53 protein-coding genes and 3 tRNA genes (1 of these 56 running past the window's edge) are annotated in these 56,501 nt (G+C 62.5%); 36 read left to right on the top strand and 20 right to left on the bottom strand.

The features are described from left to right. The 3 genes from modC to csrA all read left to right on the top strand — a co-directional run. Positions 1-933, top strand: partial view of a molybdenum ABC transporter ATP-binding protein gene (modC, locus tag ACIPZ5_RS20390; RefSeq protein ID WP_400810310.1) — the 3' portion only. Its footprint begins 159 nt before the window's first position; only the last 933 of its 1,092 coding nucleotides appear in the window; the start codon falls outside the window, past its left edge; its stop codon occupies positions 931-933. 57 nt (positions 934-990) lie between these two features. Beyond that, entirely contained in the window at positions 991-2,013 is a 1,023-nt protein-coding gene (locus tag ACIPZ5_RS20385; RefSeq protein ID WP_261943477.1) for a DNA topoisomerase IB, read from the top strand. 254 nt (positions 2,014-2,267) lie between these two features. Next, on the top strand, positions 2,268-2,465 hold the full coding sequence (gene csrA, locus ACIPZ5_RS20380) for a carbon storage regulator CsrA (RefSeq protein WP_012315047.1): 198 nt from the start codon (positions 2,268-2,270) through the stop codon (positions 2,463-2,465). A gap of 70 nt (positions 2,466-2,535) precedes the next feature. On the opposite strand, the gene ACIPZ5_RS20375 is transcribed toward csrA, so the two are convergent. The 4 genes from ACIPZ5_RS20375 to ACIPZ5_RS20360 form a co-directional block, all read right to left on the bottom strand. Beyond that, a complete protein-coding gene (locus tag ACIPZ5_RS20375; protein WP_261943476.1) occupies positions 2,536-2,889 on the bottom strand; it encodes a response regulator in 354 nt (117 codons plus the stop codon). 13 nt (positions 2,890-2,902) lie between these two features. Then, positions 2,903-4,348: an ATPase domain-containing protein gene (locus tag ACIPZ5_RS20370; RefSeq protein ID WP_400810309.1), complete on the bottom strand. Its 1,446-nt coding sequence runs from the start codon at positions 4,346-4,348 to the stop codon at positions 2,903-2,905. 5 nt (positions 4,349-4,353) lie between these two features. After that, positions 4,354-5,514: a nitrogen regulation protein NR(II) gene (locus ACIPZ5_RS20365; protein WP_400810308.1), complete on the bottom strand. Its 1,161-nt coding sequence runs from the start codon at positions 5,512-5,514 to the stop codon at positions 4,354-4,356. 84 nt (positions 5,515-5,598) lie between these two features. Continuing rightward, positions 5,599-5,883, bottom strand: coding sequence for a hypothetical protein (locus tag ACIPZ5_RS20360; protein WP_400810306.1), 285 nt, complete (start codon positions 5,881-5,883; stop codon positions 5,599-5,601). Positions 5,884-6,086: 203 nt separating this feature from the next. Between ACIPZ5_RS20360 and ACIPZ5_RS20355 the strand changes: the two genes are divergently transcribed. Together ACIPZ5_RS20355 and ACIPZ5_RS20350 are read left to right on the top strand one after the other, a co-directional pair. Continuing rightward, a tRNA-Leu gene (locus ACIPZ5_RS20355) sits at positions 6,087-6,171 on the top strand. 104 nt (positions 6,172-6,275) lie between these two features. Then, positions 6,276-6,689 (top strand): DoxX family protein, encoded by a 414-nt coding sequence (locus ACIPZ5_RS20350; RefSeq protein WP_261943472.1) that lies wholly within the window; start codon positions 6,276-6,278, stop codon positions 6,687-6,689. Position 6,690: 1 nt separating this feature from the next. On the opposite strand, the gene ACIPZ5_RS20345 is transcribed toward ACIPZ5_RS20350, so the two are convergent. Continuing rightward, the gene (locus tag ACIPZ5_RS20345; RefSeq protein WP_400810305.1) at positions 6,691-6,891 is read right to left on the bottom strand and encodes a hypothetical protein; all 201 of its coding nucleotides are present in this window, start codon (positions 6,889-6,891) and stop codon (positions 6,691-6,693) included. Between the two features lie 427 nt (positions 6,892-7,318). Between ACIPZ5_RS20345 and ACIPZ5_RS20340 the strand changes: the two genes are divergently transcribed. From ACIPZ5_RS20340 to ACIPZ5_RS20330, 3 genes are all read left to right on the top strand, one after another. After that, complete coding sequence (locus ACIPZ5_RS20340) at positions 7,319-7,993, top strand: polysaccharide lyase family 7 protein (RefSeq protein ID WP_343596629.1); 675 nt, start codon at positions 7,319-7,321, stop codon at positions 7,991-7,993. Between the two features lie 558 nt (positions 7,994-8,551). Beyond that, a complete protein-coding gene (locus ACIPZ5_RS20335) occupies positions 8,552-9,883 on the top strand; it encodes a Gfo/Idh/MocA family protein (RefSeq protein WP_400810303.1) in 1,332 nt (443 codons plus the stop codon). 200 nt (positions 9,884-10,083) lie between these two features. After that, positions 10,084-12,102: an acyltransferase family protein gene (locus ACIPZ5_RS20330; protein ID WP_400810301.1), complete on the top strand. Its 2,019-nt coding sequence runs from the start codon at positions 10,084-10,086 to the stop codon at positions 12,100-12,102. Positions 12,103-12,257: 155 nt separating this feature from the next. Here the strand turns inward: ACIPZ5_RS20330 and ACIPZ5_RS20325 are convergent. Then, a tRNA-Cys gene (locus ACIPZ5_RS20325) sits at positions 12,258-12,331 on the bottom strand. A 154-nt stretch (positions 12,332-12,485) separates the two neighbouring features. Next, a complete protein-coding gene (gene sohB / locus ACIPZ5_RS20320; RefSeq protein ID WP_343596635.1) occupies positions 12,486-13,505 on the bottom strand; it encodes a protease SohB in 1,020 nt (339 codons plus the stop codon). Positions 13,506-13,700: 195 nt separating this feature from the next. Between sohB and ACIPZ5_RS20315 the strand changes: the two genes are divergently transcribed. The 4 genes from ACIPZ5_RS20315 (at position 13,701) to ACIPZ5_RS20300 (ending at position 16,827) form a co-directional block, all read left to right on the top strand. After that, positions 13,701-14,411, top strand: coding sequence for a histidine phosphatase family protein (locus tag ACIPZ5_RS20315; protein ID WP_343596637.1), 711 nt, complete (start codon positions 13,701-13,703; stop codon positions 14,409-14,411). A gap of 54 nt (positions 14,412-14,465) precedes the next feature. Beyond that, on the top strand, positions 14,466-14,783 hold the full coding sequence (locus tag ACIPZ5_RS20310) for an SCP2 sterol-binding domain-containing protein (protein ID WP_027920549.1): 318 nt from the start codon (positions 14,466-14,468) through the stop codon (positions 14,781-14,783). Positions 14,784-14,968: 185 nt separating this feature from the next. Then, positions 14,969-16,036: a phosphotransferase family protein gene (locus ACIPZ5_RS20305; protein WP_400810299.1), complete on the top strand. Its 1,068-nt coding sequence runs from the start codon at positions 14,969-14,971 to the stop codon at positions 16,034-16,036. A 23-nt stretch (positions 16,037-16,059) separates the two neighbouring features. Further along, complete coding sequence (locus tag ACIPZ5_RS20300; protein WP_400810297.1) at positions 16,060-16,827, top strand: SDR family oxidoreductase; 768 nt, start codon at positions 16,060-16,062, stop codon at positions 16,825-16,827. Positions 16,828-16,928: 101 nt separating this feature from the next. Here the strand turns inward: ACIPZ5_RS20300 and ACIPZ5_RS20295 are convergent, their stop codons facing one another. Further along, complete coding sequence (locus ACIPZ5_RS20295) at positions 16,929-17,279, bottom strand: hypothetical protein (protein ID WP_060513485.1); 351 nt, start codon at positions 17,277-17,279, stop codon at positions 16,929-16,931. Positions 17,280-17,381: 102 nt separating this feature from the next. On the opposite strand from ACIPZ5_RS20295, the gene ACIPZ5_RS20290 reads away from it, so the two are divergent. From ACIPZ5_RS20290 to ACIPZ5_RS20270, 5 genes are all read left to right on the top strand, one after another. After that, positions 17,382-17,675, top strand: a complete 294-nt coding sequence (locus tag ACIPZ5_RS20290; RefSeq protein ID WP_085676118.1) for an RcnB family protein — start codon at positions 17,382-17,384, stop codon at positions 17,673-17,675. Positions 17,676-17,836: 161 nt separating this feature from the next. Further along, positions 17,837-18,019, top strand: a complete 183-nt coding sequence (locus ACIPZ5_RS20285) for a hypothetical protein (protein WP_261943465.1) — start codon at positions 17,837-17,839, stop codon at positions 18,017-18,019. A gap of 74 nt (positions 18,020-18,093) precedes the next feature. Next, positions 18,094-18,486, top strand: a complete 393-nt coding sequence (locus ACIPZ5_RS20280; RefSeq protein ID WP_261943464.1) for a glycine zipper domain-containing protein — start codon at positions 18,094-18,096, stop codon at positions 18,484-18,486. A 154-nt stretch (positions 18,487-18,640) separates the two neighbouring features. Then, positions 18,641-20,470 (top strand): SLC13 family permease, encoded by a 1,830-nt coding sequence (locus tag ACIPZ5_RS20275; protein ID WP_400810295.1) that lies wholly within the window; start codon positions 18,641-18,643, stop codon positions 20,468-20,470. A gap of 138 nt (positions 20,471-20,608) precedes the next feature. After that, positions 20,609-22,033, top strand: coding sequence for a diguanylate cyclase (locus tag ACIPZ5_RS20270; RefSeq protein WP_400810293.1), 1,425 nt, complete (start codon positions 20,609-20,611; stop codon positions 22,031-22,033). A gap of 2 nt (positions 22,034-22,035) precedes the next feature. Here ACIPZ5_RS20270 and ACIPZ5_RS20265 read toward each other — a convergent pair whose 3' ends face one another. Next, positions 22,036-22,797 (bottom strand): sulfite exporter TauE/SafE family protein, encoded by a 762-nt coding sequence (locus ACIPZ5_RS20265; RefSeq protein WP_400810291.1) that lies wholly within the window; start codon positions 22,795-22,797, stop codon positions 22,036-22,038. Positions 22,798-22,896: 99 nt separating this feature from the next. On the opposite strand from ACIPZ5_RS20265, the gene ACIPZ5_RS20260 reads away from it, so the two are divergent. Then, the gene (locus tag ACIPZ5_RS20260; protein ID WP_343596652.1) at positions 22,897-23,817 is read left to right on the top strand and encodes a LysR substrate-binding domain-containing protein; all 921 of its coding nucleotides are present in this window, start codon (positions 22,897-22,899) and stop codon (positions 23,815-23,817) included. 116 nt (positions 23,818-23,933) lie between these two features. Here the strand turns inward: ACIPZ5_RS20260 and ACIPZ5_RS20255 are convergent, their stop codons facing one another. Then, on the bottom strand, positions 23,934-24,128 hold the full coding sequence (locus ACIPZ5_RS20255) for a hypothetical protein (protein WP_261943459.1): 195 nt from the start codon (positions 24,126-24,128) through the stop codon (positions 23,934-23,936). A 463-nt stretch (positions 24,129-24,591) separates the two neighbouring features. Between ACIPZ5_RS20255 and ACIPZ5_RS20250 the strand changes: the two genes are divergently transcribed. Both ACIPZ5_RS20250 and ACIPZ5_RS20245 read left to right on the top strand, forming a co-directional pair. Then, positions 24,592-25,164 (top strand): cysteine hydrolase family protein, encoded by a 573-nt coding sequence (locus tag ACIPZ5_RS20250; RefSeq protein WP_343596655.1) that lies wholly within the window; start codon positions 24,592-24,594, stop codon positions 25,162-25,164. A 123-nt stretch (positions 25,165-25,287) separates the two neighbouring features. After that, complete coding sequence (locus ACIPZ5_RS20245; RefSeq protein WP_400810290.1) at positions 25,288-27,201, top strand: tyrosine-protein phosphatase; 1,914 nt, start codon at positions 25,288-25,290, stop codon at positions 27,199-27,201. An 84-nt stretch (positions 27,202-27,285) separates the two neighbouring features. Here ACIPZ5_RS20245 and ACIPZ5_RS20240 read toward each other — a convergent pair whose 3' ends face one another. The 3 genes from ACIPZ5_RS20240 to ACIPZ5_RS20230 all read right to left on the bottom strand — a co-directional run bounded on the left by ACIPZ5_RS20240 (position 27,286) and on the right by ACIPZ5_RS20230 (position 30,521). Continuing rightward, positions 27,286-28,254 (bottom strand): AraC family transcriptional regulator, encoded by a 969-nt coding sequence (locus tag ACIPZ5_RS20240; protein ID WP_400810289.1) that lies wholly within the window; start codon positions 28,252-28,254, stop codon positions 27,286-27,288. A gap of 121 nt (positions 28,255-28,375) precedes the next feature. Next, positions 28,376-29,092, bottom strand: a complete 717-nt coding sequence (locus ACIPZ5_RS20235; protein WP_261943455.1) for a glycosyltransferase family 25 protein — start codon at positions 29,090-29,092, stop codon at positions 28,376-28,378. Positions 29,093-29,150: 58 nt separating this feature from the next. Beyond that, positions 29,151-30,521, bottom strand: a complete 1,371-nt coding sequence (locus ACIPZ5_RS20230; RefSeq protein WP_343596662.1) for an oligosaccharide flippase family protein — start codon at positions 30,519-30,521, stop codon at positions 29,151-29,153. Between the two features lie 339 nt (positions 30,522-30,860). Between ACIPZ5_RS20230 and ACIPZ5_RS20225 the strand changes: the two genes are divergently transcribed. From ACIPZ5_RS20225 to ACIPZ5_RS20215, 3 genes are read left to right on the top strand one after another with little or no spacing between them, the layout of a single operon-like run. Then, complete coding sequence (locus tag ACIPZ5_RS20225) at positions 30,861-32,360, top strand: diguanylate cyclase domain-containing protein (RefSeq protein ID WP_400810288.1); 1,500 nt, start codon at positions 30,861-30,863, stop codon at positions 32,358-32,360. Positions 32,361-32,411: 51 nt separating this feature from the next. Then, a complete protein-coding gene (locus ACIPZ5_RS20220; RefSeq protein WP_400810286.1) occupies positions 32,412-33,662 on the top strand; it encodes an MFS transporter in 1,251 nt (416 codons plus the stop codon). 7 nt (positions 33,663-33,669) lie between these two features. Next, the gene (locus ACIPZ5_RS20215; protein WP_343596668.1) at positions 33,670-34,929 is read left to right on the top strand and encodes an arsenic transporter; all 1,260 of its coding nucleotides are present in this window, start codon (positions 33,670-33,672) and stop codon (positions 34,927-34,929) included. Positions 34,930-35,177: 248 nt separating this feature from the next. Here the strand turns inward: ACIPZ5_RS20215 and ACIPZ5_RS20210 are convergent. The 5 genes from ACIPZ5_RS20210 to ACIPZ5_RS20190 all read right to left on the bottom strand — a co-directional run bounded on the left by ACIPZ5_RS20210 (position 35,178) and on the right by ACIPZ5_RS20190 (position 38,833). Then, positions 35,178-35,253: transfer RNA gene (locus tag ACIPZ5_RS20210), tRNA-Gly, on the bottom strand. Between the two features lie 64 nt (positions 35,254-35,317). Beyond that, the gene (gene pgsA / locus ACIPZ5_RS20205; protein WP_027920568.1) at positions 35,318-35,878 is read right to left on the bottom strand and encodes a CDP-diacylglycerol--glycerol-3-phosphate 3-phosphatidyltransferase; all 561 of its coding nucleotides are present in this window, start codon (positions 35,876-35,878) and stop codon (positions 35,318-35,320) included. Between the two features lie 33 nt (positions 35,879-35,911). Further along, on the bottom strand, positions 35,912-37,735 hold the full coding sequence (uvrC, locus tag ACIPZ5_RS20200) for an excinuclease ABC subunit UvrC (protein ID WP_313712781.1): 1,824 nt from the start codon (positions 37,733-37,735) through the stop codon (positions 35,912-35,914). 6 nt (positions 37,736-37,741) lie between these two features. Beyond that, positions 37,742-38,380, bottom strand: a complete 639-nt coding sequence (gene uvrY / locus ACIPZ5_RS20195) for a UvrY/SirA/GacA family response regulator transcription factor (RefSeq protein WP_027920570.1) — start codon at positions 38,378-38,380, stop codon at positions 37,742-37,744. A 63-nt stretch (positions 38,381-38,443) separates the two neighbouring features. Next, positions 38,444-38,833, bottom strand: coding sequence for a helix-turn-helix transcriptional regulator (locus tag ACIPZ5_RS20190; RefSeq protein ID WP_343596674.1), 390 nt, complete (start codon positions 38,831-38,833; stop codon positions 38,444-38,446). A 78-nt stretch (positions 38,834-38,911) separates the two neighbouring features. Between ACIPZ5_RS20190 and ACIPZ5_RS20185 the strand changes: the two genes are divergently transcribed. The 12 genes from ACIPZ5_RS20185 (at position 38,912) to ACIPZ5_RS20130 (ending at position 53,703) form a co-directional block, all read left to right on the top strand. Further along, complete coding sequence (locus ACIPZ5_RS20185; RefSeq protein WP_400810284.1) at positions 38,912-39,097, top strand: hypothetical protein; 186 nt, start codon at positions 38,912-38,914, stop codon at positions 39,095-39,097. A gap of 260 nt (positions 39,098-39,357) precedes the next feature. Beyond that, positions 39,358-40,665, top strand: a complete 1,308-nt coding sequence (locus ACIPZ5_RS20180) for a UDP-glucose/GDP-mannose dehydrogenase family protein (RefSeq protein WP_313712783.1) — start codon at positions 39,358-39,360, stop codon at positions 40,663-40,665. A 91-nt stretch (positions 40,666-40,756) separates the two neighbouring features. Beyond that, a complete protein-coding gene (locus ACIPZ5_RS20175; RefSeq protein WP_343596676.1) occupies positions 40,757-42,286 on the top strand; it encodes a glycosyltransferase in 1,530 nt (509 codons plus the stop codon). A 16-nt stretch (positions 42,287-42,302) separates the two neighbouring features. Beyond that, on the top strand, positions 42,303-43,466 hold the full coding sequence (locus ACIPZ5_RS20170) for a PilZ domain-containing protein (protein WP_400810282.1): 1,164 nt from the start codon (positions 42,303-42,305) through the stop codon (positions 43,464-43,466). A gap of 22 nt (positions 43,467-43,488) precedes the next feature. After that, entirely contained in the window at positions 43,489-44,940 is a 1,452-nt protein-coding gene (locus ACIPZ5_RS20165) for a tetratricopeptide repeat protein (protein ID WP_400810280.1), read from the top strand. Further along, positions 44,937-46,391 carry an alginate export family protein gene (locus ACIPZ5_RS20160; RefSeq protein ID WP_343596682.1) on the top strand — a complete coding sequence of 485 codons (1,455 nt, stop codon included), beginning with the start codon at positions 44,937-44,939 and terminating at the stop codon, positions 46,389-46,391. Before ACIPZ5_RS20165 ends, ACIPZ5_RS20160 begins: the two co-directional genes overlap by 4 nt. Positions 46,392-46,405: 14 nt before the next feature. Next, on the top strand, positions 46,406-47,833 hold the full coding sequence (locus ACIPZ5_RS20155; RefSeq protein ID WP_343596684.1) for an MBOAT family O-acyltransferase: 1,428 nt from the start codon (positions 46,406-46,408) through the stop codon (positions 47,831-47,833). Positions 47,834-47,842: 9 nt separating this feature from the next. After that, positions 47,843-48,937, top strand: coding sequence for an alginate O-acetyltransferase (locus ACIPZ5_RS20150; protein ID WP_343596686.1), 1,095 nt, complete (start codon positions 47,843-47,845; stop codon positions 48,935-48,937). An 18-nt stretch (positions 48,938-48,955) separates the two neighbouring features. Beyond that, the gene (locus ACIPZ5_RS20145) at positions 48,956-49,585 is read left to right on the top strand and encodes an alginate O-acetyltransferase AlgF (RefSeq protein WP_343596688.1); all 630 of its coding nucleotides are present in this window, start codon (positions 48,956-48,958) and stop codon (positions 49,583-49,585) included. 27 nt (positions 49,586-49,612) lie between these two features. Further along, a complete protein-coding gene (locus ACIPZ5_RS20140) occupies positions 49,613-51,025 on the top strand; it encodes an alginate biosynthesis protein AlgX (RefSeq protein ID WP_400810278.1) in 1,413 nt (470 codons plus the stop codon). A gap of 80 nt (positions 51,026-51,105) precedes the next feature. Beyond that, positions 51,106-52,245, top strand: a complete 1,140-nt coding sequence (locus tag ACIPZ5_RS20135; RefSeq protein WP_400810371.1) for a polysaccharide lyase — start codon at positions 51,106-51,108, stop codon at positions 52,243-52,245. A gap of 3 nt (positions 52,246-52,248) precedes the next feature. Continuing rightward, positions 52,249-53,703, top strand: a complete 1,455-nt coding sequence (locus ACIPZ5_RS20130; protein ID WP_400810276.1) for a right-handed parallel beta-helix repeat-containing protein — start codon at positions 52,249-52,251, stop codon at positions 53,701-53,703. A 111-nt stretch (positions 53,704-53,814) separates the two neighbouring features. On the opposite strand, the gene ACIPZ5_RS20125 is transcribed toward ACIPZ5_RS20130, so the two are convergent. Both ACIPZ5_RS20125 and ACIPZ5_RS20120 read right to left on the bottom strand, forming a co-directional pair. Next, complete coding sequence (locus ACIPZ5_RS20125) at positions 53,815-54,246, bottom strand: GNAT family N-acetyltransferase (RefSeq protein ID WP_343596693.1); 432 nt, start codon at positions 54,244-54,246, stop codon at positions 53,815-53,817. Next, the gene (locus ACIPZ5_RS20120; RefSeq protein WP_261943436.1) at positions 54,236-54,622 is read right to left on the bottom strand and encodes a DUF488 domain-containing protein; all 387 of its coding nucleotides are present in this window, start codon (positions 54,620-54,622) and stop codon (positions 54,236-54,238) included. The genes ACIPZ5_RS20125 and ACIPZ5_RS20120 overlap by 11 nt, the downstream gene beginning before the upstream one ends. A 121-nt stretch (positions 54,623-54,743) precedes the next feature. On the opposite strand from ACIPZ5_RS20120, the gene ACIPZ5_RS20115 reads away from it, so the two are divergent. Beyond that, positions 54,744-56,360, top strand: a complete 1,617-nt coding sequence (locus ACIPZ5_RS20115; RefSeq protein ID WP_400810275.1) for an inorganic phosphate transporter — start codon at positions 54,744-54,746, stop codon at positions 56,358-56,360. The last annotated feature ends 141 nt before the right edge of the window (positions 56,361-56,501 follow it).

Raw genomic sequence — 56,501 nt, 5'->3', positions numbered from 1 at the left:
GCCAGCGCCTATATCGAGGTCAATGGCGAGGTCTGGGAAGACAGCGCCCGTGGCCACTTCCTGGCACCGCACCTGCGCCCCGTGGGTTACGTGTTCCAGGAAGCCAGCCTGTTCCCGCACCTGTCGGTGCGCGGCAATCTGGAATTCGGCTGGCGGCGCATCGCTGCGGCCGAGCGCAAGGTCAGCCTCGACCAGGCCTGCCAGCTGCTGGGCATCGGCCACCTGCTGGCACGCAAGCCGGCCACCTTGTCGGGCGGCGAGGCGCAACGGGTCGGCATTGCCCGCGCATTGCTCAGCAGCCCGCGGCTATTGTTGATGGACGAACCACTGGCGGCACTCGACGGGCCACGCAAGCGCGAGATACTGCCCTACCTCGAACGGCTGCACGCTGAACTGGACATCCCGCTGGTGTACGTGAGCCATGCTCAGGATGAAGTGGCGCGACTGGCCGACCACCTGGTGCTGCTGGAGCAAGGCCGGGCCATGGCCAATGGGCCGATCGGCGAGACCTTGGCCCGCCTCGACCTGTCCCTGGCCCAGGGCGAGGACGCCGGGGTGGTTTTCGAGGGCATGGTGGTCGGCCACGACCCGCACTACGACCTGCTGGACCTGCGCCTGCCCGGCAGCGACGCACCGGTGCTGCGTATCGCCCACCCGGCACTCAGCATCGGTAGTACCTTGCGCGTCAAGGTCCAGGCCCGGGATGTGAGCCTGGCACTGCGTGCCGACAGCACCTCAAGCATTCTCAACCGCCTGGCGGTGCGGGTGCGCGAGACACGCCCGGCGGACAACCCGGCGCATGTGCTGGTAAGCCTGGATGCCGGCGGCAACGCCTTGCTGGCGCGCATCACCCGGTTCTCGGCGGACCAGCTGGGCTTGCACCTGGGCCAGGCGCTGTTCGCGCAGATCAAGTCGGTAGCGTTATTGGGCTGAGCATCATCGAAGCCGCCGTTGTCCATTGATCAGTGACCTGATCGAGGCCTGCCGCCGATGCTCGACTGCCCTCTGCCGCCCAGCCTGCATTATGTCGACGACAGCCAGCCGGGCCTCACCCGGCGCCGCTGGCGCGACCGCTTCATCTACCTCGATGCCCAAGGGCAGCGCGTTCGCGACAAAGAAACCTTGGCGCGCATCGCCGCGCTGGTGATTCCGCCGGCCTACACCGATGTGTGGATCTGCAGCGACCCGCAGGGCCACCTGCAAGCCACCGGCCGCGATGCCCGTGGCCGCAAGCAGTACCGTTACCACGCCCAGTGGCGTGAGCTGCGCGACCAACACAAGTACGGGCGGATGCTGGCCTTTGCCCAGGCGCTGCCGAAACTTCGCGCGCAGCTGGAGGCGCACCTGGCGCGCCCAGGCCTGGATCGAGAGAAAGTCATGGCGCTAGTGGTGAGCCTGCTCGACCACACGCTGATCCGCATCGGCAACCAGCGCTACCTGCGGGATAACCAGTCCTACGGCCTGACCACCCTGCGCAATCGCCACGTGCAAGTACAGGGCAGCACCGTGCGCTTCCAGTTCCGCGGCAAGCGCGGCGTGGAGCACAACGTCACGCTGCGTGACCGGCGCCTGGCCAACCTGCTCAAACGCTGCATGGAGCTGCCTGGGCAGGCGCTGTTCCAGTACCTGGATGAAGACGGCCAACGGCACAGCATCGGCTCCAGTGAGGTCAATCAGTTCCTGCAGCAACTGACCGGCGCCGACTTCACCGCCAAGGACTACCGTACCTGGGCCGGCAGCAGCCTGGCCCTGAGCCTGCTCAGGCCACTGGCATGGGAGCCGGAGAGCGAAGCCAAGCGCCAGGTCGCGGCCATCGTCAGGCAGGTCGCCGCCCGCCTGGGCAACACCCCGGCGGTTTGCCGGCGCTGCTACATCCACCCGGCCGTGCTCGAGCATTACGCCCTCGGGCGCCTGGCCAACTTGCCCGGGCGCCGAGTGCGCAAGGGGCTGGACAGCGAAGAGGTGGCCTTGCTGCTTTTTCTCCAGGCCCTTGAAACAACAGCCGATGATTGAGCCGAACTATTCGGGCCATCATGCAGAGAAATTTCCCATAAAGGCCGAAGCCCCCTATTCTTGCCATCGAGCACCTTCGCCGACACGCTTAACAGCATTTGCCTCGGCACCTGCGACTAAAGACACACAACAGAATTTGTCTTTCGGGGAATTACTATCCGCCGAAAGCGTCTTTAATGAGAAGGAAGAGGGACAAGCTCCCACCGTTGCGGCCCAGTGGCCCGGCGGATTTCTACATCACCAAGGAGAACTACATGCTGATACTCACCCGTAAGGTTGGCGAAAGTATCGTCATCAACGATGACATCAAAGTCACCATTCTGGGCGTAAAAGGGATGCAGGTGAGGATTGGCATCGATGCACCAAAGGATGTCCAGGTGCACCGTGAAGAAATCTTCAAACGCATCCAGGCCGGCAGCCCGGCTCCGGAAAAGCACGACGACCAACACTGACCTGAGCGCCTCGCTTCAAGCCGCACGGACGCGCTTGATCGAATGGCCGGCGCAAGCCGCAACCTGAACCTCAGGTGCCGAGCAGCTCGCGCACCTTGGCGATCATTCTGTCCATGTCGAACGGTTTGTCGAAGACCGCAGCGAACAGCTCCGGGCGCCCTTGGCTGGCCTGAGCGCCGCTCATGAGAATCACCGGCAGGTCAGGCAGTGCCAGTTCGTCGCGAATCGCCCGCACCAGTTCCTCGCCATTGAGCACCGGCATCATGTAGTCGGTGATCACCAGTTCCACTCGTTTTTCCTTCAGCGCCTCCAGCGCCTTGCGCCCGTTGCTCGCCTTTTCCACCAGAAAGCCTTCGTCCTCCAGGGCAAAACCGAGGATATCGGCGATCAGGTATTCGTCATCGACGATCAGGATGGTGTTCATCGGCAGGGCCCCGTCAGCCACCCCCTTGCGGCACCGGAGTGCCCGAAAGTACGCCACAGGCGCCCTCGAACGCCTTGCGCAGGCTAATGCCCTGCGGCCCGATCTGCAGTTCGTGCAGCGCTGGGTCGTGATGGCTGTCGCGCACCTTCAGGATCGACAGCATGCGCCGCAGTTGCGAGTCCAGTTCGACGAAGCGCATCAGCATGAGGTTGTCGACGATGCTCGACAGGTCCGGTGCCGGGGCGGTGATTTCCGAACCGAAAATATCACGCATCTCCCAGGTGAGCATGACACTGACATCCCGCGCCCGCAGCTCGCCAACCAGCGCTCGGAAGAACGCATTGAGCCGCGCCGGGTCGGTTGCCAGGCGGCTGAACGCGCCCAGGCTGTCGATCAGCACGCGCTTGCTGCCCTGCTGCTCGACCTGCGCGAGCAGGCGCGCACCCACCTGATCCAGCAGGCCTTCGGTGGTCGGTTGCCAGCATAGCCGCAAGGCACCCGCGCGCTCTTGCGTGGCGAAGTCGTAGCCCAGCGATGCAGCCTTGAGCCGCAGCCTGGCAGGGGTTTCGTAGAAGCCGAAATGCAAGGCCGGCTGCTCGGCGCTGGCGGCCGCCAGAAATGCCAGGCCCAGGGAGGTCTTGCCGATCCCCGAGGGGCCGATAAGCAGGCTGACCGAGCCCAGTGTCAGGCCCCCGCCCAGCATTTCGTCCAGTGCCCCAACGCCTGTGGATACCCGGTTCAAGGAGGCGCTGCCGAGCTGGCTGGGGTGGCTGTAAAGTGCTTCCAGGCGCGGGTAGACATGCATCCCCGACTCATCGATCAGGCACTCGTGACGCCCGGACAATGCCCCGCTGCCACGCGTCTTGCGCAGCTGCACATGGCGCACCGCGCGGCTACCGACCAGTTGCTCGCCCAACTCGATCACACCATCGACCATGGTGTGTTCCGGGCTGTTGTCATCCAGCCGGGCACTGGTCAGCAACAGCACGGTACAACCGGCAAAGGCCGCATGCCCCTGCAGTTCCGAGACGAATTTCTTGGTATCCAGCGCCGTTTCGGCGCGCACCCGGGCATTGAGCACCCCATCGACGATCAGCAGGCTCGCCTGCTGTTTGCCGATTTCCTGGCGCAGCAACCTGACCACCGCATCGAGCCCTTCCTGCTCCAAGGTATCGAAGGCACTGACGAACTGGATCTGGTCACCGACCAGGGCCGGGTCGAAGAACTCGAGGGTCGCCAGGTACTGGAACAACCGCTCATGTGACTCGGCGAGCAAGGTCGCCACCAGCACCTTGCCACCGTCACGCACGTGGCTGCAGGCCAACTGGTTGGCGAGGATGGTCTTGCCCGCGCCAGGCGGCCCCTGAACGATGTAGGAAGCGCCCGCAACCAGGCCGCCCTTGAGCAGCGCATCGAGCCCTTCGATCCCCGTGACCAGCCGTTTGAGTGCCTGCACCATGGTGGCTACCTGTTGTCTTGTGCCCCTGCTACGGGCTGATAGGCCGGGAGATACAGGCGCATGCATGTACCTTGGCCGAGCGTGCTTTCCACACTGATGGCGCCATTGCTTTGCTTGGCGAAGCCGTAGACCTGGCTTAGACCAAGACCGGTACCCTTGCCGAAAGGCTTGGTGGTGAAGAACGGCTCGAATATGCGCGGCAGCACCTGCGGGTCGATACCGTCACCACTGTCATTCACTTCGAAGCACACGAACGTGCCATGCAGCCCCTCCACTTCGCCCGCCAGATCGACCGTGAGCACCGCCAGGTCGATGGTGCCCCGCTCGCCTATCGCATCGCGCGCGTTGAACAGCAGGTTGAGCAGCACCATCTGCAGCTGCCCGATATCCACCTCGATCAGCGGCAGCTCGGGCTGCACGTACTCCTGCAACACGATTTCACGCGGTAGCGCGTGCTCCAGCAGGCCACGCGTGGACTCCAGAAGCCTGGTCGGAGCGATGAGCGAGACATCGAGCTGGCGGTGGCGGGCAAAACTGAGCAATTGCTGGGTCAGTTCGGTGCCGCGCTGGCCGGCATCGAGAATATGCTCGAGCATACGCGCGACCCGCGCCGGATCCTGGCTGGCCTGCGCCAGGCGCGCCGAATTGATGATGATGGTCAGCAGGTTGTTGAAGTCGTGTGCCAGGCCGCCGGTGAGCTGGCCCAGCGCTTCGAGCTTCTGCGCCTGGAACAGCTGTGCGCGCACAGCGTCGAGCTGCAGCGCCGATTCGCGCCGGTCGGTGATATCACGGGTGACCTTGGCCAGGCCGACGATCTGCCCCTGTTCGTCGCGGATCACATCGAGCGCGGCCAAGGCCCAGAATTGCGTGCCATCCTTGCGCACGCGCCAGCCCTCGTCCTGTGCCACCCCCTGCTCCAGCGCCTGCCTGAGCAGGCGATCCGGGCGCCCTTCGGCGCAGTCCTGCGGGGTGAAGAACAGCGAGAAATGCCGGCCTATGACTTCTTCGGCGCGGTAGCCCTTGATCCGTTGCGCACCTGCGTTCCAGGACACCACATGGCCGGAGGGGTCGAGCATGTAGATGGCGTAATCCACCACCGACTGCACCAGCTGCTCATAGCGGCTGGCGGGCATGACAGGGTGATCGGTACAGTCGGCTGAAACCATGCAAACTCCACAGGCACAGCGGGAGGGACCTGCTTAGCTTAGCCAAGCGTACCCTTCTGCAACAGCGCATGCTGTAACAGATTATCAACGCTCAGGTTCGACCAATACCGGGCTGATACGCCGCGGCATCGCCACCTTCAGCAGCCACAGGCCCACCAGCAAGATCAGGCCGCCACCGCCCAGCGCCATCAAGCGCTGCGGTTGCGGGTGTTCGGCATCAAGCCCGAGCATCAGCAGGTAACCACCGAGGGTCATCAGGCTGAGGTACAGAAACGCACCCATCAGCAAAACCTGCGCGAACAACAGGCGCCAGAACAATCGAGGACGGACAGTACGCCCGGGAACAACCGAAGGGGTGGCCTGGGACATGGCATCATGCTCATTGGATCCAATAGGTGGGCAACAGTGGCGTAATGACAGCAATGTGTCAATTGCACATTGCACTACCCCCTCATTCCTTTGAGCATAGGTGCTGCGTTTGACTCAACTATAACAATGGGTTATAAAGCGCACTTGATTGTCAGGCCCTTCTGCCTAGGAAGCGCGCCGGTCGCCATGACCCTTTCAAGCGTGCGAGTGTGGTGGAATTGGTATACACAGCAGACTTAAAATCTGTCGGCGTGAGCCTTGCGGGTTCGAGTCCCGCCACTCGCACCAAACTTCTTTGAAAAGGCGCCCTTGCGGCGCCTTTTTGCTGCCTGGCAGCAATCTTCCGAGCAACTGCTAGAGTGGAGCTTGTCCCCGCTCACCGGTATGCCGCCATGCGCTACTCCCTGTTCGATGGTCAACGCGACTTCATCCTCCTGATCGCCCGCGTGCTGCTCATGATCCTCTTCGTCCTTTCTGGCTGGGCCAAGCTCACCGGCTTCGAGGGCACGGTCGGCTACATGACTTCGCTGGGCGCCCCCGCCCCGATGCTGGCGGCGGCGGTTGCGGTGTTCATGGAGTTCATCGTCGGCATCCTGCTGATCCTCGGCTTCTACACGCGCCCGCTGGCCTTCCTGTTCGCCCTGTTCGTGCTAGGTACCGGGCTGCTTGGCCATCCGTTCTGGAACATGGTCGACCCGGAGCGCGCCGCCAACATGACCCAGTTCCTGAAAAACCTCAGCATCTGCGGCGGCCTGCTGGTGCTGGCCGTCAGTGGCCCGGGGCGCTTCTCGGTCGACGGGCGCTGATTCAGTCGTCCAGGTCGTCGTGCCAGGCTGGGTGATCGCGCTCTTCGTCATCGAGGTCATCCAGCGATTCTTCGTCTTCGTCTTCCTCGACCTCGTCCTCGGCACCCTGGGCATCTGCTTCAGGGTCATAGTCTTCATAGAGGAATTCGTGATCGAGCAGGTGATCGTGCTCGGGCTCGTGCAGGTCGTCTTCGTCGCGCATGGTGGCTCCTGGAAATCTGGCACGCCTGTATAGGCGCATCGTTGGTCGTGGTCAATGGATTACGGTTAATGCTGACTTAACCGACCGGCCCCAGGCTGAAATCTCTCCCTTCAAATCGTTCATTGCCCGCCTTCATGGCGGGCTTTTTTTCGCTTGTTGGCAAGCGCCCTTCATCGGTGCCGGCTCCATTCTGCTTGAACCTCGCACGCGCTGGACATGCTCGTAAAACTATCGGCTTGCAGATATGCATAAATGCATATACTGTATATCCATACAGTAACCCGCCGTAATGGTAATGATCGTAGCCAGAGCAAGCCTGCCGAATCATCCGGCTGTGCATTCACGAGTGCACAGCCGGATGCGGAGGAACGCATCACGGTTGGAAGGCAATCGTGCCAGGCCAATGATTTTATCGTCAGGAGTATTTATGACCGTAAACATCAGCAATCTAACGATCGCTACCCCGGTGGCAGTCTCTTCAACGAACCCGGTCGCACTCGAACTCAATGGCGCCGAGGCCATCGCTGAGTTCCCGAGCGTGGTGAAAGTGCTCAGCGACGGATCGGTACAGTTCTCGGCGCCGACCAAAGGAGCGTCAAGCAAGAGCACCCACAGAACACGCTGCGAGTGGTCGGAGACACAGAACTGGACGCTCGGCAGCGCCCCGGACCACTGGAATCGCCAGACCATGACGCTGACCAAGGTCAACTCGGCGCAAAAGGTGGTCATCAGCCAGATGCATGTCCGGGGGGATGACAGCCCACCGGTGAAGGTGTTCTGGAACAAAGGCAACATCACCATGGGATTCCGCCAGTCCTACAACCAGACAAGTCCGGTGAACAGCACCCTGCTCCAGGGCGTGCCGCTCGGCACGCAGTTCGACGTGATCATCCATGCCACGTCGGCAGGTGTGGTCAAGGTCACCGCCAGGTGCAACGGCGTGTCCAAATCGTCGAGCAACCTCCAACTCGATGACACCTGGGACACGCGCCTGTTCGAATTCCACGGCGGCATCTACAACCAGATCGACTACACCGATGCGACACCGGCAGAAGATGGCTCGGTGTGCATCATCAGCGAGCTCTCACTCAGCCATGGTTAAATGCTGGGTAAAATGAAAAACCCCGCAGACTTTCATCTGCGGGGTTTTTCGAATGGTGGAGGCCGAGGTCGGAATCGAACCGGCGTAGACGGATTTGCAAAACGCTAGTGAACGTATACGGGTGCGGCCTGCAGCCTCTTCTAGCTACGAAGCCAAGGCGATACAGATGCTCTACAAGCCACATAAAATGCGGACTCGCCCTTGAGTTTGTGCACTGATTTTTACCCCTCCTACGGCGTTCTGCCGACCCATGCCCCCCCCTCGAACACTTCATTTCGCCAATTGGTCGTTGACGATCGTAACCAGCGCCAATGATACAGCTCTACTGTTTGCCCGAAAGCAAAATTGACCCTTGCAAAATACTTTCGGATACTCTTCCGCCTTCGTTGCACGCTTTTCACTATTTGAGTTGAATTCTTAAGTATGGACGATCATTCAGGCACCCCGCGTCGTAGCTTCCTCAAGGCATTTGGCAGTTTGACTGTTGGCCTTGCAGCTTTCCCTTATTTACCGTCAGCCCAAGCCGGATCTCCCTTGCGGGCAACTGGCGCAAGGTACATGGGTGACTTCATTGCTCCGAAGCTCGATAAAGTCAGAGTGGCTATCATCGGTGTCGGTGCTCGCGGCCCAACCCACGTTGAGCAAGTCGCGGCCTGCGAAGGCACCGAGATTGTGGCCATATGCGACCTCTATGAAGACCTTTGCAACATCTCGAAAAATATTGCGCAGCGGGCTGCGCCGGAACGTCACAAGGATCTGAAACTCTACTTCGGCGACAAACACGAGTATCGGAAGATGCTCGCCGAAACAAAGCCAGATGCCGTCTGGATCGCCACCCCTTGGGAATGGCATGCACCGATGGCCGTCGATGCAATGAATGCCGGTGCCCATGCATTCGTAGAAGTGCCGATGACAACCTCAATAGAGGAATTGTGGAAGATTATCGACACGTCCGAAAAAACCGGGCGTCACTGCATGATGTTAGAGAATGTCAGTTACGGGCGTGAAGAACTAATGTTCCTCAACATGGCCCGCCAGAACGTCTTTGGCGAGATTTTGCACGGCGAAGCAGCCTATATTCACGAACTGCGTGATCAGATGAACCAGGTTGAAGCCGGGCGCGGCAGCGGGTTTTGGCGGGTCCATCATCGGGCCAACACAAACGGGAACCTTTATCCAACCCACGGTTTGGGCCCAGTCTCTCAATACATGAGCCTCGCTCGCGGTGAGGATAACTTCCGCCGCCTGGTTTCGTTCTCATCCCCAGCGAAGAATAATCAGCTCTACGCTAAAGAAAAATTCAAATCGGATTCTCCCGTCAACCAAATTGATTTCAGCGCAGGTGTCGATATCAACACCTCGGTCATCAAGACCGCACAGGGCCGTACGATTATGGTGCAGTGGGATGAATCCACCCCACGCCCTTACAGTCGGCTGAACCTTATCCAAGGCACTCGTGGTGCCGGCGCAGGCTTTCCTAACCGAATTGCCTTGGACTACTGCTGGAACAACGCAACACCTGCACTTCGTAAACTTCTCAACCTGCCCGAAAACAAGCCGGAGCAAGGTTCGGATTATCACGCCTGGATCGAGGGTCGTGGATTCGACGCTTTTTACGAATACTTCGACCATCCCCTCTACAAACGCATGGCGGCAATCGGCCAGAAATATGGGGGCCACGGCGGCATGGATGCCATCATGAATTTCCGCATTATCGAGTGTCTTCGCGAGGGCATGCCCCTCGATCAGAACGTCTACGAAGGTGCGTTCTGGTCTTCTGTTGCCCCCCTGTCTCGCAAGTCAGTAAAAGAGGACGGGATGCCGCAGGACTTCCCAGACTTCACCCGCGGCAACTGGAAGACCACCAAGCGACTGGATATCGTCACCTGAGTAGAGAAGTGACTCCTTCGCTGACGGAAAGCGCGATGGTGACCATCGCGCTTTTCTATGCACCCGCCAAGGACTATTGCATCCGCTCCGATAGTAAAACAATAGGATCCTCGGCACTGCCAACTCGGGCGCTTCACCTGTAGAATCGCCACCAATTTCCAGGCTGATATCTCCCCCCTTTTTATCGTGGACAGCTTTCAGTGAGCAAAAACCAAGAAAACTCAAATAAGCGGAATTTCCGACTCGATATCAATGGACTGCGGGCCTGGGCTGTTTGCATCGTAATTCTTTATCACTTTGGTGTACGAGGTTTCGGCGGAGGATTTGTTGGTGTCGACGTTTTCTTCGTGATATCAGGCTTCTTGATGACCGGCATCATCATTAGTGGACTGACTAAAAACTCAGAACCGTTTTCCTTATTGCAATTTTACTTGGCCAGAGCCAAGCGGCTCATTCCCGCCCTAGCCGCACTATGCATTGCGCTGTTAATGGCCGGCTGGTTTTACCTTCTCCAAACTGACTACTTAAACCTTGCCAAACACGTTATCAGCGCACTTGGCTTCTTTTCGAACATTCAGCTCCTATCTGAAGCTGGATATTTTGATGCAGCCTCCTACGACAAATGGCTTCTACATACCTGGTCACTGTCAGTCGAATGGCAATTCTATGTAATATTCCCAGTAGTTTTGATTTCAACCTGGAAAATCAACCCAACACGCCGCTCACTCTTGTCAGTTCTATCACTCCTATTTGCAATATCATTTTTCTTGTGCATAAAAATTTCATTAGAAGATAAATCCAAAGCATTCTATCTGTTGCAGACCCGGGCTTGGGAGATGCTGGCCGGAGGACTAGTGTATCTGCTCATTGATAAATTATCGCTGAGCCAACCTTGTCGAACAGTCATTGAGTTTCTTGGATTGGCACTGATTGCTGCCTCCACTTTTCTGTTCGACCCGAGCAGTATTTGGCCAAGTTGGCGTGCAGCCATTCCTGTCGCGGGTGCGATTTTAGTGCTGGCAGCAGCTAATCAGAACTCGATATTCACAGGATCCAAACCCACACAATGGATAGGAGACTGTTCATATTCCTTATACTTATGGCATTGGCCTGTGGTCGCTGCTCTGGCGTCCTTTGAGTTACTGGATAATAAAACAGCAATCGTTATCGGAATTGCTTTAACGTTAGTTCTCGGTCGTATCTCGTACCTTTACATAGAGAAAAAAACGAGAATAGCACTGAACCTGCTCCCTTCAAGACAAGCATTAGCAACGGTAACATTAGCAACGCTTACCATCATTGGATCTAGCTTGATCATCAAAATGCAGGAGGGCCTTCCACACAGGAATCTTCCCGAGCGAGTGAAAGACATTCTTGCACAGGCAACAAATAAGAACCCCCGCATGAAGGAATGCCATGTGGAAGGGCTTACGCCTGTCCCTGAGTGCCACTATGGTGGTGACGTACTTGGAGCAATTGTTTTAGGAGACAGTCACTCATCATCGATAATGCGCTCAGTAGAAAAAGCATTGCCGAGTAAAAACCTTTATGTACTTGATTGGAGCCTCGGAAGCTGCGTAACGATCAAAAATATCAAAATGATCAACACGACAGCATTTAGATGTGCAGATTTTCTCACATATGCGCTTGAACGCTTAAGTACAATCCCCGAAGACATACCCGTAGTCATCCTAAACAGGACCAGCACATATATCTTTGGCCCCAATGAGCCTGATCGACAAGGCGAAGTTCCCGTACCAGCCTTTTACGTTACCAAGCCTTATTCAACGCGCACTCCAGAATATTTTAACGAAATGCGCGAGGGCATCATAAATACGGCATGTGAATTTGCCAAGCATAGACCCGTCTACATGGTTAGACCAATTCCCGAAATGAAAATCGACGTACCAAAAACCATGGTCCGACGTTCAATGATTCCAGGAAAAGAGGTCGACGTATCAATAAGCTTTAATGAGTACATGGAGCGAAATTCATTCGTTTGGGAAGCTCAAAACATCGCCCGCGACAGGTGTGGAATCAAAATACTTGATCCAACTCCCTACATTTGCACCAATGGTCGGTGTATTGGATCACAAGGTGGGCTCCCTATTTACTATGACGATGACCATTTGAACGAGCGCGGTGGCGATCTGCTTGTACCTTTGTTCAAATCAATTTTTTCTGCTCAATCGACAGTCAAAATTAACGAAACCAAGTAGGCAGCAGATAGTGGCCATGTAACGGATTTGCCCGGGACAGCTGGGAGATGCAATTTCTTCCACTGTCCCAGGATTGTCCCAAATCGCGGGGCCAACAAAAATCGCAGGCATGAAAAAAGCCCCGCAACCTAAATGGCTGCGGGGCTTTCGAATGGTGGAGGCCGAGGTCGGAATCGAACCGGCGTAGACGGATTTGCAATCCGGAGCATAACCACTTTGCTACTCGGCCTCAAAGTTCGGATCTAGCTGCTTACGCCTTGCTATCTCCTTGAAACACCGCATCTTTTTCAAAGTTTGCTGCGTTTCGATGGGCGCCATTATGTCTGCATTCCTTCAACCTTGCAACCCCCTGAACAGAAAAAAATTTCAGTGGGTTCAAGGTGTTAGCGCAAGCGGCCGAGTTTGCTCCACAACCCTACCACCGCGTTCTCAACTGTACCGCTGGCCGCCATGCCGATACGCTCCTGCAAGCTCTTGCGCTCGGCGTAGTGCAGGTGGAACAGATTGGCCGTGCGTGCGCGGTCACTGAGGTACTCGTCACTGGTCTGCAGTTCATCGACCAGCTTGCGGTTCAGTGCGGCAACGCCGAGCCAGACTTCACCGGTGGCCACCTCATCGATGTGAAGCTGCGGGCGGTAGCGGGAGACGAAGTCCTTAAACAGCTGGTGGGTGATGTCCAGGTCTTCCTGGAACTTCTCCCGGCCCTTTTCGGTGTTCTCGCCAAATACCGTCAGGGTACGCTTGTACTCACCGGCGGTCAGTACTTCGAAGTCGATGTCGTGCTTCTTCAGCAGGCGGTTGACGTTGGGCAACTGTGCCACCACACCGATCGAACCCAGCACGGCGAACGGTGCACTGACAATCTTCTCGCCGATGCAGGCCATCATGTAGCCGCCGCTGGCGGCCACCTTGTCGATGCACACGGTGAGCGGGATGCCGGCCTGGCGGATACGCGCCAGTTGCGAGGCCGCCAGGCCATAGCTGTGCACCAGGCCGCCGCCGCTTTCCAAGCGCAGCACCACTTCATCGCGCGGGGTGGCGAGGGTCAGCAGTGCGGTGATCTCGTTACGCAGGCTTTCGGTGGCGGAGGCCTTGATGTCACCGTCGAAATCGAGCACGAACACCCGGCCCTTCTCTTCGGCCTTGCCCTTCTTCTGCTGTTTCTCCGCCTTGGCCTGCTGCTTGCGCAGGGCCTTGAGCTGGGCTTTGTCGAGCAAGCCGCTTTCCAGGCGCTCGCGCAGCTCTTTGTAGAAATCGTTGAGGCGGGTGACCTGCAACTGCCCACCGGCCTTGCGCCGCCCCTTGCCGCGCAAACCGGCGATGGCGGACAACACCACCAGGATGGCAATCACCAGGGTGGCGGTTTTGGCGAGAAAGCTTGCGTATTCGGCAAGAAACTCCACGTTGACTCCTTATGAACCTGCGCCAGATCGGCGCGAAACTGTTGCAAGCATACCGTTGCGCCCGTGCCCTCGCCAGCCGAGGTAAACGCTGGCAACACAGTTCAAACAACCTTTTCAAACGCTTGTATGTTTTTTCGTTGACAGCCTGTGTGGCGCATCCTAACCTCGCAGCAACCTTCAACGCCGGGTACCCCAGTGGGCAATCTCTACCTGATCCGACATGGCCAGGCTTCCTTCGGTGCAGACGACTACGACGTCCTCTCACCGATCGGCGTGCGCCAGAGCCAGGCCCTCGGCGAACACCTCGCCCAGCTCGGCCTGCGCCTGGACCGCTGCGTGGCCGGCGATCTGCGGCGCCAGCAGGACACCGCCAGGCACGCGTTGCAGGCGCTGAACGCAGGTGGTTGCGCGGTACCGGCCATTGAGACCGACCCGGCCTTCAATGAGTTCGATGCCGATGGCGTGATTCGCGCCCTGCTCCCCGGCCTGTTGGCCGATGAGCCGCACGCCCGGGATATCCTGCGCAACGGGGCGCAGAACCGCAGCGAGTTCCAGCGCCTGTTCGCCCTGATGGTGCAACGCTGGCACGCAGGTGAACATGCCGATGACGGCCTGGAAACCTGGCAGGCGTTCACCGCCCGGGTCGAAGCTGGGCTGCAGCGTGTGCTGGGTACCGCGGGCAGTGGCGACAACATCGCCGTGTTCACGTCGGGTGGTACCATCGCCGCCCTGCTCCATCTGGTTACCCGAATCACCCCCAGCCAGGCCTTTGCGCTGAACTGGCAGATCATCAACACGTCGCTCAGCCAGCTGAAGTTCCGCGGCCGCGACGTGGCACTGGCTTCCTTCAACAGCCAAGCCCATGTGCAGCTGTTGAGGGCGCCGGAGCTCATCACCTACCGTTGAGCCCGGCCCATAGTGTCCCTGCGGACGCGACTATCACTTAACAAGGAAAACACCATGAGCGATGTAGCTAAAGCCGTCGAGGCGATGAAAGCAAAATTCAACCCAGCTGCTGCGGCTGGCCTGGACCTGGTGTTCGGCTTCAACATCACCGACGAAGACAAGCACTATGCGCTGCTGGTCAAGGACGGCACCTGCGAAATTCAGGAAGGTGAAAACCCGGATGCCAACTGCACCCTGGTACTGGACAGCGAAACCCTCAAGGGCATCGTCAGCGGTGAAACCGACGGCATGCAGGCCTTCATGGGCGGCAAGCTGCGCGTTGAAGGCGACATGATGCTGTCGATGAAGCTCAGCGAGCTGTTCCCTTCCTGAGTGATGGGCACACCGTACGATGAGAAAACCGAAGCCTGACGGGCTTCGGTTTTTTTTTGCCCGGCATTCGGTGCAGTGATCGACCAGCAACACCCTCGCCTATATGGCACCTGGCACGCTTGTTCCAGCGCTGCCAGGCCATTAGATTAGCCAATAGTCCTTGCGCCAGAAAATAAGGAAAACGCATGACGCTCACCGACCAGTCCACCCAGGTACGCCCCGGCGAAGAACTCGACGCGGCCGTCATCGATCCTTACCTGAAGGGCCACATCGCCGGCCTCGAGGGCACGCCGAGCATCAGCCAGTTCCCTGGCGGGGCGTCCAACCTCACCTACCTGGTCAGCTACCCGGGCCGTGAATTCGTGTTGCGCCGCCCACCCTTCGGCCAGAAGGCCAAGTCGGCCCACGACATGGGCCGCGAGTTCCGCATTCTGAACCAGCTCAACAGCGGTTTCCCGTACTGCCCCAAGGCCTATGTCCACTGCACCGACGAATCACTGATCGGCGGAGAGTTCTACGTGATGGAGCGGGTCAAGGGGGTGATTCTGCGCTCGGACATCCCGGCCGAACTGGGCCTGGATGCCAGCCGCACCGAAGCCCTGTGCAAAAGCTTCATCGACCGCCTGGTCGAGTTGCATCAGGTGGATTACCACGCCTGCGGCCTGGCCGACCTGGGCAAGCCAGAAGGCTATGTGCAGCGCCAGATCGAGGGCTGGACCAGCCGCTACGAGAAAGCCCTGACCCCGGATGCGCCACGCTGGGAAGAAGTGATCGCCTGGCTGCGCGATAAGATGCCCGCCGACCACCCACGCCCGGGCATCGTGCACAACGACTACCGCTTCGACAACGTGATCCTCGATGCCGAAAACCCCATGCGCATCATCGGTGTACTCGACTGGGAGATGGCTACCATCGGCGACCCGCTGATGGACCTGGGCAACAGCCTGGCCTACTGGATCGAGGCCAGCGACCCGGCGCCAGTACAACTGATGCGCCGCCAGCCGAGCAATGCACCAGGCATGCTGACTCGCCGCCAGTTCGTCGATTACTACGCCGAGCGCGCCGGCATCCAGCTGGACAACTTCGATTACTACTATTGCTACGGCCTGTTCCGCCTGGCCGGCATCGTCCAGCAGATCTACTACCGCTATTACCACGGCCAGACCCAGGACAAACGCTTCGCCCAGTTCATCCACATGAACCGGCTGCTGGAGCAAATGAGCCTGCAGGTCATCGGCAAGTCCACGCTCTGACGCCAGATAACAAGGAAAACAGCATGTCCAAGACCCAACTGTTCGACCTCGACGGCAAGATCGCCTTCGTTTCCGGTGCCAGCCGTGGCATCGGCGAAGCCATTGCCCATCTGCTGGCCCAGCAGGGCGCCCACGTGATCGTTTCCAGCCGCAAGCTCGACGGCTGCCAGCAGGTGGCCGACGCCATCATTGCGGCGGGCGGCAAGGCCACGCCGGTCGCCTGCCATATCGGAGAACTGGAGCAGATCCAGCAGGTGTTCGCCGGTATCCACGAACAGTTCGGGCGCCTGGATATCCTGGTCAATAACGCGGCCACCAACCCGCAGTTCTGCAACGTGCTCGACACCGACCCGAATGCCTTCCAGAAGACCGTCGACGTGAACATCCGCGGCTACTTCTTCATGTCGGTGGAGGCCGGCAAGCTGATGCGCGAAAACGGTGGCGGCAGCATCATCAACGTGGCCTCGATCAACGGCGTTTCGCCGGGCCTGTTCCAGGGCATCTATTCGGTGACCAAGGCCGCGGTAATCAACATGACCAAGGTGTTCGCCAAGGAATGCGCGCAGTTCGGCATTCGCTGCAACGCCCTGCTGCCGGGCCTGACCGACACCAAGTTCGCCTCGGCGCTGGTGAAGAACGACGCCATCCTCAATGCCGCGCTGCAGCAGATCCCGCTCAAGCGCGTGGCCGACCCCAAGGAAATGGCCGGCGCCGTGCTGTACCTGGCCAGCGATGCCTCCAGCTACACCACCGGCACCGCGCTGAATGTCGACGGTGGTTTCCTGTCCTGATCAGGCTTTGGGGGCCCCTTCGCGGGTAAACCCGCTCCCACAGGTTCAGTGAGGTCCTGTAGGAGCGGGTTAACCGCGAAAAGGCCGGTAGCGCAGAGACGTTACAGGCAGGTCGCCGCCGCTGCCCGGCGCTGCAAGGCCATGCCGTCATTCTTCTGCGCGTAGTAATCCACCCGTGTACCGCCCGCTTGCGGATACACATCCACGAACGACTCCGCCTCGCGGGTATAAACAGTCAACCCGCCCTGCTTGCGTGGCTCCAGGTAGCCACTGGCATCGTCGCCAAACACGTCCTCTTTCTGCCAGCTGAACTGGATGCACTGGGCCACCAGCTCCGGCGCCTTGCGCGAATCGAGCTGGGCCGTCGGCTTGCCACCCCGCGCCGCATCCATGGTCGCGCTCGCGCAACCGACCAACACCAGCGCCGCAGCCATCGGCAGAATTGCTCGCATGTTCCATCCTCGGGGCAAAAAAGAAAGCGACTCTAGCATTGCGAATGAATTGTCCCAAGCGGGCCGCTGTCGCAGATAGGGAATGCAACCAAGGAGAGTCCCATGCAAGCCAGACACCTGCTGCCCGCACTGCTGATCGCCAGCCTGCCCGCGCTGAGCTTTGCTGCCCCCTCGGCAGAAGAAAGCATCAAGGCGCCGGAAACCCACAACCGTGAACTCAAGGTCGGCGACAAGGCCCCCGACCAGTACAAACGCGATGACCAGGCCATCAGCGACTGGAAAGCCAAAGGACTGCCCGCCCCCGAAAAAGAAAGCCACTGGGTGCGCATGGGCGAGCATTATGTGCTGATCCAGATCACCAATGGCGTGGTGCTGGCGATCCATCCCGCGTCCTGAAGCTACACGCCGCTTGATCTGAGCTGATCCGACCGCTGCCGTGCAAGCATGCCATTCATCGCTCTCACGGCATTTTTTTGCGCGCCCGGGAAACCAAATGGATCGATCCCAGTCTCATTCAGTGTCCCGTAAACCTATGCGGATCAAGGACCTATATCGAGATGGCCCGCTTTGTAAACTTTTCGCTGATTGCCGCCTTCCTGCTGTTGTCCGGCTGCTATCACCACCACTACCGTGATGATGACGGCTGGCGAGACGACGATCGCGGCCACCGTCACCACCACCGACACGATCGCGACGACGACGATGACCGCCAATGGCGCGGTGACCGTTACTACCGCTGAAGCGTCTCCCCTACCCTGACCCGCCGCCCAACCGTGCGGCACCTTAACCTGATGATTCCTTTGAGGTTCAAATCATGCGTCTGACTCTGCCTTCCATTGCCCTCGGCCTGCTGCTGTGCCAGGGCGCTTTCGCCGGTGACGGTACTGCCGCCATTGGCGGTGGCCTGGGTGGTGTGCTGGGCAACGTTGTCGGCCAGCAGCTCGGTGGCCGCACTGGCGCAGCCATCGGCGCTGGTGTCGGTGGTGCAGCCGGTAGTGCGGTAGGTGCGAGGAAAGGCAACCGTACCGAAGCGGCCATTGGCGGTGGCCTGGGCTCGGCAGGCGGTTCGCTGCTGGGCGGCGCGGTAGGCGGCAAGACCGGTTCCACCATTGGTGCCGGCCTGGGCGGTGCAGCCGGTGGTGCGCTGGGTAACCACCTGGGCGACAATGGCGGCAGCCACAAGCACCGCCATCACCGCCGCCACTGAGTAAAGACAATGACAAGGGCCGCATTTTGCGGCCCTTTTCATTGGCGTCATGGGTGCAAACCCTGCAGCACATCAACATCACCTTCACCGCAAGCTGCCACACTGACTGCTACTGTCTTTCGTGCCCCCTTGAGTGAAGGAACACCTCCCCCCCATGAACCAGGAACTGCTCTGGGTCCTCGGCCTGCTGGCTGTCGTCGTCATCCTCTTCGTCATCAACCGCCCGCGCATGGACGTGGTCGCCTTGCTGGTGATCCTCGCCCTGCCGCTGTCTGGCATCCTCACCGTCGAACAGGCCCTGGCCGGTTTTAGCGACCCCAACGTGGTGCTGATCGCCGCCTTGTTCGTGATCGGCGAAGGGCTGGTGCGCACCGGCATCGCCTACCGCATCGGTGAATGGATGAGCGAGCGAGCCGGTAACAGCGAAGCCCGCCTGCTGGTCTTGCTGATGGTTTCAGTGGCCGGCCTGGGCTCGGTGATGAGCTCCACCGGCGTGGTGGCGATCTTCATCCCGGTAGTGCTGAGCATTGCCGCGCGCCTGAAACTCTCACCCAGTCGGCTGATGATGCCACTAAGCTTCGCCGGCCTGATCAGCGGCATGCTCAGCCTGGTGGCCACGCCACCCAACGTGGTGGTGCACAGCGAGCTGGTACGTCACGGTGGGGCCGGCTTCAGCTTCTTCAGCTTCACCCCGTTCGGCCTGGTGGTGCTGGTGCTGGGCATCGGTTACATGCTGCTGACCCGCCACTGGCTCAATGGCGAAGTGCGCAAGGACGGCCGCGTGGAAAGCCGCCGCACCTTGCTCGACCTGGTACTCGACTACAAGCTCAACGGCCGCGAACGGCGCCTGCGCATCCGCCCGCACTCGCCACTGATCGGCCATACCCTGGGCGAACTGGAGCTGCGCACAAAACACGGCGCCAACGTGATCGGCATTGAACGCCAGCACAAGTTCACCACCCGGGTAATCGCTGCCGATTCGGGCACTGTGCTGCAACAGGGCGATGTGCTGCTGCTCGACCTGTTCGCCAACCGCGGCGACCTGCGCAACCTGTGCCAGACCATGCAGCTGGAGCCACTGCACTTCAAGGCGGCCTACTTCATCGACCAGTCCCAGGAACTGGGCATGGCCGAAGTGTCACTGCCACCAGGCTCGCAACTGATCGGCAAGAGCATTCTGGAACTGGCCTTCCGCACCCGCTACGACCTCAACGTGGTCGGCCTGCGCCGCGAGCAGGCGGCCATCGAAGAGCAACTGGTGGAAGAGAAGCTGCGCCTGGGCGATACGCTGCTGGTGGTCGGCCCATGGAAGGCCGTGCGCCAGCTGCAGAGCCGGCCACAGGACTTCCTGGTGCTGAGCCTGCCGGCCGAAATCGACCAGGTTGCACCGGCCCGCACACGTGCACCGCAGGCTTTGCTCAGCCTGGCGGTGATGGTCGGGCTGATGGTCAGCGGCGCCGTGCCCAATGTCATCGCCGCGTTGATTGGCTGCCTGCTGATGGGCGCCGGGCGCTGCATCGACATGAACAGCGCCTACCGGGCCATTCACTGGCAGAGCCTCGTGCTGATCGTCGGCATGCTGCCATTCGCCCAGGCGCTGCAGAAAACCGGCGGCATCGACCTGGCCGTGGGCGGGCTGGTCAGCCTGCTGGGCGGTGCCGGGCCGCTGGCCATGCTGGCCTGCCTGTTCATGGTCACGGCAGTCATCGGCCTGTTCATTTCCAACACCGCCACCGCCGTACTGATGGCACCGGTAGCGATCAGCACGGCAACGCAGTTGGGCATGTCGCCCTACCCGTTCGCCATGACCGTGGCCCTGGCGGCCTCGGCGGCGTTCATGACGCCGGTGTCATCCCCCGTCAACACCCTGGTGCTCGGCCCAGGTCAGTACCGCTTTGGCGACTTCGTCAAGGTCGGCGTGCCCTTCACCGTGCTGGTGATGCTGGTGACCGTGCTGATGGTGCCCTGGTTCTTCGGTCTGTGAGCAATATGGCAATGAATAGAGGCTATTTGCCATTAACTTGCACGAATACGGCAGATTGACATCAAGCACCCGGTGCCAACACACTGACGCGTCAATGCCCCAGGTGCTTATTGCCGTTGTCCTGGATTTCGTTCCCGCTTGTCGGTCGAGCCTATGGTTTTTCCAGCACAATCGCGCGTGTTGCCCTATATCGCCCTGTTTGGCCTGACCTTTGCCCTGACCCTCGGCGGGATCCTGGCTCGGCCGATCGAATCGCTGTCGCTGTTCTGGCCGGTCAATGCGGTACTGGCCGGCGCACTCTTGCGTTATCCACGCCAGGCCAACCTCGTGGGCTTCACCCTGGTGTGGCTGGCGATGGTCGCAGCCGACCTGGCCTGCGGCAGTGCCTGGGCGCCAGCCCTGTGGTTCAACCTGTGCAACCTCGGCGTGGTGGTAACGGTGTGGTGGTGGTTGTCGCGCCTGCCCCGCCTGCACCGGCGCATGCGTACCCCGCATGGCGTGCTGAGTGTGTTCGGCGCCTGCGCGGCGGGTGCCGTAGTGGCCGCCAGCATGGCCTGTGTGATGGCCGCACCGTGGTTCGACAAGTCGCTGCAGACCACTTGGCTGGCCTGGTTCAGCGAACAGTTCTCGACCAGCGTGCTGGTGCTGCCGATTCTGCTCACCACCCCTTCGGCCCGCGCCTTGGTGCGCAGCGGCGCCCAGGCCATCCGCCTGGGCCCCTTGCTGGTGCTGCTGGTCTCACTGGCATTCAGCATCGCGTTCGGCGGGCCAGGCGCCATCGCCTTTCCGATTGCCGCACTGCTGTGGTGTGCCTGGACGTATTCGCCGTTCCTGGTGTCGTTGTTGACACTCACTGCCGGCAGCACACTGATCGTGGCGGTGGCGCAGAACCTCATGCACTTCAGCGTGCCGCAGAGCGAACCCGGGGTCACCGCACTGATGTCGGCTCGCCTGGGTATCGCGATGCTGGTCCTCGGGCCGTTGGTGGTGGCCTGTGTCAGCCAGGCCAATCGCAGCCTGCTGGCCCGCCTGGCGCGCCAGGCCACCATCGACCACCTCACCGGCCTGCTCAGCCGCAGTGCCTTCAGCCACCGTGCCAACGCCCTGCTCGACAGCCGCCAGCAGCATGCCCAAGGGCTGCCACTGACCCTGATGATGCTCGACATCGATCATTTCAAGTCGATCAACGACCTCCATGGCCACGCCGTAGGCGACCAGGTGCTGCGCCAGTTCGCCCGCACCCTGCAGGACCAGTTGCACGACGAAGAACTGCTGGCTCGCCTGGGCGGCGAGGAGTTCGTGGTGGTGCTTCCTGGGCTGGCGCCGGAGCGAGCCCAATTTACCGCCGAACGCCTGCGACGCGCCGTGCAGGACCTGCACCTGGCCCAAGGCGATGCACGCCTGCAGATCACCGTCAGCATTGGCCTGGCCGGCTGCGGCGCGGACGAAGCCTCCCCCAGCCTGGACGAACTGCTGGCGCGCGCCGATCTGGCGCTGTACCGGGCCAAGGCCCATGGCCGTAATCGCGTCGAGCAGGCAGAGCCGCAGCGCCAGGTGATCTGAGTTCAGCTCATCAGCAAGTCCCAGGACAGCTTGGCAATGAGCACGCACAGCAGAATCAGGAACAGCCCGCGCACGAACCCGGCGCCCTTGCGCACCGCCAGCCAGGTCCCGGTCAAGGCACCGAGGATGTTGCACGCGGCCATGGGCAGGGCGATGGCGTACAGCACATTGCCCGACGGTACGAAGAACACCAGGGCCGCCAGGTTGGTGGCAATGTTGACCACCTTCGCCGACGCCGAGGCATGCAGGAAATCCAGGGCGAAGAAGCGAATGAACAGGAAGATCAGGAAGCTGCCGGTGCCTGGGCCGAACAAGCCATCATAGAAACCGATCGCCCCGCCGATCAGCACCGCCAGGCACTGCTCCCGGCGGCCGATCTTCGCCGGCTTGTGCAAGGTGCCGAAGTCCTTCTTGCAGAAGGTGTAGATCGCCATCACCACGATCAGCACCAGCACCGCCGGGCGCATCACGCTGGGTGGTACCAGCGAAACCGTGGCCGCCCCGGCGAACGACATGACAAAGGCACTGACCGCCGCCGGCACGATCAGGCCCCAGTCCAGGGTCACCTTGCGAATGAACGAGCGGGCGGCAAAGGCTGTGCCGCACACCGAAGCCAACTTGTTGCTGCCCAGCAACGCCGCCGGTTGCGCAGTGGGCAGTACGTTGAACAGCGCGGGGATCTGAATCAGCCCGCCACCGCCGACGGCGGCATCGATCAGGCCGGCAGCGAAAGCGAACAAGGAAAGTACGGCGATATCCATCATGGCGCGGTTCCAGGCAGTGAAGACAGACTGCAAGGCTAATCAAAGCGGCGCGCTTGTGTTGAAATGCCATATTGCGAAAACTGCAATGAGGAACCCTCCATGGCATTGGACATGCTGCGCGAAATCCAGGCGTTCGTCAGTGTTGCGCACAAGCGCAGCTTCGTCGCCGCCGCACGCACCCTGGGCCGCTCGCCTAGCGCAGTGACCCGCGCGGTGCAAACCCTGGAAGACAACAGCGGGTGCAAGCTGCTCAACCGCAACGCCAACGCCGTGACCCTCACCGAAGCCGGTGAGCGCCTGCTGCCCCACGCCGAACGCTTGCTGGATGTGCAACGCGACGCTGCCGACGAACTGGCCGCGCTTACCGGCAGTGCACAAGGCTGGGTACGCTTCGCTGCTCCGCAACTGCTAGGCGAGCACGTATTGCCCGGCGTGCTGGCCAGCTTCAGCCAGCGCCACCCGCAAGTGACCCTCGACGTGCAGTACAGCGACGCAGCCCTCGACCCGTTGCAAGGCAAGTTCGATTTCGTGGTCCGCGGCGCCTTCCCCCAATCGAGTGAACTGATTGGTTATCCACTGTGGCACTACCACCGCCACTTGTATGCCAGCCCCGCCTATGTCGCCCGCGCCGGCATGCCCGAACACCCCGAGCAACTGGACCAGCACGCCCTGATCCTGCATACCGCCCCGCGCATCCTGAAAGCCTGGCACTTCTGCCGCGCCGGCCAGATCACCAGCCTGCGCCCGCACCCACGCTTGCGCCTGGGCTCAGGTGATGCGGTGTACCACAGCACCCTGGCCGGTGCCGGTATCGCACGCCTGGCGGACTGGGTAGCGCAAGCGCAGGTGAAGGCTGGACGCCTGGTGCGGGTGTGCGCGGATTACCGGCTGACTTCAAGCACCGGCCAGGACCCGCAGATGCATGCGGTGTACCCCTCAGGCGAGCTGCCGGCCCGGGTGCGCGAATTGCTGCTGGCCTTGCGCCAGGCTGGCCAAGCCGCCTCTGACCGGGCGGGCTGAACGCTGTTCAAATTCTGCTCAATTTAACAGAGCCCGCAAATTGCCTGGCTTGCAGAACTTTATCCACAGACCTACCCACGTTTTTTGTGGACAGATTTCCTCAAGCAATGAAGGACTTATCGCACGCTCAGCAGCGCAACATTCGCCGCCTTGACCAGCTCGATCCATTCCTGCGCACTGATCACCCCGGAGTGTTTCAGGGACTCGGCACAGCGCAGCGCCTGATCGTATTGATCCTCTTCGAGAATGCCTTCGCTGAGATAACGGCTGCGCCACTCCAGCATGGCTGAAGTGTCCTTCTGGTATTCCATCTATGTGCTGACTCCCGAGGCAAAAGACTGGGCTCGCCATACGCGACCCATTATGACGCAGCGGGAGACTACACGAGGCTTCTGCACGTGAGAACGACGTGCACCTACCACTAGTCCAGCGGTAGAGCCGAGGAGAACTGCCATGATCTGGCAGGAATCTGGCCCATCTCGCGAGACAGATGGGCCGGAGGGCATGAGGAGAATCAGCCTGGTAGATCAGCTTGGCGGAATGGTGCCGAGCAGGCCGATCAGAACGGTCAACAGCAGAAAGCCACCCAGAAACAGCGCGAGCTTGCCCATCGGAACCTCTTCAGTGTGATAGCAGGGACGAAAAGCATTGTCGTCGCCAGGCTGATACGGTTACAGATTCAGGTTCGACGAAAAAAAGCGTATCAGATGATGCGCGCGGGCCCCAGCCTGCGACCTGTGCTAGGGTCAGACACCCCCTTACATGGAGTTCTGCATGACTACGCTCGCTGCCAACGCCGCACTGTTGCTGATCGACCTGCAGGTCGGTATTCACCACCCACGCCTGGGCCGACGCAACAACCCCGAGGCGGAATTGCGCATGGGTGAACTGCTCGCGGCGTGGCGCCTGAATGGCCGACCGATCGTGCATGTACGGCATCTCTCGCGCTCGCCCGATTCGGTGTTCTGGCCGGGGCAAGCGGGCTGCGAATTCCAGCCGGCCTTCACGCCGCTGGCCAGTGAAACGGTGTTCGACAAGCACGTGCCGGACGCCTTCGCCAACTCGGGCCTGGAGCGCTGGCTGCTCACGCGCGGCATCCGCGAACTGGTTATCGCGGGGGTGATCACCAACAACTCGGTGGAGTCCACTGCACGCTCGGCGGGCAACCTTGGCTTCGACGCGGTGGTGGTGGCCGATGCCTGCTTTACCTTCGACCAGCGTGACCTGCAGGGGCGGCATTGGCCCGCCGAAGAGGTGCATGCCATGTCGTTGAGCAACCTGGCACTCGATTACGCGCGGATTCTAGACTGCGCCGAGGTGTGCGCAGGCCTCCCGGGGGCGGCGTAGACAGAAAACGCACATGGCAGACAGATTGCGCAGCCATTTGTGTCGCGCCGCCACTCGTAACATTCAGTTTCATCTAGCCCACCGACAGTAGCCAGCTCAACGCATCCGATCGAGGCTACTTCCGTGTTGCAACGTCTGTTCTGCTCCGTGTCCCTGCTTACCCTGGCCATTTCCGCTGCCCATGCCGCCGACGCGCTCGACACGCCGCGCCTGGCCGGCATGGACAACTTCCGCGACATCGCCGGCACCACCAGCGCCTACAGCACCCGCCATGATGGCGTGATGCGCGCCGGCGTGTTCTACCGTTCCAATGCCCTGACCCCGACAGCGGCCGATCTCGCCGTCCTCAACGGCCTGGGCATCAGCGATGTCTACGACCTGCGCACCCCCAGCGAAATCGCCAGCACACCCGACACCCTGCCGGCCGCTGCCCGCTACACCAACATCGACATCATCGGCAGCACCACTTCAGGCTCGAACATCACCAACATCTCATTCACCAGCGCTGCCCAGGCGCGGGCGATGATGCAGGAAACCAACCGCGCCTTCGTCAGCGATGCCGGCATGCGCGGGCAGTTCAGTGTGCTGTTCAACGAACTGGCCAACGCCGACGGTGCGGCGCTGTTCCACTGCACCGCCGGCAAGGACCGCACAGGCTGGACCGCAGCCGTGCTGCTGAGCATCGCCGGGGTCGATGACGCGACCATCATGAGCAACTACCTGGCCACCAACGACTACACCGCCACCCGCGTCGCAGCAACGCTGGCCGCCATGCCGGCGAGCATGGCCGAGATCTACGCACCGCTGCTCGGTGTCGAAGCCAGCTATCTGCAGGCCGGCCTGGATGAAGTCTCCGCCAAATACGGGAGCATGGACAACTACCTCAAACAGGGCCTGGGGCTGTCGCAGGAAACGCTCTACGTGTTGCGCGGCAAGATGGTGCGCTACGGCACACTGCCAGGCGAAGCCGGCCTGCTGGGCAACGCCGCTGCCGGTGCGCAGCTGCTGCGCCAGTTGCAGGACACCTCGCTGTCGGGCCGCTATACCGCCTACAACTATTACCTGCAGTCGGCCATCGATGCCGGCACGCTGGGCGGCGTCGAGTCGACCGTGGGTGGTCAGGTGCATGCCGACGCCGCCAGCTACTTGCTGCGCCAGGCGGCGATGATCGACCGTGCGGCCGCACCCTTTGCCGATGGCAGTGACCTCAAGGTTGGCCAGTCGCGCCTGTGGAGCACCGCGCTGGCCGGCTACCTGGGCACCGATGGCTCGTCACACGCGGCCAGCAGCAACGAGCACAGCCAGGGCCTGATGGTCGGCATGACCCAGCGCTTCTCCGAGCAGCTCAGCGCCCACGGCGGCTTCGGCTACAGCAATGGCAATGTCGGCGGTGCCGGTGGCGAAGCGGACACCGACCTGACCTTCCTCAGCCTGGGTGCGCGCTTCGCGCCGAATGGCCTGGAACAAGGCCTGTTCATCGACGCCGATGCCAGCGCCGGCTGGCTCGATTACTCGAGCAAGCGTGAACTTGGCGGCAGCCTGGGCACGGCCAAGGGCGACAGCCACGGCACCCTGGCCGGCGGCAGCCTGGCGCTGGGTTATCGCCTGCCCACCGGGGCCATGGTGCTGGAGCCGAGCCTGGGGCTACGGGTCAGCCGCGTGGACCTCAACGGTTTCACCGAGAAAGGCAGCGAGCTGGCCTTGCAGGTAGATGACCTGAAACAAACCCGACGCGCCGCCGTGGCCAACCTCAAGGCCTCCTTCGCGCCGGTCGCCATGGGCAGCTGGCAGCTGGTGCCGGGGGTCGAGGTGGGTTACGAGCATGCCCTGGGCGATCACCAGGTCGACAGCGAAGGTCACTTGCTGGGGCTGGATATCGAGCAGCGGGCGCCCTTCGACAACCGCGACCAGTTCATTGGCGGTGTCAACCTGATGGCCAACCTCGGGGCGCTGAGTGTCGGGGCCGAGGTGGCCGCCATGGGCGGCGGGGACAGCCACGGGGTCAGCGGCAGCCTCAAGGCCAGCTATGCCTTCTGATGCCTGAAGGGGGCCACTCTGTGGCCCATCGACGCGGTTCGTCGCCACGACAAGCGCGTCGATGGGCTGCGCAGCAGCCCCCGGCTAGCGACGCCGAATCAAAGCCGGGCTGACACCAAAAGCCTGCTGGAAGTACTGGGCAAACCGCCCGGCATTGCTGAAGCCATGGCGCAAGGCAACCTCTGCCACCGACCCGCCCTCCCCGCGTTCCAGCACTTCACGCGCCTGCTCCAGCCGTACCTGACGCTGATAGCCAACGATCGACGTCCCGGCAAAACGCCGGAAGCCATCCTGCAACGCCCGCAAACTGACATTGGCCAACCCCGCCAGCTCGCTGCCGCTGACCGGCCTGGCGGGATGCTCGCGCAGATAAGCCATGGCCAGTTTCACGTGCCGTGGCGCAATCGCCGGGGCCGGGTTGCGCAACGCCTCGCTGTAATTGTGCGGCCAGGTTTCGAGCAGCGCATCGACCAGCATCTCCTGCAAGCGCACAGGCATCAGCAGGCCGGTGTTGATCAATTGGTCGAACTCGGTACCGGTTGCCAGCTCGAGCAAAGCCCGGATCCCCTGGAACGCCGGGATGTTCAGGTCGACCCGCGACGCAAAGCGGATCGGCGCCGACAACGGCTGCTCCAGCAAGGCCGAAAGGCGCTCGGTAAACGCCCCACGGCGGATCGACATGCCGCACTGGGCGTGGCCCTCGGTGATGCGCACCGAGCGAATGTCGAGCTTGTCCACCGCCAGGCCGACCTGGGCAGCGCCGATCGACTCGCCGCGGTGATCAAAAATGATCTTGCCTGCAGTGGGTAGCACAAAGGTGATTTCGTCCTGCGGCGCCGGCAGGACGATGGTGAAGTCGCCCTGGTACTGCATGCGCCGCACGCTCATGCCGTCGAAGCGGCCGTAGACGCCAGCGATGGCGATGCCCTCGCCCAGCGGCGGCATGTCGGCATACAGGTTGCCGTAGAGTTGCGTGAACAAGGCGGCGAACTCGTCGCTGCGCATGTCGCTGGAACGCAGCATGAACTGCTTGCGGGTCGTGCCGGGATACACCGTGCCGCACACCTTGTACCATTGAGGGGACTGGCACACTATCAGCCACGCATGACAGGCACGTGACGCCCGGTCCAAGCCCGATCAGTGCCCAGCACCAACAGGCGGCACACCTTGCGTGCTATCGGGTCCGCCTGAGTTTTTCTGCCTTGAAGCGCCGATACAAGGCCATCACCGGCCGCAGCATGGCCAGCCGGTCAAAGATCGACAAGGCATGCAGGTCGGTGCGCGAAGGCCTCTGGTAGCCCAGGTTCCAGGTGAAGTAGTAGGCCTGGATGTTCTTGTCGCTGTGAATGAGGGTATTGAGGGCGGCGTCATAGTGCATCGGGCCGCCGTCCGGGTGCCCTGGGGGGCGTTGCAGAATTTGTGCGAGAAAGTCGCGCAGCTTGCCCACGCTCTTGCCGTTTACCGCGTAGAAGTGCGACAGGTGGATGGGGCGGTCGACCAGCACCCAGCCAGGTGTATTCGAATTGCCCTCGCAGGAATGGCCAAGGTAGGCAATGTCCCAGTCCATGCCTTGCAGGGACTCGATGGCCTGTTTGCCAAACGGGCCAATGCGCCGGGAAAACTGGATGTCGTCTTCCATGATGAGGATGTTGTCGACCTTCAGGCGCACGGCTTCTTCCAGTATCTGCATGTGGCTCATGAAGCAGCCCCGGGCGCCGATGCTGGGGAAACCCTGCTGATCGGTAGGCGTAACCGCCGGGAAAAAGCCAATTTTTTCGTCATCGATATGGAAGCCATTGCGGGCGAACTCGGCTTCGGTTTCCTGGCGGCGGTCCGTTCTGGACGGGATATTGATGATTCGGGTCCGATCAAAAAAGTCGATCACATTCATCTGTCAGGTCCTTGGTGCAGCTGATCAGAACGACGGTGCTGGCACGCGCACAGCATGCTCAGGCAAACAGATGGCTGATGAACTGGCCACACAGAGCACCGAACACCATGACTGGCAGCACCACCAGTTCGCGCTTGATGCTCAGCATGCCCAGTTGGTGACTGACCTTGAAGATCAGGATCAAGGTGAAGAAGGTATGCAGTGCCACCCCCCATAGCGCGTAGGTCACCCCACCGATGGCCAGCAGCAGCGGCATCAAAGTGAACAGCGCCACCACCCGGATGATGTTGTCCATGGCCATGTACTTGGTCAGCCCCAGGGCCATCCAGATCTGTTGCGTCAGGCCGTAGCGCAAGGTGAACAGCGACAACGACAGTATCGCCATCATCTGCCCGGCGTCCTGATACCGGTCGTCATACAGCCAGTGGATGATCAGCGGGCTGGCGGTGAACAGGAAGCCACAGGTGAACAGGGTCAGTACATCGAAGATCAACCTGAAGCGGAAATACAGTTGGCGCAGGCGCCCCATGTCACCCGTCCTGGCCGCCTCGCTGAAGGCCGGCAAGGCCACAGCCCCGGCCAGCCGCTGCAGGCTGAGCTGGAAGGCCGCCAGAATGCCCACGGCAATCGAATACACCCCCAGTTGCGCCACCGTCATGCTGCCGCCAAACCAGATGCGGTCGCCCTGCATGGCCAGCACGCCAACGGCGGAGGACAAGAACACCCAACGGCCGTAGTTGACGATCTCGCGCAGCGCTGCCGGGTCCCACTGCGGGCGGTCCTTATGCCCCGGGAAGATCATGTGGCTGAGCACTGTGGTGACCAGGGTCGAGACCAGCCCGGCAGCCACCAGCGCCCAGATGGAACGGGTGAGGTAGCCAATCAGCAACATCACCACCAAGCCGGCGAGTTGCGAAACCAGCTCGACCAGCACCACCTTCTTCTGCTGGAAGTTACGGATGGCCAAATCGATCTTGGTCGACTGGAAGGCGAAGATGATCGCGAAAAAGCCGGTGACGGCCAGCACTGCGGGCAACTCCGGGGCGGCGTAGGTGGAATGCGCCGGCCACATGTCGAAATGTTGGGATACCCATGAGGCCAGTGCCACCAGCTCCATCACCACGAACAGGCCAAAGCCGCGAATGATCTGCAGCGACCAGATGGTGTTGAGGAACAACGGCTCGTCGCCGCGCGGGCTTTGAATGATGTTCTGCCGCAGCCCCACATCGGACAGCAACAGCAGCAACACCGACACCGTGGTGGCGATGGCCATGAGGCCGAACATCTCTGGCAAGAGCAAGCGGGTGATGATCAGGTTGCCGCCCAATCGGATGACCTGGGAGGCCACGATGGACCCGATATTCAGTGCCCCGGCCAACAACACGCGTTTGCGAAGACTTTGCGAGGACGACAGATCGATCGTAGACATGGCACCCACTGATCCGGTTTTTAAGAAGTTACTATAGTCTCAATCTGCCATGTTGCTATTGCGCCAGCGGGTATTGGGTGTGGTCTGCAGTCAGTGATAAGCCGCCCTGAATTGGCTTTGCCAAAGCGGGCGTCTGATCAGCGAGCCTGCCTGCAGGGTTCTTTCACTAGCCAGCAAATGTGTCCACGCACACGATTGCGCCAGATTTTTTGTCAGACATTCCAACGCTGTATAATGCTATATTTCTGGCATTGTACTAGCCAGTTACTTCCTGACCGCCTGGTTAACTAGTCGCAAGGAAAGCGAGCAAGAGAAACCGGAATCTCATCAGGTACTGACGTGAAGCGTGATATCCACCTCGTTGTTCTCCTGCTGTTGGTCATTGGTTGTTCCCTCGCATCGCTGACGCTATGGAAGGTCATGGCCTCCCGCGAGCAAGCACTCGAAGAAGTCAACATCCACGGCCTGAACCTGGCCCAGGCGCTATCCACTTATTCAGAAGGCATCGTGCGGCAGAGTTCACTGCTGTTGCTCGGCCTCGTCGAGCGCCTGGAAACCGAGGGCAGCGGGCCTGCGCAGATCGAACGCCTGAACCAACTGGTCAGCCGTCAGCAGCCCCTGATGCCACAAATGAGCGGCATCACCATCTACGCCAAGGACGGGAGCTGGCTGATGTCCTCCAACCGCCCGATCCCGCTCAACGCCAACAGCAGCGACCGGGCCTACTTCATCCACCACCGCGACGACCCCTCCCGGGAGCCCTTTATCGGCCTGCCCATCCGTAGCCGTGCCAACCAGGAATGGGTGATCACCATCAGCCGGCGCTTCAACGACGCCCAAGGTGAGTTTGCCGGTGTCGTGGCCGTGACCCTTGGCGTGGAGAACTTCCTGCGCCTGTTCGGCCAGATCGACGTGGGCCATGACGGCGCCATCGGCCTGTCCTACACCGACGGCGCGATGCTGGTGCGCTACCCGTTTCGCGAGCAGGACATGGGGCGCAACTTCTCGAAGTCGCCCATCTACGCCAAGTATCTGGTCGACCGGTCTGTGGGCACCGCGTCGTTCACCTCAAGCCTGGACGGCGTCGAGCGCCTGTATGCGTTTCGCAAGAGTGACAAGCTGCCCCTGGTGACGACCGTCGCGCTAGGCAAACGCGAGGCACTGGCGGCCTGGCAGTTCGAGGCAATGCTGTCGTTGCTGGTGGTTTCCGGGCTGCTCGCGCTTACCGGCGCCATTGGCGCTCTGCTGATCCGCGCCATGAGCCGCCGCGTTGCGGTTGAAGGTGAACTGAGAGCGACCCAACAGCAGTTGCTTGACAGCAATCAGCAGCTCGAGCGCCAGGCGATGCACGATGCGCTGACCGGGCTGGCAAACCGGCGCTGCTTCGACGAGGTGTTGACCGAGGAGATTCAAAGAGCCCGGCGAAATGGCACAACTCTGTCTTTGCTGATGATCGATATCGATCATTTCAAGCGCTACAACGACACCTACGGGCACCCCGCTGGCGACGCCTGCCTACAACAGGTGGCCGGCCTGCTCTCGACCTGTATCCGACGCCCTGGGGACCTGCTGGCAAGGTATGGGGGTGAGGAAATGGCGATCATTCTGCCCGACACCAGCAGCGACGGTGCGGCGGCCGTTGCGCGGCTGATTATCGAGCGCCTGGCCCTGGAACCTATCGCGCACCAAGACAGTCCTTTTGGATATGTGACCGCCAGTATCGGCATCGCCAGCGCTGCCGGAACCGGCGCTGAAGGCTGGCTATCGCTGCTTGAACGCGCCGACCAGGCGCTCTATATCGCCAAGGAAGCGGGCCGCAATCGCCTGCATGTCGACTGAGCGAAGCTTGCGTTGACGTGCTCCACTCTCCTGGCTCATCGAGATCGTTCTTTGGATAACTCCCGGTCAAATCAATCGCATCAACGCGCACTCGATTGGCTGAACTTCTTCCTTGCCGACGTGCGCGATGGCCTGGGGCCTTATCTGGCGATCTACCTGCTGGCCGTACACCACTGGCAACCGGCGAGCATCGGCCTGGTGATGACGCTGGCGGGCATCACTGCGCTGCTTGCGCAGACCCTGGCTGGCGCCCTGATCGACACGACACCGGCCAAGCGAGCGGTCGTGGTCATCGCCGCTTTGCTGGTTACCGGCAGCTGCCTGTTGCTACCGCTGATCTCGACATTCGGGCTGGTGGCCGCGACCCAGAGCATCAGTGCACTTGCAGGCTCAGTGTTTGCCCCGGCGATTGCCGCCATTTCCCTTGGCATTACCGGCCCCAAGGCCTTCACACAGCGTGTGGGGCGCAACGAGACCTTCAATCACGCCGGCAACGCCTGCTCAGCGCTGCTGGCCGGAGGCCTGGCGTACCTGTACGGCCCGGTAGTGGTGTTCTACCTGATGGCCATCATGACCGTGGCCAGCATCATCGCGGTCAGTCGCATTCCTGCGGCGGCCATCGATCATGAAGTCGCACGCGGACTGGTCCATGCGCGATCGGGTGAGGTTCACCCGACAGATCTGCGTCTGCTGCTGCACAACCGCACGCTACTGCTGTTCGCGGTTTGCTGCGCCCTCTTCCACCTGGCCAATGCGGCGATGCTGCCGCTGGTGAGCCAGAAGCTGTCGCAAGTCAACCTGAGCCTGGCGACGCCGCTGACCTCCGCCTGTATCATCGCGGCGCAACTGGTCATGGTGCCCATGGCGTTACTGACCGGCGCCAAGGCCGAGCAATGGGGGCGCAAGCCGTTTCTGCTGGCAGGCTTTCTCATCCTGCCGCTACGCGGCGCGCTCTACGTGGTATCCGACAACCCATTCTGGCTGGTCAGCGTGCAACTGCTCGACGGCATTGGTGCGGGGATCTTCGGTGCGCTATTCCCCATCGTGGTCAAGGACCTGACCGAGGGCACCGGGCGATTCAACGTCAGCCTGGGGGCGCTGACGGCAGTTTTCGGCCTGGGCGCCGCATTGAGCCCAGGCATTGCCGGCCTGGTGGTACAGGAGGCCGGCTACGATGCGGCGTTCCTGACACTGGCCGCCATCGCCGCAGCAGCGTTCCTTCTGGTGCTGATCAGCCTCCCGGAAACCCAACCCCGCTTGAACGACACGCCGACTGGCTTACCCACATCCGCTGGACACTGAACGTACAATGCTTATCTCCAACACCGCACTCACCATCTGGGCCGTGGCCGCCCTGGCCACCTGTGGCGTCATCCTGCGCCCCTGGCGCATCCCTGAATACGTCTGGGCCATGGGTGGCGCACTGCTGCTGACTGGGCTGGGGCTGATTCCGCTGCGCTCCGCCCTGGCGGCCATTGCCGAAGGCGGCGATGTGTACCTGTTCCTGATCGGCATGATGGTGCTGGCCGAGCTGGCACGCCAGGAGGGGTTGTTCGACTGGCTGGCCAGGTACGCGGTACGCCATGCCCGGGGCTCCGGGCAGCGGCTGTTCGACCTGGTGTTCGCAGTGGGCACGCTGGTCACCGTGTTCTTGTCCAACGATGCGACCGCTGTGGTTCTCACACCTGCGGTATACGCAGCCTGCAGGGCGGCCAAGGCAGAACCTCTGCCCTACCTGTTCATTTGCGCCTTCATCGCCAACGCCGCCAGTTTCGTGCTGCCGATCTCCAACCCCGCCAACCTGGTAGTGTTCGGCAGCCAGATGCCGCCGCTGCTGGACTGGCTCAGGCAGTTCACCTTGCCATCGCTGGCAGCCATCGGCCTGACCTACCTGGCACTGCGCATCACCCAGCGCCGGCAAATTCGTCAACCCCTGACCCTGGACATCGATCCGCAACCGTTGCCCCATGGTGCCCGCCTGTGCGCGATGGGCCTTGTGCTGACCGGTGCACTGCTGCTGACGGCCTCGGCGCTGGACACGCCGCTGGGGCTACCCACCTTTTGTGCTGGCCTCGCCACCACCGGGCTGATCCACCTGCGCCAGCGGCGCAGCCCGATGCCTGTGCTCAGGCATGTGGCTTGGGGAGTCTTGCCGCTGGTGGCAGGCCTGTTCGTGCTTGTCGAAGCTGTGGCACAGACCGGGATCATCGAACAACTGGCCCATGCCCTGGCCGCACTGGCTCAGACCTCGCCCACCCAGGCCAGCTGGGTAGCGGGCACGGGCGTCGCCATCGCCAGCAACCTGATGAACAATTTGCCAACCGGGCTGATCGCCGGGGCCATGGGGCACCTCGCCGAGCTGCCAGGCCAAACCACGGCGGCGCTGCTGATTGGCGTGGACCTGGGCCCGAACCTGTCGATTACCGGCTCCCTGGCAACGCTGTTGTGGTTGGTGGCCATCCGCCGGGAGGGCGAGCATGTCAGCGCATGGCGCTTCCTGCGCCTTGGATTGCTGGTGATGCCACCCGCGCTGGCGGCAGCGCTGTGGGTACTTGCACTCTCGGCGTGATCAGGTTGCAGGGTCGTCGAATGGACCTGGCCGGCTTCTCGGGCCAGGTCTAGCACCATTGCACTTGTCGGGCGCTACCCTGCCCCACTGAAAGCCAGAGGGGGACTATCACAGTCTGGCCTTGAACCTGGCCTGTGAATGCTCGGCTACTCGCGCTCTTCGCTGATTTGCGCTGAAACGAAAAAAGGCCCCGAAGGGCCTTTTTTTCACGACTTGCAGACTTCAAGCGAAATCTGCAGGTCTTTATTTGGAGCGGGAAACGAGACTCGAACTCGCGACCCCGACCTTGGCAAGGTCGTGCTCTACCAACTGAGCTATTCCCGCGTCGTGATGGGTGCCATTCTAGCGATATCTGAAACGGCGTCAACCCCTTGATTCAAAAAAAGTTTTATTTTTGCTCGGAGCCTTCACGCAGGTGCGGCCAGGCGGCCAGCAGGTAGTGCACCATCGACCACAAGGTCAGGGCCGCCGCCACCAGCAACAGGCCGTAGCCCAGCACCACCCAGAAGCTCACCACCGGCGGGTTGGCCAGCAGGATCACCAGCGCCAGCATCTGTGCCGCTGTCTTCCACTTGCCAAGGCTGGACACCGCCACGTGGGCCCGTGCGCCCAGCTCGGCCATCCACTCGCGCAGCGCCGACACGACGATTTCGCGGCCGATGATCACCGCCGCCGGCAGGGTCAGCCAGAAGTTGGCGTGCACCTGCACCAGCAGCACCAGGGCCACCGCCACCATCAGCTTGTCGGCCACCGGGTCGAGGAAGGCGCCGAACGGGGTGCTCTGCTGCAGGCGACGCGCCAGGTAGCCATCCAGCCAGTCGGTGGCGGCGGCGATGGCGAACACCGTGCTGGCGGCCATGTAGCTCCAGTGATAGGGCACATAGAACAGCAGGATGAAGATCGGGATGAGCAGGACGCGTAGAACGGTGAGCAGGTTTGGAATATTCATCGGTACGACTGGCTGCGGGTTGAGCCCGGCATTCTACTCGCTATGCAGGCTGGCATAAATCGACTCGGCAAGCTTTTTACTGATGCCGGGGGCTTTGGCGATCTCATCGATGCTGGCGCGGTTGAGCTCCTGCAGGCCGCCGAAGTGCTTGAGCAGGTCGCGGCGGCGCTTGGGCCCTACCCCGGCGACGTCTTCCAGGCTTGAGGTACGGCGGGCCTTGCCGCGCCGGGCACGGTGGCCGGTGATGGCAAACCGGTGGGCTTCGTCGCGGATCTGCTGAATCAGGTGCAGCGCCGGGTTGTCGCCCTTGAGGGTGAACTCGTGGGCCACGTCGTTGAGGTACAGGGTCTCGAAGCCGGCCTTGCGGGTCACGCCCTTGGCCACGCCAAGCAGGGTCAGGTCGGTGAAGGCCAGCTCCTGCATCACTTCGCGGGCCATGTTCAGCTGGCCCTTGCCACCGTCGACCAGCAGCACGTCGGGCAGCTTGCCCTCGCCGTCCTTGATCCGCCCATAACGGCGGGTCAGGGCCTGGTGCATGGCGGCATAGTCGTCGCCGGCGGTGACACCTTCGATGTTGAAGCGCCGGTAATCCGACTTGATCGGCCCCTCCGGGCCGAACACCACGCAGCTGGCCACCGTGGCTTCGCCGCTGGAGTGGCTGATGTCATAGCATTCCAGGCGCTGCGGCACTTCATCCAGGCCGAGTACTTCGGCCAGCGCCTCGAAGCGCGCAGCCATGTGCTGGCGGTTGGCCAGGCGGGCATTGAGGGCCTGCTCGGCGTTGGTCACCGCCAGTTGCTGCCAGCGCGCGCGGGTGCCGCGGACGCGGTGGCTGATGGTCAGCTCGCGACCGCGCAGGCTCTGCACGGCTTCGGTGATGGCCTCGAAGTCTTCATGCACCACGTTGACGATCAGCTCGCCGGGCAGTTCGCGCTCGGCATTGCCCAGGTAGTACTGCGACAGGAATGCAGCCATGACTTCGGCCACCTCCTCCTCGATGCCCACCTGCGGGAAGAAGTTCTTGCTGCCCAGCACTCGCCCGCCGCGCACGCTGATCAGGTGCACGCAGGCACCGCCCGGGTTGACGAAGGCAGCCACCACATCGACGTCGCCGGAGCCACCTTCGATGTACTGCTGGTCCTGAACCCGGCGCAACAGGGCTATCTGGTCGCGCAGTTCGGCAGCCTTCTCGAAATTGAGGGCCATGGCGGCCTTTTCCATGGCTTCGTTGAGCTCATTGCCCAACTGCTGGCTGCGCCCTTCGAGGAACATCACCGAATGGCGCACGTCCTCGGCATACTCCTCGGCCGTGACCAGCCGGGTGCACGGGCCTTTGCAGCGCTTGATCTGGTACTGCAGGCATGGGCGGGTACGGTTGGCGAAGTAACTGTCTTCGCACTGGCGCACGGAAAAAGCCTTCTGCAGCAGGCTGAGGCTCTCGCGAATGGCGCCAGCGCTGGGGTATGGCCCGAAATAACGCCCCTTGGCTTTCTTCGCCCCACGGTGAATCCCCAGGCGAGGGAATTCGCCATCCGACAGGAATACGTACGGATAGGATTTATCGTCGCGCAACAGAATGTTATACGGCGGGCGCCACTGCTTGATCAGGTTCTGTTCGAGCAGCAGTGCCTCGGTCTCGTTGGCGGTGATGGTGGTTTCGACCTGGGCGATGCGCCCCACCAGCGCGGCGGTTTTCGGCGCCAGGCCGGTCTTGCGGAAATAGCTGGCCAGGCGCTTCTTGAGGTTCTTGGCCTTGCCCACATAGAGCAGCCGCGCCTCGGCGTCGAACATCCGGTATACGCCCGGGCGACCACTGCAGGTCGCCAGGAAGGCGCTGGCATCAAAGACTTGAGACATGAGGGTTTACAGGCTTGCGTCAACCATACCGTGGCGAACGGCCAGCAAGGTCAGTTCGACGTCGCTGGTGACCGAGAGTTTTTCAAAGATCCGATAACGGTAAGTATTGACGGTCTTGGGCGACAGGCACAACTTGTCCGAGATGATCTGCACTTTCTGGCAGCCGACGATCATCAGGGCAATCTGGATTTCCCGCTCCGACAGCGCGTCGAACGGCGAACCCTGGGGCTGGAACGACTTCAGTGCCAGCTGCTGGGCAATCTGTGGGCTGATATAGCGTTGCCCGGCAAATGCCAGGCGAATGGCCTGAACCATTTCGTCCAAGCCTGCGCCCTTGGTCAGGTAACCGGCGGCACCGGCCTGCATCAGGCGGGTGGGGAACGGGTCTTCTTCACACACGGTAACAGCCACCACCTTGATGTCGGGGTGGCTGCGCAGCAGTTTGCGGGTGGCTTCCAGGCCGCCGATCCCAGGCATCTTCACGTCCATCAGCACGACGTCAGGCTTCAGTTCCCGGGCGAGCTTCAGCGCCGATTCGCCCGAATCCGCCTCACCCACCACCTGCAGGCCATCGATATCGGCGAGCATGCGAGTAATACCGGTTCGAACCAGATCGTGATCGTCGACCACTAGGACCCTAATCAAGCAGACACCTCGTCAACAGGGCGATTGGATCCCGCCACCTTAACAAAATTTTTCATGGCGGACCTAGCGTAAAACTTCCTTCAGATACGCCGGACGCTCAGGACGCGGCTGTCGCGCCAACTCACCACCGCTGCCCTCACCCACCAGGCGCCCCAGCAGATGCCACAACGCCGCCTTGTCAGCTGCCGACAAACGCCGAAACGCGCCCAGCAGACCGGTTTCATCCGCCGTCAGGCTTTCCAGCGGTGCCGGCGTGCGCTCACCGCTGAGCACATACAGCGCATCCACGCCCCGGTTCGCCAGCGCCGCCAGGTAATCCGCCCGTGGGGTGCGCTCGCCACTTTCGTACTTGCCCTGGGCATTGGGCTCGACGCCGCCGATGTCACCAAATACCCGCTGGGTCATGCCCAGCCGTTCACGCTCTTCCCGCAGACGTGGACCGAGTCCTTTCATATGACGTTTCTCCTTGTTCCTTTGTCGTCATGGGTGCTGCTCACAATCCTGTGAGCAGTTGCAGACTGTGTGGTCACTATGCCCATCACCGGCCGGCGTCGCAAGCCAGTATTGCGCCACTACCGCACCCTGCGCAGCCTTGATTTAGAGGGATTTTCAGGCTCCAGCATTGCAATCCAAGCCGCAAAAAAACGAAGGGCTGCGGCGAAACGCCATGCCATTGACGCCACTTTGTTGCCACTTGCAGGGCATACGTTTTTTTGACGCCTAACTAACAGCAACTTTAACTCGTTGATTTATAACGGTTTTTAAACTTTAACAGGAAATATCTAAGTTATTTTCAAACAAGCGAATAGCAACGCTTGCAATAAAAATAAAAACCACCTTAGTCTGTAAAAAGACCACTAAGAAATAGCCTGTAACGCCACTTCCGAGCGCGGCTTAATTCTGCGCGTCTGCCATTTCGACAACTTCATGAACGATGTATCTCGGCCGGCTTTGCCGTGCCCCAGGGAGAGGGACCTATGAACATCAGTATCTTTGGACTTGGCTATGTTGGCGCGGTCTGCGCGGGCTGCCTGTCGGCCCGCGGCCATCACGTGCTGGGGGTGGATATTTCCCCGGCGAAAATCGAACTGATCAACCAGGGCAAGTCGCCGATTGTCGAACCGGGCCTGGAACAGTTGCTGCAGGATGGCATCAGCAAGGGCCGACTGCGCGGCACCACCGACGTGCAAGCGGCGATCCTCGCCACCGACCTGTCACTGCTGTGCGTCGGCACCCCCAGCAAGAAGAACGGCGACCTGGACCTGGTGTACATGGAAGCGGTCTGCCGGGAAATCGGCACTGCCCTGCGCGACAAGGGCAGCCGCCACACCGTGGTGGTGCGCAGCACCGTGCTGCCAGGCACGGTGAAGAACGTGGTGGTACCGATCCTCGAACAGTACTCGGGCAAACGCGCCGGCATCGACTTCGGCGTCGCGGTCAACCCGGAGTTCCTGCGCGAGAGCACGGCGATCCAGGACTACGACTTCCCGGCCATGACCGTAATCGGCGAACTGGACCAAGCGTCGGGGGACCTGCTCGAGTCGCTGTACAAGGAACTCGACGCACCGGTGATCCGCCGGTCCATCGAAGTCGCCGAGATGATCAAGTACACCTGCAATGTCTGGCACGCGACCAAGGTCACCTTCGCCAACGAGATCGGCAACATTGCCAAGGCTGCCGGTGTCGATGGCCGCGAGGTGATGGATGTGGTCTGCCAGGACCACAAGCTCAACCTGTCGCGCTACTACCTGCGCCCGGGCTTCGCCTTCGGCGGTTCGTGCCTGCCCAAGGACGTGCGTGCCCTCACCTACCGCGCCGCCAGCCTGGATGTGAAGGCTCCGCTGCTCGACTCGCTGATGGCCAGCAACGCCTCGCAGGTGCAGAACGCCTTCGACCTCATCGAGCGCCAGGACAAACGCAAGATCGCCCTGCTCGGCCTGGCCTTCAAGGCCGGCACCGACGACCTGCGGGAAAGCCCGCTGGTGGAACTGGCGGAGCGCCTGATCGGCAAGGGCTACCAGTTGAACATCTTCGACGAGAACGTCGAATACGCCCGCGTGCACGGCGCCAACAAGGACTACATCGAAGCCAGGATCCCGCATGTTTCGTCGCTGCTGCACAGCGACCTGCAGCAGGTGATCGATGACGCCGAGGTGATCGTCCTGGGCAACAACGACCCGCGCTTCGCCAGCGCCCTGCAAGCCGGCCACGGCAAGCAGGTGATCGACCTGGTCGGCTTCATGCCCGGCCTGAGCGACAGCCACCGCCAGGGCATCTGCTGGTAACCGACCCGGCACCCACCGCGCACCACCCACCACCGGCTGACGCCTGGGCGGCGTGGCGCGCGGGCACCGCAAAAACAGGAGTCAAGCCGACATGGATCGACAGCAACCGCCCTTCGTGGCACCCGGCTATCTGCGCGCAGGCGCCAGCTTCTTCGGCTGGGCGTGCCTGGCCGGGCTGATCGCGCTGGCGTCGGAGATGGTCGCACCGCAGTACCTGGACCCGAACCACCACCTGTTCATCTTCATCATCGGCACACTGGGCATGTGGCGCTATGGCAACGCCATCGTCCACTACCTGCGCGGCATGTACTTCCTGCACTGGAAGTTCCCACGCATGCGCCGGCAGGTCGAACGCCTGGGCGATGCAGCACTGCCCTCGCACATGTTCATGGTGGTCACGAGCTTCCGCATCCCCACCATGACCACGTTCAAGGTCTACCAGTCGGTATTCCAGGAAGTGCAACGGCTGAAGGTGCCGTGCACGGTGATCGCCTCGATCGTGGAGAAAGGCGACGAGACCTTCATCAAGGACATCATGCGCAACGAGGTCAAGGACCGCGACGACATCAAGCTGGTGATCGTCCGCGCCCGTGGCACGGGCAAGCGCGACGGCCTGGCCCATGCCTTTCGCGCGCTGTCGCGGCAGATGCCGCTCAATGACGCGGTGGTCGGCGTGGTCGACGGCGACACCATGATGCTGCCCGGCTGCGTCGAGCGTGCGGTCAAGCTGTTTGCCGTGCTGCCGGACGTGGGCGGCCTGACCACCAACGAATTCTGCGAAGTCGAAGGCAGCCGCTGGATGCGCCAGTGGCACTCGATGCGCTTCGTCCAGCGCCACATCAACATGTGCTCGATGGCCCTGTCGCACCGGGTGCTGACCCTGACCGGGCGGCTGTCGTTCTTCCGCGCCGAAGTGATGACCGACCCCGATTTCATCCGCGACGTCGAAGCCGACTTCCTCGAACACTGGCGCCTGGGCCGCTTCCAGTTCCTCACCGGTGACGACAAGTCGAGCTGGCTGAGCCTGATGCGCGCTGGCTGGAATACCTTCTATGTGCCCGACAGCCACACCCTGACCGTCGAGCACCCGCCTAGCGACAGCTTCTGGATCGCCACCCGCCAGCTGATGTTCCGCTGGTACGGCAACTCGCTGCGGCAGAACTTCCGCGCCACCGCCCTGCTCGGCCGCGCCCGGCTGGGGCTGTTCACCCTGTACGTGCTGCTCGACCAGCGCGTGTCGATGTGGACCTGCCTGATGGGCCTGACTGCCTCTGTGGTGGCCGGCCTGGTGTTCGGTATCCAGTACCTGCTGGTGTACCTGTTCTGGGTGCTGATCTCGCGCAGCCTGGTGACCGTGCTGTTCGTCTTCGCCGGCCACCCGGTCAGCCCGATGTACCCCTTCGTTCTTTATTACAACCAGATCGTCGGTTCGCTGATGAAGGTCTACGCGATGTTCCACATGGACCAGCAAAGCTGGACGCGGCAGAAGACCACCCTGGCCACTGGCAGCGTCGACTTCGACGCCAGCCTCAACCGCTGGTCCTCGAAGGCGATGCTGTGCTCGTCGATCGCGATCTTCTTCGGGGTCATCACCGTTCTCTTAGAACTCTCGCAACGTTAAGGAAAGGCGCCTGCATATGAGTACCACGAACATTCCCGCGGCCCCGGGCAAGACAGCGGCCAACATCGTCCATGAGGCGGTCGACGAGCGCCAGTACGTGCGCACCCGGATGAACGCACGGGTACGCCTGGCCAGTGCCGGCCAGGCGCCGTTCGAAGTGGCCCTGCAGGACATTTCCCTGGGTGGCCTGGGCCTGATCCATGACGCGCCGCTGAAAGTCGGCACGCTGTACGACGCCTCCATCCGCCTGCGCCTGAACCAGATCGACCTGAACATCGACAGCAAGATCCGCATCGTCTCCCAGCGCGGCAAAGAAGTGGGCGCACAGTTCGTCGAGCTCGATGCACAGAAGCGCGACATCCTGCGCTACCTGATCAGCGCCTACATGTCCGGCGAGATCGCCGACATCAACGGCCTGTTCAATGTCATGCAGCGCGAGAACTACATCAAGGAGCGCAAACACAAGTACGCCAGCGCCCGCACCCCAGGCGCCCGCCTCAAGGCCTTGACCGGCACCTTGCTGTACACCGCCGCCGGCATCGCCGCGCTGGCCTTCGTCGGCTACAAGGGCTACCTGCTGTTCTTCCGCATCCCGGCGCTGCAGGCCCAGGTGGCGACCAACGCCCAGGTCATCAGCATGCCCGACAACGGCTATGTGAAGTACCTGCTGCCCGCTGGCGCCAACGAAGTGCAGGCTGGCCAGCCGCTGGCCAGCATCTCCACGCAGCTGGCCACCAGCTTCACCAGCCCGGCCGACATGAAGGCGGTCGCCGACCTGTCGCCGGGCGACCTGCAGGCCCTGCTCGGCCGCGCCACCATCGAGACGGTGATCAACAGCCCGTGCGACTGCCAGGTCTACTACCCGAGCCAGCGCCTGGATGGCTATGGCTACAAGGAAGCCCCGCTGATGCACCTGCTGCCCAAGGACCAGGGCCTGTTCGTGCGCGCCAACGTGCCGTTCGACAAGCTCGCCGATGTCGACCGGGTGAAGTCGGTGGACATGCAGGTGTTCGGCCTCGACCAGCACTACAGCGGCAAGGTGGTCGACGCGCGCGTGGATGAGCTCAATCGCAACCTGGCACTGACCATCCAGCCCGACAGCCCGCTACCGGCCGCGGCCTACCAGAAAGCGGTGGCGGTCGACCTGTTCCTGGGCCTGCCATTCGGCGCAGCGCGCTAAGCGCGCCGAGGACGATGACGCCATGACCGCGAACATTCCCCCCCGCCTGCTGCTGGCCGGCCTGGTGCTGGCCTGCGCCAGCACGGCCAGTGCCGGGCAGAGCCTGGAACAGATCCGCTATGCGCTGTACAAGGACCCGTCGGCCGAGGTCACCAGCGACCTGCGCGAGCTGGCTGCCCGTGGCGACCTGGCCAGCACCCTGCTGCTTGGCGATGTGCTGGCCGGGCGCGAAGGCGCCAGCCGCGCGGAAGTGGTGGCGCTGTACCAGAAGGCCTTTGCCGACGGCCATGGCCTGGTCCCGGCACTGGCATCGCTGGCCCGCCTGATCGACCGCACGCCGAGCCTGCGCGAGGCGCAACGGCCGTGGATGATACAGGCTCTGACGCGCTACCCGGCCAAACTCGACCCGCGTAACACCAGCACCACACTGGAAGTGTTCCTGACCTACCCGGAGCTGGTCGACACCGCCCAGGCCGCCCAACTGTTGGCCCTTTACGAGCTGGCTTGCCTGCTCAACTGCCGCCCCGAGCTGTACCACGCCGTGCTCGCCGAGCGCCAGGGCGACCGCGCCGGCGCCGAGCGCTGGTATCGCCAGGCGGTGCTCGTGGACGTGCGCGCCCTGGACCGCTACTACGCCTTCCTCGGCGAGCAGCAGGACCGCCTGTTCCCGCCCTTCGCCGACCAGCTCGAGCCTGAACGTGAGCAGTTGCCGGTGGAGATCATCCACCGCGTCGCCGCGCTGCTCGACAGCATCACCAGCGTGCAGCGCGCCGAACTGGACGCCGACCGCTACGAACGCCAGGCCAGCGCACCGGGCGCCGACAAGCTGCCGCCAACGCCCGAGCAACTGGCCCGCGAAAAAGCCCAGGACCAGGCGCTGAACCTGGCTACCGCCCGCGTCCAGCGCTGGCGCGATGTGGCCGTAGCCCGCGGCTTCGTGCCGGCCATGGTGTCCAAGGCCAACTACATGATCTCCAACCCGACCGAGCACAACGCCGAGGAAACCCAGGCGCTGATCGACCAGGTACGCGAGCGCGAGCCAACCCGGGCCAAGGCCTTGCAGGCGCAGTTCTACATGGTCAACAACTGGCTGACCCTCGACCCGGACAAGGCCCGCGCACTGATCGAGGAACTGCGTGCCAGCGGCTACCCGGGTGCCGGCCTGCTGCTGGCCGAGTACTACAGCAAGGGCGTCGAGGACCAGCCCGACCAGGAAAAGGCCCTGGCGCTGTTCCAGGCCGAAGCCGACAAGGGCAACACCGCCGCCTGGTACCGCATGGCCACCCTGCACGCCTACGGTCGTGCCCTGTGCCACGACCCGGTCAAGGCCTACACCTACGCCCGCGTCGCCCTCGACCTGGGTGAACGCAGTGCGCGCAGCCTGATCAAGCGCCTGGAAAAGACATTGCCAAAGGATGACATCGAGCGTGCCCTGGCCGCTCGCAACGGGCTGTTCAAGGAGGCCACCCTGTGAAAGCGCACCACCCCCTGTTCGGCGCCCTGCTGGCCCTGACGCCGTTGCCGGCGGCCTTCGCCGCGGAAGAAATCACCGGCCCCGAAGCCGACAGCAACGAACCGGTACGCGTCACTGCCGCGGATGGCAGCGAGCCAGTGATCACCTCGGAAGTGTTCAACAAGCTCACCGTGCAGACCGGCTACGGCCCTGAGGACTCCCAGGTCGGCAGCGACCGCGAGATGTTCTACAGCCTGCGCTATGAACCGTCGTTCGCCTGGTACTCGCCGGAAAAGCGCTGGGCCAAGTGGATGGTCTACGGCCGCCTGTGGCTGAACTACGACTCCAGCCAGTCGAGCAACCTGACCAACGAAGCCAGCAACAGCAACCAACGCGAACAGCCCGAAGGCTGGTACGCCGAGCTGCGCGAGCTGTACGTCAAGCGCAACCTGATCGGCGACGACCCGCGTTTCTCAGCCTCGTTCGGCCGCCAGCGCTTCTATGACGACTACGGCATCTGGTGGGACGACAGCCTCGAATCGCTGCGCTTCAACTACCAGGACACCTTCAGCGAGGCGTTCTTCGCCGTCGGCCAGAAGTTCCACAACTACAACACCGACGTCAACCGCCTGGCCGACAGCGAGGAGCGCACCACCTACCTGATGGGCCAGTACGCCTACCGCTGGAGCCCGAACAACCAGGTCGGTGTGCGCCTGATGCACGAGAACGACCACAGCGGCCACGACGCCGACGACCGCTACGACTTCAAGGGCATGCGCTACGGGCTGTTCTTCAAGGGTGACAACCTCGCCTACCCGGTGCTCAGCGACTACCACCTGGAACTGGCGGCGCTGGATGGCAAGATGGACAACACCGACGGCAACGGCGTCACCACCACCGGCCACAGCAGCAAGGGCTGGGCGGTGCTGGGTGAAGTCGGCAAGCGCTTCGACAGCCTGGCGTGGACCCCACGCCTGGCGCTGCGAGGCGGCCTGACCGACAAGCCCAGCGACGAGAACGATGGCTTCCGCCTGAACGCCATCCAGTCCGACCGCATCACCCGCACCGGCTCCTACAGCACCCGCCTGACCAGTTCATTCGTCGCCCTCGACCTGCGCAACCTGAGTTACTACGGCTTTGCCGTGGAGACCCGCCCCACCCCGCGCAGCGCGCTGGACCTGCGGGTGACCCAGCTGGACCTGCGCGATGCCGACGGCACTCTGCCGATCCGCATGAATGGCGACCAGCGTTCGCAGCGCAACCGTGCCATCAACCAGGGCAGCAACGGCAACGGGCGCAACGTCGGGCAGATGATCGACCTCAACTACTACTGGAAGATGTTTCCGGTGGCTATCGATGGCAAGCACCTGGACGTCAACGCGCTGGTCAGCGCCAGTTACCTCAATGCCGGCAGTGCATTGGCAACCGGCGATGACTACCAGCTGAGCGTCGGCGTGGTGATCAGTTACTAAGGAAGGGCCGTGCCATGATCTTCGCCTCCAATGTGTTCCTGTTCCTCTACCTGCCGCTGTTCCTGGCCGTGTACTTCCTGGCCAAGGCGCAGTGGCGCTCCACGGTGATCGTGGCCGCCAGCTACATCTTCTATGCCTGGTGGCGGCCAGACTTCCTGCTGCTGTTCGTCGGCATCACCTACTGGAACTACTGGTTCGGCCTGCGGATCAAGGCACGCCTGGATGCCGGCGACAAACCCATGGCCCTGCGCCTGTTGTGGATCGGCGTGGCCGGCAACCTGTCGACCTTGGGCTACTTCAAGTACGCCAACTTCGGCGCCGAGGTGCTGGCCATGCTGCTGGCGCCACTGGGCATCAATACCTGGACGCTGGAGAACATCTTCCTGCCGCTGGGCATTTCGTTCTACGTGTTCCATGCCCTGAGCTACATCGTCGACATCTACCGCAAGGACGCCACGCCGACGCGCAACTTCATCGACTTCGCCGCCTTTGTCGCGCTGTTCCCGCACCTGGTGGCCGGGCCGATCCTGCGCTACAGCCAGCTGGCGCCGCAGCTGCGCGAACGCACCCACTCGCTGGAGCTGTTCTCGCTGGGTGTGTGCCGCTTCATGCTCGGTTTCATCATGAAGGTGCTGATCGCCGACCGCCTGGCGCCGATCAACCTGCTGTTCGTCAGTGAAGGCACGTTGCAGTTCAGCGATGCCTGGTTCGGCCTGGTGATCTCGACCCTGCAGCTGTACTTCGACTTCGCCGGCTACAGCCACATGGCCCTGGGCCTGGCGCTGATGATGGGCTTCCGCTTTCCGGAGAACTTCAACCAGCCCTACGTGGCGCAGAGCATCACCGAGTTCTGGGCACGCTGGCACATGACCTTGGCGCATTTCCTGCGCGACTACGTGTACATGCCCCTGGTGCGCAAGCGCGTGGCCGGCGCCCTGCCGGCGCTGGTCTGGACCATGCTGCTGTCAGGCCTGTGGCACGGCGCAAGCTTCGCCTTCATCTGCTGGGGGCTGTTCTTCGGGGTCGGCATGGTCATCGAACGCAAGTTCAACCTGGCGACCAAGGTCGGTGCGCCCTACCGCCTGAGCCGCAACCTGCGCACGGGCCTGCTGATCGTGCTGAGCATGCCGCTGTTCTTCACCATGGACCTGCGCCACAGCATCGACATCTACCAGGCGCTGTTTGGCTTCAACGGTTTCGGCTCGCTGGAGCTGTACGTGCTCGGCGCCTCGAAGATGGCCATGGCCTTTGCCCTGGTGGCGCTGGCCTGGCTGGTACTGGCCGGGATCAACAACCTGCGCTTCTACGCCGGCAACAAGGAAGGCTATTTCATGCGCCATGTCGGCGCACTGCACAGCGTACTGCTGTGGGGCGGCTTCCTGCTGGCGCTGAGCAGCCTGGCGGCAAACTCGTTTTCGCCCTTCCTGTATTTCCAGTTCTAGGAGACGGCCATGTACCCGGTGATGAACTCGGCCAGCAAGGCCAATGGCATTCTGTTCGTGGTGGTGCTGGCGGCGATGTTCGTCTATTCGCTGCCACCGGTATTCAGTTTTGCCCGCACTTCGACCGATACCTGGAACCTGTTCGTCGACGGCAAGCTGCTGCGCAAGTTCGAGCAGGCCTACGACAAGCGCTTCTTCCTGCGTGAGCCGTCGGTGCAACTGTGGGCCGACGCCCAGTTCCACCTGTTCGGCGAGGGCACCAAGGGTGTGGTGCTGGGCAAGGATGGCTGGCTCTTCACCAACCAGGAATACCGCGTGCCCAACGACCTCGACGCCAACCTGACGAGTCAGCTGGAACAGATCGCCAAAGTCCATGCGCAACTGGTCGAACACGGCAAGCAGCTGGTGATCCTGCCGCTGCCGATGAAACTGGATGTGTACGCAGCGCACGCCGAGCACGCCTTCGACCCGCGGGTGACCGGCCTGTATGACCGTTTCGTTGGCGCGCTGCAAGACCGCCAGCTGGATGTGGTGCCGCTGCGCCATGCGTTTCTGGCCAACCTCGACGGCCCGCAGCTGTTCCTCAAGTCCGACACCCACTGGAGCCCGGAAGGCGCACGGCTGTCGGCCTACGAGCTGGCGCGCCAGCGCCCGCAACTGCTGGGTGACCAGGTGTACGTGTCGCACAAGGCCGGTGAGAAGAGCATCAAGGGCGACCTGATGAACTACATCCAGTTCGACCATGCGCGGCTGGCGCCGCAGTTCGGCCCCAATCCGATCGCCCTGTACGAAACCCTCAAGGCCGAACAAGGCGCCGACGACCTGTTCGCCGAACAAGACCAGAGCCTGCTGCTGGTCGGCACCAGCTACAGCAAGATCGACGACTGGAACTTCATCGGCTTCCTCAAGGAGGCGCTCAACCGCGACCTGCTGAGCATCGCCGTGGAAGCCCGCGGCCCGTTCGAGGCGATGAACCAGTTCCTAGCCAGCGACCAGCTGGCCAACCCGCAGATCGACACCGTGGTCTGGGAGTTCCCCCTGCGCACCCTGCTCGCCCACCGCCCCGGCTCACTCAGCCGCAGCGCTGCGCCCCAGCATTTCTGACGATTCAAGGAGAGCCTGATGAAACTCACCCCACTGTTCACCGCCATTGCCCTCGCCGCTGCCAGCCATGCGGCCTTGGCCGCCGAAGGCAACGCCGACCTATACGATGCCGTGGCGCCGGCCAACTCGGCGTTCGTCCGCGTGCTGAACCTGTCCGACAGCAACATCGACGTCAGCCTCAGCGGCAAGATCAACCCACAGCGGGTCGCCGCCGGCCAGCTCAGCGGATACCGCTTCACCCCTGCTGGCCCGCACAAGATCGCCGTCGGCGGCAAGTCGATCGAGCCGCAGCTCAAGGCCAATGCCGCCAGCACCGTGGTCTACGATGGCAAGCAGTTGAAGCTGATCAGCGACAAGTACGTCAACGAGCCAAAGAAGGCGCAGATCGCCTTCTACAACCTGACCGCCAACCAGGCCGCGCTGAAGACCTCCGATGGCAAGCACGAGGTGGTCAAAGCGCTTGGCAACGGTGAAACCGGCACGCGCATGGTCAACGAGATCAAGATCGACTTCGCCGCCTACCAGCAGGACACCAAGGTCGCCAGCTTCGACGAGCAGTTTCTCAAGAAGGGCCGCTCGTACAGCTACGTGCTGCTGCCCGGCAACCGCAGCATGACCCTGGCCAACAGCATCGACCCGACCGAGTGATGATTGCCCTGCAAGGATGAATGGCACATGAAGACCCTTGTACCTTTTGGCCTGAGCGCTGCCCTGGCCTTGCTCAGCCTGCCCGGCCAGGCCGCCCAGCCCGCCCAGCCTGCCCAAGTGGCCGGGCCGGGTTGCGAGAACCTGCAGTGCATGGTTTGCCCGGCCTTGAGCGACCCGCAACGCTATGCCGAAGGGCGCATGAAGCTGATGCGCGAGATCGTGCCTGGCAAGGACCGCTGGTTGTTCCGCTCAGCGGTCGACCTGACCAACGACTTCGGCATCCCCGCGCCGATGCGCCCGGAGTTCGCCCGCCTGATGCAGGCGTTCGAGCGCCAGGGCATTCATGTGGCCATGGCGATCCAGCCGACTCGCGGGCTGATGCACCGCGACAAGCTGTTCGCCGACCAGTTGCATGGCTTCGACTATGCCCGCGCCAGCAACAACCTCGCCGCCTACCTCGGCCAGTTGCGCCAGGCCGGCGCGCTGGTGGCGCCGATGATGCAGCTGGTGCAGCAGCCGCCGAAGGGCGAGTACTTCTTCCGCCGCGACCACCACTGGACGCCTTCCGGCGCCGAGGCCACCGCCAGGCTGATGGCCGAGGAAATCCGCCGCCAACCGTTCTATGCCGGGCTGACCAAGAAGCAATACCGCACCGAACCGGGCGTGATGGTGCCCAAGGACGGCACCCTGAACCTGGCGTTGAGCAGCATCTGCGGCAACAACTACGGTTTCCAGTACGTACGCGGCTACCAGACCATTCCGCTGGCGGCAGGCGCCGACGCCCTGTTCGACGAGGCGCCGGACCCACAGGTGATCCTGGTCGGCGACAGTAACGCCGCAGCCCGAGAAGACGAGAGCAAACAGTTCAATTTCGACGGCTATCTGAAGCAGTACCTGAATGTCGACATCCTCAACTACGCCTTGCCAGGGGTGGGTGAAGATGGCTCATTGCTGGAATACCTGCTGTCCAGCGACTACAAACCCAAGTCGCCGCCCAAGCTGATCGTCTGGGAGCTGCCGGCCAACTACCGGCTCGACTCGCCGTTGATGTACCGCCAGCTGGTGCCGGCGGTACAGGGTGGCTGTGCGGCAAACCAGGAGGTGCTCGGCGCGAAGCTGCAACGGCCGGCGTTGAAGGTGGGCGAGCGCATCGAGCTGCTGAGCAATGCCGGCAGTGGCCGCCAGGCGCTGTCGAAGGGGTTTCTCGACATCCGCCTGAGCGACAAGAACGTCAAGGACTTCTACATCATCGTCTATTACGACAACGGCGCACGGGACAAGGTGTGGTTCCGCCGTGAGGCAGCGGTGACAGGTGGGCAGTACTACCTGGAGCTGAGCAAGGCGCCGGAATTTGCCGGGGCCAACCTGCTGTCGGTGTTCATGGAGCCGACCAAGGCCGGGACTGCGGCGACCGATGTGGAGACCCGGCTATGCATGTGATACCGCTGATTGGGGCCGCTTTGCGGCCCTTCGCGGGCATGCCCGCTCCCACAGAGTTCCCCACAGCTGACGCGGTCGGTGTGGGAGCGGGCTTGCCCGCGAAGGGCCGCAGAGCGGCCCCAATCCTGCTCACCCTGTTCCTACTGAGCTCCCAATCTCAGGCAGCGCAATCCATCTGGCCCCCCCACAGCACTCCACAGTCAGCCATGATCGCCGACTACCGCACCCTGGTCTGCAGCAAGGAACCGCCAGCGCCCTACACCGGCAGCCTGCACCTGGAAAGCAAGTACGACCAGCGCGACGCCAGCAAGTCGACCCTGCGCAGCAGCCCCGATGCCGACAGCGAACGCATCGGCAAGCAGGTCAAAGCGTTCGTTGGCGGCCTGATCTACGCCAGCAAACGCTTCCAGGGCGCCAAGAAACCCCAGCAGGCCAACATGGCCCTGGCCTGCCAGGACCAGTGGCTGCAACACTGGGCCGAAGCCGGCGCCCTGCTCAACCCGGATGCCAGCGGCACCGGCATGGCCGCGCGCAAATGGGCGCTGGCGGCCATGGCCGGTGCCGTGCTGCTGACCCAGTCGGCCAGTGACGGCAAGCTGCAGTTGAGCGAGGCACAGCGCCGCTGGTTCACCCGCCTGGGCGAGCTGGTGATCCAGGAATACGACCCACGCCGCAGCACCAGCGGTGTGTACTTCAACAACCACGACTACTGGGCGGCCTGGGCCGTGGCCGCCACCGGCATGCTGGTCGGCCGCGACGACTTCATCCAGTGGGCCGACGGCAACCTGCGCCGTGGCCTGGCCCAGGCCGTGCGCGCCAACAACGGCAACTATGCCTACCTGCCGCTGGAAGTGGCGCGCAGCAAGCTGGCGGCCAACTACAGCCAGTACGCTCTGGTGCCGCTGGTACTGTTGGCCGAGTCGGCGCGCGCCAACGGCCTGCCGTGGAGCCGCGAAGACCAGCAGACCCTCGACCTGCTGGCCAACTTCGCCGCCCGCACGGTGCTCGCCCCAGGCGACCTGCCCGAACTAAAGGGCCAGTCCCAGGCGGATGTGGCACCGTACAAGATGGCCTGGCTGATCCCGTTCCTGCAGCGCAACCCCAGCCATGCCCTGGCCCGCCAGCTGTACGACAGCGAAGACGGCGAGGTGGACAACTACAGCCAGCTCGGCGGCCCGATCAAAGCGTTCTACCCCCCACTGCCCGGATCAAGGAGCTGACCCATGGCTGCCCTCGCCCGCTTTTCCCTCACCTGCCTGGCCGCCCTGTGCCTGGCAGGCACCGCCCAGGCAGCCAGCCAAACGCTGCCAGCCAACCAGACCGTGGACACCCTGCCCCGGGAGCAACGCCAGCTGCAGGCCGACCAGTTGCGCCTGAAGGTGCGCCAGGCCGTGGCGTTCCAGCAAGCCGAACGGCAACGCCCGGCCGGGCGCGCCAGCGTCAGCCTGCAACCGATGTTCTCGTCCCAGGCCGGCAGCTGGCCGTTCGAGCCGTTCGTCAACAACGGCCTGTTTCGCGCCATCGCCGGTTACCAGGCACACCACCCGCAGGTGGTGATGCTGCGCGGCGGCAGCATCACCCTGGCGCAGTTGCACGACGCGCTGAACGACCCGCGCATCCTCAAGCGCTACAAGGATGGCTACCTGCTCAGCTACCCGTTGATGATCGGCAGCGACGCCGGGTTGCTGCTCGAAGGCACCAGCCTGTACCTGTCGAGCCTCTCCGGCACGGCGCTGATCAACCAGGGCTGGCTCGGGCTGAACCAGTCCAGCCTGCAGAGCATGGCCGGCGACGGACCGGGCAGCACAGACCGTGCCTGGCGACCGTTCGTGGTGGCCTGGGCCGGCAGCCACACCCAGGTGATCGGCTCGACGCTCAAGCGCCTGGGCTACAACGCCAACCTGTCCCGGGGACTGACCACGGCGTTGAGCACCCAGCAGGCGGCCAGCACGCGCCCGGCCACGGTGATCATCCGCGACAGCCAGTTCAGCGAGATGTCCAGCGCGGTGGAGCTGCAGCACAGTCAGGCGACCATCACCGGCAGCCAGTTCGAGCAGTCACAGCAGTACGCCATCGATGTGCAGAACAGCCAGGTCAAGCTGCTGGGCAACCAGCTGCGCGGCATCGACAACAACAGCGGCGTGCGCCTGCGGGGCCAGACTCGCGCCCTGGTCGAAGGCAACCTGATCCTTGGCGCAACCAAGGCCGCCATCGAAGTCAGCGAGCAACAGGGCGCGGTGCTGCTGGTTGGCAACCGCATCGGTGACAGCCGTGGCAATGGCATCCAGTTGCGCAGCCTGGCACCCACACCGGCGGCGCCGCTGGTGATCGACGACAACTTGCTGGCCAGCAGCCAGGGTAGCGCGGTGGATGCCAGCGAGGTGGGCGCCGTGGCACTGCTCGACAACCGCATCGGCAACACGGCGGAATATGCCATCAGCGTGCGCAATGCCACGCCACTGGCCGGGCCGCTGGTGCTCAGCGGCAACCGCCTGGGCCAGGTCGGCAAGGCACTGGTGCGGGTGGAGGGTGTGCGGGATGTGCTGCTGGGGGGCAACAGCTTCGATGGCAAGCCGTTGTTGCAGAACCTGTTGATCGGCGACTTGCTGCCGTTGCAAGGGCAGTTGCTCGAGGCCACTGTGCGCCAGGGTGAGACTGTGCGGGTGAGGCAGCAGTAATTCACCTGGCCTCTTCGCGGGTCAAGCCCGCTCCCACAGGAACTCTACAAATCTGGAGGCTTGTGGAGATCCTGTAGGAGCGGGCTTGACCCGCGAAGAGACCGGTCCAGGTCAACGGATAGCCCGCTGCATCCTCACAAAGCAATCATCCTCCCCCATCTCGACAAACCCATGGCGCCGGTACAGCTGCCGCGCCGGGTTGCTCTTGAACACCATCAACCTCAACAACGGCAGGCGCCGCTGCGCCGCCCATTCGGCCAGGGTCTCCAGCACCTGGCTGCCCACCCCTCGCCCACGCTGCTCCGGCACCAGGTGCAACTCGCGAATGAACAATGCCTGCCGGTCCTGGCTGAGGCTGCAGAAACCCAGCACGACCTCGCCTTCCATCACCAGCCACTGCTCGCGCCAGCCCCAGGCCTGGTCGAATGCTTCTTCGATCCATAACAGGTCGAACTCGCGGTAATAGGGCAGCATCGCCCGCCGCGTCAGGTCGCGGGCAAAGGTGCACCAGGCATCGCTCGCGGCGACCAGTTCAACGGGCATAGCACACCGGCGAGCTGCCCGGGCCGCGCCGCTCCAGTTCGTCTTCCAGCCAGGCCGCCAGCACTTGGGCGTTGTTATGCTCGGTGTCCTTGCCGGCGTACAGCAGGGTCAGGTTGCCGTTGGCCGCAAGGTCCAGCAGCGGGTACCAGTGTTCAGGGTGCGCCGCCAGTTCTTGCTGATAGCGTTGGGTGAACCCGGCGAAATCCACCTCGCCCTGGTGCAACGCCTTGCGCAAACCGGTGGATGGCGCCACGTCGCGAAACCACTCGCCCTGCAGTTGCTCCTTGCGTTTGTTGCGCGGCCACAGGCGGTCGACCAACACGCGCTGGCCATCCTCCTTCTCTGGCGCGTCGTAGACGCGCTTGCAGCGAATCATGGGGTTCTCCTGCCTTTACCGTCTGTCTTGAGCCTAGGTAATTCATTGACCGAGGTCACGTCCAGCCGAGGAATTGTTTCTATGCTCAGAGCCACCCTCGCCGACGCCGACCGGAGCCCCCATGGCAACCCCGTCCCTGGCCAGCCAGCTGCCACTGGCCCATAGCGACTCCCGCCCGCAGCTTGCGAACAAACCTGGGCGCGCCACCCTCGTGCTGTTCTTCGGCCTGCTGCTGGCCGGTATCGCCTATACCGCCTGGAGCCTCAAGCAGGACGTGACCGCCAGCGGCACGGTGATCACCACCGTCACACCGTTCCTGCTGCTGGGCCTGGCACTGCTGATCGCCCTGGGCTTCGAATTCGTCAACGGCTTCCATGACACCGCCAACGCGGTGGCCACGGTGATCTACACCCACTCGCTGCCGGCACCGGTGGCGGTGGTCTGGTCCGGGTTGTGCAACTTCCTGGGCGTGCTGCTTTCCAGCGGTGCGGTGGCGTTCGGCATCATCGCCCTGCTACCGGTGGAGCTGATTCTACAGGTCGGCTCCTCCGCAGGCTTCGCCATGGTCTTCGCCTTGCTGCTGGCGGCGATCATCTGGAACCTTGGCACCTGGTGGCTGGGCCTGCCTGCGTCCTCTTCGCACACACTGATCGGCTCGATCATCGGCGTGGGCGTGGCCAACGCACTGATGCACGGGCGCGACGGTACCAGCGGGGTCGACTGGGCCCAGGCCAGCAAGGTCGGCTATGCCCTGTTGTTCTCGCCGCTGATCGGCTTTGCCTGTGCTGCCTTGTTGCTGCTGGCCCTGCGCGCGCTGGTCAAGCGCAAGGAACTGTACCAGGCGCCGCAAGGGCGCACGCCGCCACCGTGGTGGATCCGCGGCATCCTGATCCTGACCTGTACCGGCGTGTCGTTCGCCCACGGCTCCAACGACGGGCAGAAAGGCATGGGCCTGATCATGCTGATCCTGGTCGGCACCCTGCCGATGGCCTACGCCTTGAACAAGACCATGCCCAGCGAGCAGGCGCTGCAGTTTTCCGCCGTAGCCGAAGTGACCCGCCAGGTCCTGGTGCGCACCGACCCCGGGCCGCCCCCCGCCGACCCGCGTCAGGCGCTGACCGCGTTCATCGCCGAGCCCAGGGCCAGCGCGCAGCTGGTACCAGCACTCGCCGCGCTCACCGGCATGATCGGTGACCAGGTCAAAGGCTATGGTTCGCTGCAGCGCGTGCCGGCCGAAGCCATGGCCAACGTGCGCAACGACATGTACCTGACCAGCGAAGCCATCCGCCTGATCGAGAAGAAACAACTCGTGGCATTCGACGCCGATACCCGTAGCCACGTGCAGTTGTTCAAGACCCAGCTGGACGATGCCACCCGCTACATTCCGCTCTGGGTCAAGGTGGCCGTGGCCATCGCATTGGGCCTGGGTACCATGGTTGGCTGGAGGCGTATCGTGGTGACGGTGGGCGAGAAGATCGGCAAGACCCACTTGAGCTATGCCCAAGGGGCTTCGGCGGAAGTGGTTGCCATGTGCACCATTGGTGCGGCAGACATGTTCGGGCTGCCGGTATCGACGACTCACGTGCTGAGTTCGGGGGTGGCCGGGACCATGGTTGCCAATGGCTCGGGCATTCAGAAGCGCACGCTGATCAACCTGCTGATGGCCTGGGTGCTGACCCTGCCGGCGGCGATGCTGTTGGCCGGGAGCTTGTACTGGGTGCTGAACCAGATCTTCTGAACCAACACCGAACAGCTTCCAGGTGTACGCGGTCACGTGTGGGAGCCGGGGGGGGGGGGGGGGGGGGGGGGGGGGGGGGGGGGGGGGGGGGGGGGGGGGGGGGGGGGGGGGGGGGGGGGGGGGGGGGGGGGGGGGGGGGGG

Origin of the sequence: Pseudomonas sp. NPDC089428 (assembly GCF_044749325.1) — a bacterium.
Taxonomy (GTDB): domain Bacteria; phylum Pseudomonadota; class Gammaproteobacteria; order Pseudomonadales; family Pseudomonadaceae; genus Aquipseudomonas.
The sequence above is the reverse complement of the archived record's forward strand: the minus strand, read 5'-3'. Positions and strand labels throughout refer to the sequence as shown.

Excerpts from the sequence above, each read along its gene's own strand:
- ACIPZ5_RS20385 (WP_261943477.1), top strand. The coding sequence starts at position 991 with ATGCTCGACTGCCCTCTGCCGCCCAGCCTGCATTATGTCGACGACAGC.
- csrA (WP_012315047.1), top strand. The coding sequence starts at position 2,268 with ATGCTGATACTCACCCGTAAGGTTGGCGAAAGTATCGTCATCAACGAT.
- ACIPZ5_RS20375 (WP_261943476.1), bottom strand. The coding sequence starts at position 2,889 with ATGAACACCATCCTGATCGTCGATGACGAATACCTGATCGCCGATATC.
- ACIPZ5_RS20370 (WP_400810309.1), bottom strand. The coding sequence starts at position 4,348 with ATGGTGCAGGCACTCAAACGGCTGGTCACGGGGATCGAAGGGCTCGAT.
- ACIPZ5_RS20365 (WP_400810308.1), bottom strand. The coding sequence starts at position 5,514 with ATGGTTTCAGCCGACTGTACCGATCACCCTGTCATGCCCGCCAGCCGC.
- ACIPZ5_RS20360 (WP_400810306.1), bottom strand. The coding sequence starts at position 5,883 with ATGTCCCAGGCCACCCCTTCGGTTGTTCCCGGGCGTACTGTCCGTCCT.
- ACIPZ5_RS20350 (WP_261943472.1), top strand. The coding sequence starts at position 6,276 with ATGCGCTACTCCCTGTTCGATGGTCAACGCGACTTCATCCTCCTGATC.
- ACIPZ5_RS20345 (WP_400810305.1), bottom strand. The coding sequence starts at position 6,891 with ATGCGCGACGAAGACGACCTGCACGAGCCCGAGCACGATCACCTGCTC.
- ACIPZ5_RS20340 (WP_343596629.1), top strand. The coding sequence starts at position 7,319 with ATGACCGTAAACATCAGCAATCTAACGATCGCTACCCCGGTGGCAGTC.
- ACIPZ5_RS20335 (WP_400810303.1), top strand. The coding sequence starts at position 8,552 with ATGGGTGACTTCATTGCTCCGAAGCTCGATAAAGTCAGAGTGGCTATC.
- ACIPZ5_RS20310 (WP_027920549.1), top strand. The coding sequence starts at position 14,466 with ATGAGCGATGTAGCTAAAGCCGTCGAGGCGATGAAAGCAAAATTCAAC.
- ACIPZ5_RS20305 (WP_400810299.1), top strand. The coding sequence starts at position 14,969 with ATGACGCTCACCGACCAGTCCACCCAGGTACGCCCCGGCGAAGAACTC.
- ACIPZ5_RS20300 (WP_400810297.1), top strand. The coding sequence starts at position 16,060 with ATGTCCAAGACCCAACTGTTCGACCTCGACGGCAAGATCGCCTTCGTT.
- ACIPZ5_RS20295 (WP_060513485.1), bottom strand. The coding sequence starts at position 17,279 with ATGCGAGCAATTCTGCCGATGGCTGCGGCGCTGGTGTTGGTCGGTTGC.
- ACIPZ5_RS20290 (WP_085676118.1), top strand. The coding sequence starts at position 17,382 with ATGCAAGCCAGACACCTGCTGCCCGCACTGCTGATCGCCAGCCTGCCC.
- ACIPZ5_RS20285 (WP_261943465.1), top strand. The coding sequence starts at position 17,837 with ATGGCCCGCTTTGTAAACTTTTCGCTGATTGCCGCCTTCCTGCTGTTG.
- ACIPZ5_RS20280 (WP_261943464.1), top strand. The coding sequence starts at position 18,094 with ATGCGTCTGACTCTGCCTTCCATTGCCCTCGGCCTGCTGCTGTGCCAG.
- ACIPZ5_RS20275 (WP_400810295.1), top strand. The coding sequence starts at position 18,641 with ATGAACCAGGAACTGCTCTGGGTCCTCGGCCTGCTGGCTGTCGTCGTC.
- ACIPZ5_RS20265 (WP_400810291.1), bottom strand. The coding sequence starts at position 22,797 with ATGATGGATATCGCCGTACTTTCCTTGTTCGCTTTCGCTGCCGGCCTG.
- ACIPZ5_RS20260 (WP_343596652.1), top strand. The coding sequence starts at position 22,897 with ATGGCATTGGACATGCTGCGCGAAATCCAGGCGTTCGTCAGTGTTGCG.
- ACIPZ5_RS20255 (WP_261943459.1), bottom strand. The coding sequence starts at position 24,128 with ATGGAATACCAGAAGGACACTTCAGCCATGCTGGAGTGGCGCAGCCGT.
- ACIPZ5_RS20250 (WP_343596655.1), top strand. The coding sequence starts at position 24,592 with ATGACTACGCTCGCTGCCAACGCCGCACTGTTGCTGATCGACCTGCAG.
- ACIPZ5_RS20235 (WP_261943455.1), bottom strand. The coding sequence starts at position 29,092 with ATGAATGTGATCGACTTTTTTGATCGGACCCGAATCATCAATATCCCG.
- ACIPZ5_RS20230 (WP_343596662.1), bottom strand. The coding sequence starts at position 30,521 with ATGTCTACGATCGATCTGTCGTCCTCGCAAAGTCTTCGCAAACGCGTG.
- ACIPZ5_RS20215 (WP_343596668.1), top strand. The coding sequence starts at position 33,670 with ATGCTTATCTCCAACACCGCACTCACCATCTGGGCCGTGGCCGCCCTG.
- pgsA (WP_027920568.1), bottom strand. The coding sequence starts at position 35,878 with ATGAATATTCCAAACCTGCTCACCGTTCTACGCGTCCTGCTCATCCCG.
- uvrC (WP_313712781.1), bottom strand. The coding sequence starts at position 37,735 with ATGTCTCAAGTCTTTGATGCCAGCGCCTTCCTGGCGACCTGCAGTGGT.
- ACIPZ5_RS20190 (WP_343596674.1), bottom strand. The coding sequence starts at position 38,833 with ATGAAAGGACTCGGTCCACGTCTGCGGGAAGAGCGTGAACGGCTGGGC.
- ACIPZ5_RS20185 (WP_400810284.1), top strand. The coding sequence starts at position 38,912 with ATGCCCATCACCGGCCGGCGTCGCAAGCCAGTATTGCGCCACTACCGC.
- ACIPZ5_RS20180 (WP_313712783.1), top strand. The coding sequence starts at position 39,358 with ATGAACATCAGTATCTTTGGACTTGGCTATGTTGGCGCGGTCTGCGCG.
- ACIPZ5_RS20175 (WP_343596676.1), top strand. The coding sequence starts at position 40,757 with ATGGATCGACAGCAACCGCCCTTCGTGGCACCCGGCTATCTGCGCGCA.
- ACIPZ5_RS20170 (WP_400810282.1), top strand. The coding sequence starts at position 42,303 with ATGAGTACCACGAACATTCCCGCGGCCCCGGGCAAGACAGCGGCCAAC.
- ACIPZ5_RS20165 (WP_400810280.1), top strand. The coding sequence starts at position 43,489 with ATGACCGCGAACATTCCCCCCCGCCTGCTGCTGGCCGGCCTGGTGCTG.
- ACIPZ5_RS20155 (WP_343596684.1), top strand. The coding sequence starts at position 46,406 with ATGATCTTCGCCTCCAATGTGTTCCTGTTCCTCTACCTGCCGCTGTTC.
- ACIPZ5_RS20150 (WP_343596686.1), top strand. The coding sequence starts at position 47,843 with ATGTACCCGGTGATGAACTCGGCCAGCAAGGCCAATGGCATTCTGTTC.
- ACIPZ5_RS20145 (WP_343596688.1), top strand. The coding sequence starts at position 48,956 with ATGAAACTCACCCCACTGTTCACCGCCATTGCCCTCGCCGCTGCCAGC.
- ACIPZ5_RS20140 (WP_400810278.1), top strand. The coding sequence starts at position 49,613 with ATGAAGACCCTTGTACCTTTTGGCCTGAGCGCTGCCCTGGCCTTGCTC.
- ACIPZ5_RS20130 (WP_400810276.1), top strand. The coding sequence starts at position 52,249 with ATGGCTGCCCTCGCCCGCTTTTCCCTCACCTGCCTGGCCGCCCTGTGC.
- ACIPZ5_RS20125 (WP_343596693.1), bottom strand. The coding sequence starts at position 54,246 with ATGCCCGTTGAACTGGTCGCCGCGAGCGATGCCTGGTGCACCTTTGCC.
- ACIPZ5_RS20120 (WP_261943436.1), bottom strand. The coding sequence starts at position 54,622 with ATGATTCGCTGCAAGCGCGTCTACGACGCGCCAGAGAAGGAGGATGGC.
- ACIPZ5_RS20115 (WP_400810275.1), top strand. The coding sequence starts at position 54,744 with ATGGCAACCCCGTCCCTGGCCAGCCAGCTGCCACTGGCCCATAGCGAC.